We start from the raw sequence: 57,671 nt of genomic DNA on the forward strand, positions 1-57,671 counted from the left end.
GCTCTGGCTCTGGCTCTGGCTCTGGCTCTGGCTCTGGCTCTGGCTCTGGCTCTGGCTCTGGCTCTGGCTCTGGCTCTGGCTCTTCAGGCTCAGATATCTGCTGTTCAGTGTCAATAGCGACATCATCCACCAGCTGAGGTTCTTGCAAGTCATCTAGGTCTAACTCATCAAGTAACGGATCCGCTTCAGGGGCAGAGTTGATCATGTCATCAATAAAATCATTGCTAGAGAAGACTTTTTCAACTTGTGGCTCTACAACTGTCTCTTCTGGCAGAACGTCTGATTGCGCCTCAACCTCGGTGCTCTCAATTTCAAGTAGCTGCTCAAACAGGTCAGTCGCGTCGTCACCCAGTTCGTATTCAGTCTTGGATGAATCTGATTCGACAAGCTCCTCAATCAGTTCGGTGCTTTGTGAAAGATTCACCTCTTCCGTATCTAGGCCTCCGCCAATCAGTTCATCAAGCTCAGCATCTAGGTCAAACTCATCTTCACCCTCAGCACCGTCGACGATGTCATCCAGTAAATCCGTACTGTCTTGCGTAAACTCTTCATCCGCGCCAATCAGTTGATCAAATACATCGGATTGAGTGTTCGGTTGCGGTGCTTCATTCAAGCTATCTTCAACAAGCTCATCGAGCAACTCGGTGCTTTCCGAGCTTATTTCAACACTTTCCTCGTCTAATAACTCATCAAGAAGTGCTGTCTCATCAATGGAATTTGCTTCTAGCGCCTCTAGATCGGCCTGCGCTTCCATCTGAGCAAATATGTCATCAATTTCATCATCAGACGCGAAATTTGGCTCACTCAGGTCTTTACTCGATTCATCACTCAAATCGAACGATTCGTCACCGTCGTCAAGTAAGCTATCGAAATCAAGATCATCGCTGCTCTCGCCCTGCACCTCACTAAATAGGTCATCAAGAAGAGATTGATCCAGTTCCGTTGAGCCGAGATCTTCGCTATCACCATCTCCGGCCAGTAAAGAGTCAAACTCGTCTTGTGAGAATTCACCATCGTCGGATAAGTCAAACCCTTCATCATCGTCTGGGTCATCAATAATGACTTCATCTAAAGCACGTTCCATCTCTTCGAGACCAAGCGCTTTTTCATCGCCATTCACGCTGATGCCATTTGAGCTCATGTCTACATCAGCTAACGACTCGTCAAGATCACCATCATCACCAATTCCGGCAAATGGATCATCTCCATCCTCGCCTTCTAAGTTGAAATCGAGGTCGCTGTCATCTAAGTCAGCAAATACGTTGTCTTCATCAGCCTGTTTGCCATCAATGTCACTGTCGTCACCAAATAGCTGCTCGCTATCCGAGTCACCGAAGAGATCGTCATCAAGCAACAAATCATCATCAATATCATCGTTAAGGGTTTCTGGGACAATCGGTGCCACAGGCTGAACTGGTTGCTGTTCAGCTACGGTTTGTTGAGCGTCTTCTTTCTTACGACGTCCAAGTAACATCACCACAAACAAACCAATTAATAAACCTGGAATGATCGCTAACGCCGCAACCAACCAAGTATTCGAGAATAACTGGTCCATCGCTGAAGGCGCCATTTTCTGCTCTTCAGCCACTCGTTGACGTTCCGCTTCAAGCAGTTTCTCTACTTCATTGCGAATACGGTTTTCGTCGCCCAGTTCATCTTTTAGTACATCGACTTCTGACTGAACTTCAGCAAGCATTAGGCGCAATTTGTGATTTTTTTCTTCCAGTGCAAGTAGCTCAGTTTCAGAGCTTTCAAGCTGGTTTTCTAGAGAACTGACCTGTTTTTGCTTTTCTTGCTCTGCGATAACTTTTAGTTCACTACCGGTTTCTATTTGTTCAGGCTTCGTCGCAGATGGTTCAGTGGTCGTTTCTGTCACAGGTGGGCGAGCAGTAACCGTAGGTTTTACCTTCTCAGCAGTGGTTGGGGTAACGTTTTTGCCCAAACGTGCTTGATGAGAAGCCATGACATTAATGGCTTCTTGCGTGCTTACAGCGCGAACCTGTTCTAAAGATGGGATACGAATGGTACTGCTTGGAATAAGCTCATGGATATTCTGATTGTCAAACGCTTGAGGGTTTAATTGAAAAATGGCGTATAGCGTTTGTTGCACAGTCACCGACGGAGAAGGACGCAACTGCGTAGCAATACTCCAAAGTGTTTCCTGCTCAGAAGTGGGGCCATAAAAACGAGAAGGCTCGGTTGTAGCGCTTGAATTACGTGAAAGAGGCTCTGAGAATTGGGGAGATGACTGGATCTCGCCGTTAGGCCCTTTAAGGCGAATGCTCTCCGCGCTTACTAATGATGTTTGAGTCACGGCAACTATTGCTAATGGCAATAATAGACGCTGTAGTAGTCGACGCATATAAGGCTCAGCTATGTGCTCAATTAAATAAAATACAATGATCTGTTAAATATATCGGATAAACCCACCAAAACTATAGGTATAGAGGTAAAAAATGTGTGTCCAACGCCATATTCGCATTAATCTCACATAAATTTTCTCGATTCGATTAAAAAAGCCCCACTTGAAAGCGAGGCTTCAATAACAATCTAATTTCGAGATTAGTAGTAATCGCGAATCAAGACTTCAGCAATCTGAACAGCATTGGTCGCTGCACCTTTTCTAACATTGTCAGCAACAACCCATAGGTTTACACCACTGTGGTGGCTAATGTCGTTACGGATACGGCCAACCATGACGTGATCTTTACCACCAGCGTCGCGAACTTGAGTCGGGAAATCTTCACCTTGGAATACTTCTACGCCTTCCGTTTGTTCCAATAGGTTAATCACCTCTTGAGCATCAATTGGCGCACAAGTTTCAACGTGAATGGCTTCCGCGTGACCGTAAAAGACAGGTACACGAACACAAGTTGGGTTCACGGTAATCGCTGGGTCATTGAAGATTTTCTGCGTTTCCCACACCATCTTCATCTCTTCACGGGTGTAACCATTTTCCATGAACTGATCAATCTGTGGGATACAGTTGAATGCGATTTGCTGTGAAAATTCACTGTTCTCAGCTGGCATACCGTTAAGCAGTTTTGCCGTTTGACCAGCGAGTTCATCAATGCCAGCTTTACCCGCACCAGAAACTGACTGATAAGTCGATACGTTAATACGCTCAATACCAACCGCATCATGAATTGGCTTCAGAGCTACCAGCATTTGAATCGTTGAGCAATTTGGGTTGGCGATAATATTGCGATTGCGAAACTCTGCAATGGCTTCAGGGTTCACTTCAGGTACAACAAGTGGGATATCGTACTCATAACGGAACTGTGACGTATTATCGATCACAATTACGCCTTCGTCCGCTGCAATCGGAGCCCATTTTGCCGACAGTTCACCACCGGCAGAGAATAAAGCGATATGAGCTTGTGACCAGTCAAATTCTTCGACGTTTTGCACACGTACGGTTTTACCGTTAAAACGGTAAGTCTTTCCTTCACTGCGTTCACTGGCTAGCAGATGTAGCTCACCGACTGGAAACTTGCGCTCTTGTAGCACTTCTAAAATAGTTTCACCGACCGCGCCGGTCGCACCTAATACGGCAACGTTATATTGTTGGCTCATTGACTTACCTCAACCTGAAAACCTAATTTTTCTAGGGGTGATAAACGACAACTGTCATCACCGACCAATGTGACGGCACTGTATTCTCGACGATCCCAGTAGTTCTTACGCATCAGGTCGAATGCACCTGGCTGACTGATCTCGCGACGGAATAAGGCGTCATCTTTACGCACATCGTAGACGAGCTGAGTGATGTTATGCAGCGTAGCTTCATCCCAATCACGATCCAATACCAGCTTAGGTACAGGAGCGGTTGGCAGCAAGTCACTGGCGTGCGCACGTAATTCGTTATCTAAGAACTCACAGTAGCTATTGAAAATCATCGTTGTTCCGCGAGCTTTGCCCTCTAGACCATACCCAGCGACATGAGGGGTTGCGAATGCTAGCAGAGGCAGAAGCTCCATATCAACCTCTGGCTCAAATTCAAACACATCTAACGCTGCAATAAAGCCATCGTTGCGCTGTAAACGTGCTTTTAGAGCCGAATTGTCAACGACTGGACCACGAGCAGCATTGATTAAAATTTGGTCACCGCGTAACGTATTGAGGACTTCTTCATCGATCAGATGATGAGTAGGATGCTTACCACCCCGAGTAATCGGTGTGTGGAGAGTAATGATATCGGCTTGACTCAACAACGCCTCAAGAGGTGTAAACTGACGCGAATCCCCCGCATCTTGCTTAGGTGGATCGTTAATCAATACCTTGATTCCTACACCTTGCAAACATTGTTGCAAGTAACTGCCAACCTGTCCGGCACCAATGATACCAACCGTTTTATCAAAAACAGAAAAACCGTGTTGTTGAGCCAGTACCATCATGACACTGAACGCGTATTCTGCTACCCCTACTTTGTTACAACCTGGTGCCGCGGTGAAAAATATTCCTCGCTCTCGAAGTAAATCCTGATCAACATGGTCCATCCCCGCGGTTGCCGTCCCGACAAATTTGAGTTTGTTCGCTTTTGATAGCAGTTTTGCGTTGACCTTAGTAACAGAACGAATCATCAAGGCGTCGACATCGACAAGGTCATCTTCAGTTAGTGTACGACCAGATTTTAGAACCACTTCGCCAAGCTGGCTAAAAAGCTGCTCTGCATAAGGCATATTTTCATCAATAAGGATTTTCATCTGTCTGTAGAGTGGGGTTGAATTGCAATGGGATTGATTGTGCAGAAAAGGCTCCTCAGTGTCGAGGTAATAATGCACTCAGGTAGCGATAAAGGGTAAAGAGAAAAATGCCCGGCTAAATAGCCGGGCAATAGTCCAGAACAAAAGGATCTTAACCCGCTCTCCATGGGCTAAAGTCTGCGTCTGTTAGGTTAATCTTTACTAATAAAGATTAGCCAGCTCTGGAAACTGGATTGCGAAGCATCATCTGCTCAGCAAATTCAGTTAGCCTTGGTACTTCTTGATCACTAATGTTGCGTTCGTACCACCAAAGCCAAAACTGTTTGACATCACGGTCGTTAGCTCGACATCACGCTTTTCAGTCACGATATCTAGGCCCTTAGCCGCTTCATCTAAATTAGCAATGTTAATGCTTGGAGCGATGAAATCATTGGTCAGCATTAGCGTTGAGTAAATTGCTTCGTGCACACCAGCAGCACCTAGTGCGTGACCTGTCATTGCTTTGGTTGCAGAAATAGCTGGGCTGTTGTTGCCGAACAGCTCTTGGATTGCACCCAGTTCTTTAACGTCACCAACTGGTGTTGATGTGCCGTGTGTGTTGACGTAGTCAATAACATCCACATCTTGCATCGCCATCTTCATACAACGCACTGCGCCTTCACCAGAAGGAGCAACCATGTCATAACCGTCTGAAGTCGCGCCATAGCCTACGATTTCACCGTAGATTTTCGCGCCGCGTGCTAATGCGTGTTCGAGTTCTTCGATCACCATCATGCCACCGCCGCCAGAGATAACAAAACCGTCACGGTCAGCATCGTAAGTACGAGAAGCTTGGTCTGGAGTCTCGTTGTACTTAGTCGATAGTGCTCCCATAGCATCAAACATCATAGTTTGAGACCAATCTAGTTCTTCACCACCACCAGCAAAAACGATGTCTTGTTTGCCTAGTTGGATAAGCTCCATCGCATGACCAATACAGTGTGCTGACGTCGCACACGCAGAACTCATAGAGTAGTTCACGCCACGGATTTTAAATGGTGTCGCCAAACACGCAGATACGGTTGAAGACATAGTACGAGGTACCATATATGGACCAACACGTTTCACGCCTTTTTCACGCATAGTGTCCGTTGCGACAGTTTGGTTTAGTGCCGATGCACCACCAGAACCTGCAACAATACCAGTACGGTCGTTAGATACCTGTTCGTCGGTTAAACCTGCATCTTCAATTGCTTGCTGCATTGATAGGTATGCATAAGCAGCCGCATCACCCATAAAGCGCATCTGTTTACGGTCAATGTGTTCTGCTGGGTTAATCTTTAAGTCACCCCAAACCTGAGAACGTAGGCCGTGTTCTTTAAACTGCTCAGAGGCAGTAATACCAGATTTACCTGCTTTAAGAGACGCTAAAACTTCTTCGACGTTGTTACCGATACTTGAAACAATACCCATACCGGTGATTACGACTCGTTTCATTATGACATTCCTATAATTCAAAAATCCGCCTGATAATAACTAAGATAGCGGGGAAAAGTGGTCAGCTTTCCTCTAAAACCGTACAATTGCAATCATATTATCGTCTTTATTCACATTATTTCCGACACTATGACCTCGATTACTAATGCCCAACTAGGCTGGAACGAAGCTGGAACCCCTGTTTCCGACCAGTTTGATGATGTCTATTTCTCCAACGTCAATGGACTAGAAGAGACTCGCTACGTGTTCTTACACCAGAATCATCTGCCACAAAGATGGCAAGAATGTGACCAACGTAGATTTGTCATCGCAGAGACTGGCTTCGGAACTGGACTTAATTTCTTAGCCGTTTGGCAATGGTTTGCTCAATTTAGGCAACAAAATCCAACTTCGCCATTACAAGAGCTGCATTTCGTGAGCTTTGAAAAATATCCGTTGAGTAAAAACGATCTCATCAAGGCTCACCAATCGTGGCCTGAACTGGCAGAGTATGCGGAAAAGCTGCAAAAACACTACCCTATCGCGGTACCAGAGTGTCATCGAATTGTACTAGACGATGGAGCTATAACGCTTGATTTATGGTTTGGTGACATTAAAGATTGCATGCCAAAAGTGCCTGTTTCTGAGCAAGGTCTAGTCGACGCTTGGTTCTTAGATGGGTTCGCACCAAGCAAAAACCCAGAAATGTGGAACCAAGACTTATTTAACGGTATGGCAAAATTAGCGAAACGTGATTGTACTTGCGCGACATTCACGGCTGCGGGTTTTGTACGTCGAGGTCTCATTGAAGCGGGCTTCGCAATGAAGAAAGTCAAAGGCTTTGGCACCAAACGAGAGATGATCGCGGGCGCACTTTTAGAGAAGCAGCCACACACGAACATGATACCTTGGTTTGCTCGTCAGCCAAGTCAGAGTGGTGAATCCGTCGCTATTATTGGTGGTGGCATCTCCAGTGCCACACTTGCCACTACCCTTGTCCGCCGTGGAAAAAAAGTCACACTCTACTGTCAAGATAGTGCACCTGCTGAAGGCGCTTCAGGAAATCGACAAGGTGCAGTCTATCCTTTACTGAATGGTACACACGAAGGCGTGTCGCGAGTATTTGCGCCAGCATTCTTGTTTGCCCGTCAATTTGTTGAACAAGCTGCACAGCAGATAGAGTTTGACCACCAGTGGTGTGGTGTAACGCAGCTAATGTGGGATCAAGCAACCAACGTTAAGCTTAACAAAATGCTTGAAGGTAACTTTGATAGTCAGCTCATTCATAAACTCGATGCTCAACAGACCAATGACGTTGTTGGCCTTCCTCTCGATATGGAAAGCGTTCACTACCCGCTTGGTGGTTGGTTAAGCCCTGCTCAGCTAACCAAAGGGTTACTGGATAAACTCGCGGAAAACCCTTTATTTGCCTCTTACTTTAACTGCAAAATTGAACAGCTAGACTGGCAGGAAGATTCCCAGAGCTGGACTTTGGTAAGTCATAACGCGTCATTCCAACACGATACCGTCGTCATTGCCAACGGCCATCTGTTTGACCAATTTACTCAAGCTGCGCATGTCCCATTAGGGAAGGTCAAAGGTCAAGTCAGTCACATTCCAACGACAGAGACGCTGGAGAAACTCAAGACCGTATTGTGCTATGACGGCTACATGACCCCCGTGAACCCGAATAACCGCCATCACTGCATTGGCGCTAGCTATGATCGCTCTCATCTCGACAATGAGTTTGACCCTGTGGCGCAGCAAGACAATGGTGACAAACTGCGCAAATGCGTACCAAACCAAGCTTGGCCACTCCAAGTTGATACGTCATCGAATCAGTCGCGTCAGGGCATACGCTGTGTAAGTCGAGACCATCTGCCATTTGTTGGCAACCTTGGTCAGTTTGAAAAAATCAAAGCTTGCTATCAAAACCTTCAACAAACAACGATTGATAGTGCTGAACAAGTACCACAATATCCAAACTTGTTCTGCCTATTAGGTTTAGGCTCACGAGGGCTAAGTTCAGCGCCGCTGCTTGCGGAAACGCTCGCCTCTCAGATCTGTGGTGATCCGCTGCCTCTACCTGTGGATGTTTTGGAAAGCTTACACCCTAGTCGAATGTGGGTTCGCAAATTGAGAAAAGGCAAAGCCATTACGGAACTGTAATTAGCCTCAGAACAAAAAAACGCAGTCTCTTACACTGCGTTTTTTATCTGTAGTCACTGAGCTTGGTTAGGTTAGCTTAGCAACCGCGGCTTTGATTTCATCTGCAATGTCTTGGTTGGTAATCGCCGCAGTTTCAAAGTCAAAGTTATCATAGAAACTTGGGACGGATACCGACGCCTTCACATCAGCACCAAAGTAAGGAGCGGAAGCTGTGGCGGCAGCAAGAACCGTTTGTGCACCACCAGGGCCAGGAGATGTCGCCAAGTAAACAACGGGCTTATTTTGGAACACACTGCGCTCAATGCGAGTCGCCCAGTCAAATAGGTTTTTGTATGCCGCTGGGTAGTAGCCATTATGTTCAGCATAAGAGACAACAATGGCATCCGCTTCAGCAAGATCAGCGAGAAACTCTCTTGCGCCTTCAGCTTGTCCAATTTCTTTTTCTTTGTCTTCACTAAACATCGGAACTGAATAATTGTTGATGTCTAAGACTTGTACCTGCGCACCTTCCACTTGTTGAGCGGCATAGGTTGCTAACGCTTTGTTGATTGATGTTGAACTGTTTGATGCCCCAAATGCTATGATCTTCATAACTGCTATCCTGTTGTGTCTCAGTATGAGCATTAGAATATCGAGCAGCCAATCACGCAACAAGCGCAAAAATACAAAGAGGTTGTTCGAAAAATTCGAACAACCTCTTAGACGATAGATTGACGTCGCCGTTGGTTAAGCGTTGTTTACCAGCTCTAACCACAAATCATTGACGATAATACGGTCTGCCGGCGTCAGCTCCGAACGTGCTGCATCCAAACTTTCCTGAATACGACTCTTTAATGTTTCCACATCATTAATGCCATCTTCTTCGCACGAAGCGGCAGAAAGCGAAATATGACCACGCAGATAACCACCAGCAAAAAGTTCATCATCTGACGCCGTCGAAATACGTGCATCTATTAGCTCAAGTAGCTGCTCTTCAAATTCAATAATCATTTTGCGATGTCGCCTAATCAGTTTGCTTCTCAAAAAGAACGCCAAGCTTCTCACATTGAGAATTTCAACGCAAACCCTATATACAGCAAGGCCTGATAGTGTGGCATGGACAATGCAGTTTCCCTTATATCGCTCAGCCAAAACAGGGAATGACAATGAAATTAAAACGTATAAATCAGCGCTTCCTACTACTCTTTGCATGTTGTAGCTACAGCATTTATTACGCGCCATCCAGCCACGCTGGAGACGTCAGCTTTGGTGAATGTCCCACTGAGGCATTCCTTATCCAAAACCCCACAGGAACTCCTGTCGCGTTTGGTGTGAACATCGATTTAGGCAGTTATCGCGTCATGCCCTCTACTCTGGGTTTAGCCAATCTAAATGGGATAGGTTTTAGTGAACATGACCGATTCATTTATGGCTGGGACTATGGTGTTAATGGCGAACTCGGAACACTCGCTCGCATCGACGCCAACTTCGATAAAACGCGACTCGATCTTATCATGCCTGCGGGTACTCCCGATCGTTTCTATGTCGGCGACGTGTCACTCAACGAAAACGCTTGGTATGGTTACCGACCAAACAGCGGGTTGTATAGAGTCGACCTAGACACACTAGAGATGACGCTTGTCGCGCCGCCTTCTCAATTTTCTAAACCCAACATTCATGACTTCGCCTTTCAACCAAACGCCAACAATAACCTTGCCTATAGCCTAGACGCCGACGGTTATCTCTGGGTTGTGGATGTTACACAAGGCACTGCCACGCGTATGAATCAGGTGCTCAATGAAGCTCAACTTGGTTTCAACTTTACCTTCGGTGCGATTTACTTTGATGTAGATGGATACCTCTACGCCAGCAATAACAGCAATGGCTATATTTTCAAAGTCACCCTAAACAATCCTCATACACCAGGGACGTCAGACTACTCGTCTTGGCAGCCTAGTGCGGTCCTGACGGCTTACGGTCCATCAAGTAATTCGAATGATGGTGCTCGATGTGCGTCAGCGCCTGTCGAAGCCGCAGAGTTGACCGACTTTGGCGACGCACCAGACAGCTATCAGACGACCTATGCTCAGTCTGGTGCACGACACGGCATAGGAGCTCTAGAAGACACTTCTAGCTTGCGACTTGGCGCAATTGTCGATGGTGAAACCGAAGGTAATCCACCGCCTTATAGCGATGATATTTCCGACAATATTGACGATGACGACGGTGTAGAGTTTCCTGTGCCAATTCAAGTTGGTAGTACTTCTATGGTCCAAATCACAGTTAATGGTGCCACTTCGGAAAGTGTGCTAAATGCTTGGATGGATTTTGACCGCGATGGCACCTTCGATAGTGAGGAAATCATCATCACGGATCTCTCGGTTAGTGATGGAACACAGTCACTATTTTTCACTGTACCTACTTGGGCTGTCAGTGGTGAGAGTTGGGCAAGATTCCGTATCAGCAACACCTCAGGGATTGGACCTAGTGGTGGTGTACCACAGGGTGAGGTTGAGGATTATCCTATCGACATTACCGAAAGTGGCGTATCAACCGAGATCTACCCTCTAGGTGGGAACTACACCACATTTGCCTATGAAGATCAGTACCCGCTTCAAGGTGACTATGACATGAATGATGTTTTGATGAATGTAAAATACACGGAATATCATCTCAATAGTCAGGTAATTCGAGTCAAAATTGAGGGTCAAATTGCGGCTCTTGGTGGAGATAATCACTCTGGTTTTGCCATTCGCTTACCTAACATTGCAAGAGAAGATATCAAGTCTGATTCTGTTGTGCTGACTGTTAATGGTCAAAGCCAAGCCTCAGAGGTTTTGGAACTAGGCACAACCGATGCCGTATTTATCATCCAGCAAGACTTGTGGGACATCACCGAAGCGGGTGAAGCAGAAAACTGCACCATGTTCCGTACACAGTTGAACTGTGGCACAGCATATCGCCCAAGTTGGCGCTTACAGTTCTCCTTTGCTAACGCACCAGCAACAAGCGTTATGCCGGAGTTTCCATATGACCCTTTCATCTTTGCAGCACCAGGTCATTACTATGGAGATATTGGTTATCAACTGACAGGGGGCTATCCCGGACGTGGACTCGAAATCCACCTTAAAAACAACCCGCCTACGGCAAAATTTGACAGCCGCTATCTTGCTCTCGGCGAGGACGCCTCCAGTGGGAACACCCATTACCACACCAGCAATGGTCTACCATGGGCGATTGAAATCCCGCTCAACTGGCAGCACCCATTGGAACAGATCACCATACTCGACGCCTATCCAAGATTCGGGGACTTCGCCCAAGACCCACAAGGGTTAACTGAAGCCAATTGGTATCTGGAAGCTAACAACAACAAAATTTACGTCGACTAGCGAGGATAAGACTATGCACATCAAATCAGTAACACAGTTTATCGGATCTACTCTCGCTTGCTTGACTCTTTTAACAGGTTGTGGGGGCGGAGGCGGTGGCGATGAAGGTGGATCAGGGAGCGCAGGTTCAAGCGGCGTTACATCAACCCCGACAACAGCAGCGGCTTCTGCCCAAGTACAAACCCTTGAAGACTTAAACATTAGTTACGACAACAGTCTCGAATCTGTCTATAGCGTTGATGTCGATGTCATTCTGAGCCAACTGGCTGACAAACAGGCCTATATATCGATATGCGACAATAGCTCCGCTCAGGGTGATGCTGACCTCGTCGACTACGAGAGCTGTTTGGTCAAATCATCGTTGACTGCGGGGCTGGCAGAATTCGATTTAAGGGTAGTCAATCATTGCGACTCACTGATTGCCGTCATTTGGGTGATGGAGCCGGATCAGACTCCACTCGTCTACACGTTCGACTACAGCGGCCAGAAAGAGAATACTTGGCTTATTCAGTAGCGTTAGGCTACTTAACTTCAAACTGCGCAGGCGTGAGTTCCGCGATACTGTAGAATTCACGTAGCGCATCAGACAACATTTGAACTCTGAGCGGTAATCCCACCTGAAGAATTGACATCACCTCAGCGTGAACTTTGACCATAAACGCCAAACGATCCGGTTCAAAGCTACCATTGAGATTGTCACAACTGACAGTGAACGGAAAGCCTGCACTGGCGGATAATATCCATTCGTATGCTTGCGGGCGGATTTCTACTTTTTCGAATTCAGCTTGCACGGCTTGAGTGCGTCCATCAGGCTCATACCAATAACCAAAATCTTCCACTAAGCGACGCTCTGGTCCAGCCACGCACCAATGGGCAATCTCATGCATTCCTGACGCATAGAAACCACGAGCAAAAATAATGCGATGATAGGGGTAGTCATTGTCAGCAGGAAGATAGATTGGCTCATCTCCCCCTAACTCCAACTTGGTGTTGTATGAGTGAAAAAAAGTTGTGTTAAAGATATTGATTAAGTCTTGATACTCGTGGGTCATAGCTAAATTAACGGGCTGGTACTATCGCGGTCTGCATTCTCTCATTTTTGCTGAAAAATGCAAAACCCTACTTAGGGTATTGATATTAGAAATAGTAATCTGAAAAACGTTTTCGTATTCATAAAAACTCATTCGTCATAGATCACATTTCCCACTACACTCACGCCTTAAATTTCATCTTCATTGCCGAGCATTTCCGGCCACTTCTTGAGAATTCATTATGCTGCTCAGTGTTTTATATATTATTGGTATCACAGCGGAAGCGATGACGGGAGCACTAAGTGCGGGTCGTCGAAAAATGGATTGGTTTGGAGTCATGCTGGTTGCAAGTGCCACGGCCATCGGTGGCGGCACAGTACGCGATATTCTTCTCGGTCATTACCCACTAGGCTGGGTAAAGAATCCCGAGTTTCTTGCGATCACTTGTATCGCAGGCGTACTGACAACGGGGCTAGCTAAGTGGGTCATTAAGCTTAAAGGCCTATTCATTCGATTGGATGCGCTAGGACTGATCGTTTTTAGTATCATTGGTACCAAAGTGGCAATGGGTATGGGGCATCATGCCTTGATTTGTATGGTATCAGCGCTCGTAACTGGCGTGTTTGGTGGCCTACTGCGTGACCTAATCTGTCGTCAAACACCACTTGTACTGCATGAGGAACTGTACGCATCTGTCGCTCTCGTAGCTTCTGGTTTGTATTTAGGACTTTTAGAGCTCGGCATTGATGATGTGACTGCGACCATTTCAACTCTCGTTGTTGGTTATGTACTTCGTATGGCTGCGGTGCGTTTCAAATGGCGCTTACCTTCATTCAACCTTGAAGCTGAAGGCTCATTGCACTGATCACGCCAGCAATTCGATAGCCACAACGGTAACCGGCTCGATTTTTATCATTTCCTTATCGCATAAAAAAGCCCCGACTCACATGTCGGGGCTTTTATCAATCAGAGCTTATATCTGCGGTGTTTCTGTGGTCACACCATGGTTTTGACCACGGTGACGCAGCAGATGATCCAGTACTACGATTGCGAGCATAGCTTCAGCAATCGGAACAGCGCGGATACCAACACATGGGTCGTGACGACCTTTGGTAATCAGTTGAGTCGATTCACCTTGCTTAGTAATCGTCTCACCAGGAACAGTGATGCTTGATGTCGGCTTAAGCGCAATGTTGGCTACAATATCTTGCCCTGTTGAGATACCACCTAAGATACCACCTGCATGATTACTCGCAAAACCACTTGGCGTCAGTTCATCACGGTGCTGGCTGCCTTTTTGACGAACAACATCAAAGCCATCACCAATCTCTACGCCTTTCACCGCGTTAATGCTCATAAGTGCATGCGCAATGTCCGCATCTAGGCGGTCGAATACCGGTTCACCCAGACCAACGGGAACATTTGTTGCGACAACTTGCAGTTTTGCACCGATTGAATCACCTTGTTTCTTGAGGTCACGGATCAGTTGATCAAACGCTTCAACTTTATCGACATCAGGACAGAAAAATGGATTGTTTTCAATTTCATCCCAATCCACGTTATCAATCGCCACATCGCCCATTTGCGATAGATAAGCACGGATCTCTACCCCAAATTCTTGTTTCAGGTATTTCTTAGCGATTGATCCCGCCGCAACACGCATCGCTGTTTCGCGGGCAGATGAACGGCCACCACCACGATAATCACGAACACCATATTTCTGATGGTAAGTGTAGTCTGCATGCCCTGGACGAAACTTATCTTTGATTTCCGAATAATCTTTCGAACGCTGGTCGGTATTTTCGATCAAAAGACCGATAGAAGTCCCTGTGGTTTGACCTTCAAATACACCAGACAAAATTTTCACCTCGTCTGGTTCACGACGAGCGGTGGTATAACGAGAAGTGCCTGGTCGACGGCGGTCCAAATCGATTTGAATATCTGCTTCGGTGATTTCAAGACCCGGAGGGCATCCGTCGACAATACATCCTAGTGCGATACCATGACTTTCTCCGAATGTTGTCACTCGAAAATGTTGCCCGATACTGTTTCCTGCCATTACTTCCTCAAACTTGTTTCGCCCTTGTATACAGAGCTTTACACTTCAATTATTAGTTATTTCATAGTCGCCTTATTGCGGTTTGATGTAAACCCCTAAAGACCATTTTACGCGCATAAAAAAACGCCAAGTCGCGAATCAAAGATCAAACCACTTGGCGCCATTGAAGTTTTGCTCAAACTTTAAGCGTTAATCTCGATAGATTGAGAACTCATCTTTGACGGCTAGCATCTGATCGCGAGTTAGCATAAATACCCCGTGACCACCGTTCTCGAACTCAATCCAAGTAAATGGAATATGTGGGTACTGTTCCATCATGTGAACCATAGAGTTACCCACTTCACAAATAAGAATACCGTTATCCGTTAAGTAATCTGGCGCATTCGCTAGGATACGGCGAACAATTTTAAGCCCATCAGTACCCGCAGCTAGGCCTAACTCAGGCTCATGAGTAAACTCTTCAGGCAGACTGTTCATGTCTTCTTGGTCAACGTACGGTGGGTTGGAGACAATCAGGTTGTACTTCTCTTTTGGTAGATCACGGAACAGATCTGAACGGATTGGAAAAACTTGCTGCTCCATACCGTGATCCTGAACGTTAAGCTCAGCAACTTGTAGTGCGTCAGTAGAGATGTCTATCGCATCAACTTCCGCTTCAGGGAACGCATGTGCACAGGCGATGGCGATACAGCCGCTACCGGTACAAAGATCCATGATACGTGTCGGCTCTTCGATCAACCAAGGTTGGAATTCAGCTTGAATCAACTCACCGATTGGCGAGCGAGGTACAAGTACACGTTCATCAACGAAAAACTCTAAGCCACAGAACCAAGCACGGTTAGTTAGGTAGGCTGTAGGCGTACGCTCATTGATACGCTTCACCACGCGCTCAACGATACGCATACGCTCACTGGTGGTCAGGCGCGAGTTCAATACATGCGGAGGCACATCGATTGGCAGGTACAATGTTGGCAGGATTAGCTGTACCGCTTCATCCCATGCGTTATCAGTACCGTGACCATAAAATAGGTTTGCGGCGTTGAAACGACTGACGGTCCAACGAATCATATCTTGAAGCGTATGAAGTTCTGACACCGCTTCTTCTACAAAAATCTTATCCAAAATTGCCTCCGAAAAGCGCTACAATACTGCTCATTACATTTTAAAGTATTAATGAATAATCCCATGAGCAAAAAAGACACCGATATGGATGATGACTTCGCCCTTTTTAGGGATGCAGTACAAGGCGTAAAAAAGTTGTCACAGGATACCATAGTCCAGCAGCCAAAAAAAAATACTAAGCAAAAAGAAATTAAGCGAACTTCTAGAGAAGCGAGCGATGCTGAGTTCTATTTCTCTGACGAGTTTGTTCCACTTTTGAATGAAGAAGGACCAACGCGTTATGCTCGCGATGACGTGTCGCAGTATGAAGTAAAACGACTACGTCGAGGCGTTTATGTCCCTGACGTTTTTCTCGATATGCACGGAATGAATCAACAGGAAGCCAAACGCGAACTGGGGGCGATGATCGCCTACTGTATAAAGAACGAAATTTCCTGTGCGTGTGTTCAACACGGCATCGGTAAACACATACTCAAACAAAAAGCACCACTATGGCTCGCTCAGCACCCAGATGTGATGGCTTTCCATCAGGCTCCACTCGAGTTCGGTGGAGATGGCGCTCTGTTGGTACTCCTTTCTATACCCGAAAAATAGCCCCTTGCTTCTAACCTGCTATTTTCTCAGTTCTGGAGGAATAGGTAGCTCGGAGGTTTTAAGATTTGGCCTGTGTCCGCCGCGTTTTCGATACTGTTTCAATTGGAATACGTAGGCAAGAATTTGTGCCACCGCAGTAAACAAGCCATCCGGTATTTCCTGCTCTAATTCGGTTGAATGGTATAGAGCACGTGCAAGAGGCGGCGCTGGAATCACGTAGATATCGTGTTCACGTGCCACTTCACGAATCTTGAGCGCCATGTGATCCGTACCTTTCGCCACAACGATTGGCGCTCGGTCACTATCTTGTTTATATCGCAATGCCACAGAGAAATGCTCCGGGTTGGTGATGATTACATCAGCCTGAGGCACTTCGGCCATCATACGTCGTTGAGCAGCTTCACGCTGGAGCATACGAATACGGCCTTTCACTTCCGGCTTACCCTCTGTTTCCTTGTACTCGTCTTTAACCTCTTGCTTGGTCATTTTAAGTTGGTTGGCGTGTTGCCAAATCTGAAATGGGATATCGATCGCTACCACCAGCAACAAGGTACAGCTAATCAGCAATATAAAATTAAGCAGGATATCGAGCGCGTGAAAGATGTTCTGTGGGTAAACATCCATACTGAGTTGGAACAAATCTTGTTTGGCGGCATTAATGAGATAAAAGGCCATCCCAGACACTAAAGCTACTTTGAGAATAGACTTAATCAGTTCTACCCAGCTTTGCAGGCCGACCATTCGTTTGAGGCCACTCAGTGGATTCATCTTCGACCACTTCGGCATCGCCGCTTCAACTGAAAAGTTGATGCCACCGACCCCTGCGGCTCCAGCCAGCGCAGCCACAAATAGTGTTATCAGGATCAACAGAAGGGGAAGAATCAGATTCGATAATGATCCGAGCGCAATATCGAACAGCTTAACCTGATCAAATATCTCTTCACGTGACAACGTAAACAACCGCCCCATAGCCGTAAATAGAGCGCGAGCTAAGCTCTCTCCAAACCACATCAGTGCAACTGAACCAATTACCAGTACTGAAACCGACGCCAATTCTTTAGACCTTGCAACCTGCCCTTTTTCTCGAGCCTGTTGCAAGCGCCTGGGCGTGGCGTCTTCTGTGCGTTCTTGACCGTCTGACTCTGCCATTCAGCCTCCTAACAATTCAGCCTGATAAAGGAACAGATCTGTTGTTCACCTTGTAACCAGAATAGCTCATAGTGGTTGTAGAGTCCGGCGATGATGTACCAACAAATCAATAGACCCACCATCAAAGCAAAAGCGAAGCCGAGCGAGAAAATATTCAACTGCGGGGCAGCACGTGTCATCACGCCGAAGGATAAGTTGATCGTTAGCAGCGCAATAATTCCAGACAATGACATACTCAGCGCGACTTTAAACATGATTCCAAGCCATAACGCCAGTTCTCTAAAATCCACAGTCGTTAATGAACCCGTTCCAATTGGGATGGATTTAAAACTCATCACCACTAGCATTATCATTTTGAGATGACCATCGGTCGCGAGGAAAAACATGGTTGCAAGGAACATAAACAATTGACCAAGCAATGGGGTGTTTTGACCGTTCGCTGGGTCAACCATTGAGGCAAAACCCAAACTCGCCTGCATACCGAGGATCTGACCAAGAATAACAAAGGTTTGAATCATAAATTGAGTCACAGTCCCCATCGCGACACCGATAATGATCTGTTCTAGCAAAGTCATAAAACCCGCAAAAGAGACTAGTTCAATATTGTCTGGTACCGCGGGGATAGCTGGCATCACCGCAAAAGTGATCGCTAAACCTAGATAGAGACGTACCCGAGTAGACACGAATCGCGCTCCCGTCACCGACATCACCATCAGCATGGCAGCAATGCGGGTATAGGGCCAAAAGTAATTGGCGATCCAATCTAAAACTAGGCTAGTCGGATACTCCATAGTCAGACCTAGTAGAGAACCTGGGGTAAACGCTCGATCATGCTAAAGAAAAACTCCATCAGCATCTGCGTCATCCAGTGAGCAAACAGCATCAAAGCCAGTAGTGTCACAATCAAACGTGGCAAGAAGCTCAGTGTTTGTTCGTTAATGGACGTTGCGGCTTGAAAGATAGCGACCACTAAACCAATCAGTAGACTGGGAATAATGATCGCACACACCATGATGAGAACCATCCATAGCGATTCACGAAACAGCTCGACAAACATTTCAGGAGTCATTGGCTTCCTCCCGTCACAAAGCGAAACTGCCGGCTAACGTCGACAATATCAGGTTCCAGCCGTCGACCAACACGAACAGCATCAATTTAAAAGGTAACGAGACAATCATTGGCGATAGCATCATCATACCCATTGCCATCAGAACCGAAGCCACCACAAGGTCAATGATTAAGAACGGTAAGAACAGCATAAAACCAATTTGGAATGCAGTTTTGAGTTCTGAGGTGATGAAAGCTGGGATTAATACTGCCATTGACACATCTTCCGGCGCTGTCGCTGTCGAACCAGAGATATTGACGAAGGTTTCTAAGTCCTTTACCCGAGTCTGCTTGAGCATAAAGTCTTTCATTGGCGTTTGAGCTAAGTCAAACGCTTGTCGCGCGGTTATCTGCTCATTGATGTAAGGCTGGATCGCATCATCATTAATCTTGCTCAGTACTGGCGACATGATGAAGAAGGTTAGGAAGATGGCGATACCTATGATCACTTGGTTCGATGGTGTCTGTTGCAAACCCATGGCCTGACGCAAAATAGACATCACCACAACAATACGCGTGAACGACGTCATCAAAATAACCATGGCTGGCAGGAAGCCGAGCATGGTCATCAAGGCTAAGATTTGCAAGTTGATTGAGTAGTCTTCACTGCCGTCCGCATTAGTGGTCATGGTAAAGGCTGGAATTCCGCCACCACCGCCTGTAAAACTTCCGGTTGAGATGGTTTTAGACGCGCCCTGCTCTTTCTCCATTGCCGTTACGGTCACCGAGTCACTCGGAGCGATATTGGCAGGAATCGAGGTATCTATCTCTTGCTGCGCTAACGCTAACCCAGAAAAAAGGGCCAGTACAAACGTCAGAACAATGGTCGCCAAATTAGTTGTTTTTATCATTCTTCTTCAACAGCTGAGTCAGTTGACTTGCAAACGGACCGTTAGCCATCTCCTCCTGAGACAAAGGTTTATCCAGCTTTGAGATAAGTTGAATCGATTGAGGCGTCACCCCCACTAAAAACTGCTCTTCACCCGCTTGAACAATCACAATCCTTTCTCGATGCCCAACCGCAATTTGGCGCACAACGCTCAGACCTTTCTGATTGATCAATGCGGGGACTCGCATACGTTTCAATAGCCAAGCTAGCAACAAAATAAAGGCCACAACGAACACGAGCGACCCAAAAGTGGTCGCCCAGTCTAGTTGGCTGCCTGGAGCGGCAGCCAGTGCGGAAGGAGAAAGTACACTGAGAGAGTAAAGTAAGTACTCTCTAACTTTGAAAGTCATACGTTACCTAACATTATCGCAGTTTCTTGATGCGCTCTGTCTGGCTGATTACATCGGTCAAACGAATACCAAACTTATCGTTAACCACAACCACTTCACCGTGCGCAATTAGGGTGCCATTCACCAGTACATCTAATGACTCACCCGCCAAGCGCTCTAGCTCAACAACCGAACCTTGGTTTAACTGGAGTAAGTTACGAATACTGATTTGAGAGCGACCCACTTCCATGGAAATCGTCACTGGTATATCTAAGATCGTATCCAGCTTGCGACGCTCATCGTCTGAGATTGGCGAAGAAGTGTCCTTTAACTCATCAAGCTGAGCGGACATCACTTCATCTACATCAATATCTGGCGCATTCGGATCTTCACCTAATGCCGCAGCCCATTCGTCCGCCAGTTTTTGGTCGTCACTCGGTTCCATACCTGTTACCTATTTATTCTCTTAATCTTCGATTTCGCCATCGTCTTCTTCTAACTCAGAAATAACATCTTTTCCGAGGAAGGCGATATCCGTTTTAACCACATCAGGGCGTTTAATTTTCTCTGATACCTGAACTGCTAATTTCTCACCTGAGCGCCCCATTTTCACTCGGAATGTTGGCAGTTCTTCAACAAACATCACAGCGTGTTCTGGCATATTGATCGGGATGATGTCACCCGGTTGTAGCTCCATCAAGTCACGCAATGAGATATCTTGCTCTAGTAAATCGACACGGAAGTTGACTGGCACATCCATGATTTCCTCACGAAGCGCCGTACTCCAACGAACGTCTGTTTCCATTTTGTCAGATTGAACACCGGCATCGAGCAACTCACGAATTGGCTCAACCATCGAGTACGGCATAACCACGTGGAAATCACCGCCACCACCGTCAACCTCAATATGGAATGAACTGACGACGATCACCTCTGTCGGGCTAACAATGTTAGCCATACTCGGGTTCACTTCCGAATCGAGGTACTCAAACTCGACCCCCATGACTGGAGACCAAGCTTCTTTGTAATCTTCAAAAACGATCTTCAGCAATAGCTGCACAATTCGACGCTCGGTCGGTGTAAACTCTCGACCTTCGATACGGGCATGGAAGCGACCATCACCACCAAAAAAGTTTTCTACTAGAATGAAGACTAGACGTGCTTCCATGGTAATCAGCGCCGTACCTTTCAACGGTCTAAAGCGCACCATATTAAGACTGGTAGGCACATACAGCGTATTTTGGTACTCACCAAACTTCATCATCTGAACGCCGTTGATAGAGACTTCTGCCGTCTTCCTTAGCATATTAAACAGACTAATCCGCAAATGGCGGGCAAAACGCTCATTGATCAATTCGAGCGTTGGCATACGACCACGAACAATGCGGTCTTGCGAGGAGAAATCGAAGTCTACAGCACTGGCATCTGACTCGGGCGATTCGTCTTCTATATCATCAACGTCATCGACTCCGTGGAGCAGGGCATCAATTTCGTCTTGGCTTAATAGATCAGTCACGCATCACCTACTGCATTACAAAATCGGTAAATAGCACACGCTCAATCACTGGTTGACCTACCGCGCGGTTCAAGCTTGCTTTAATGTCGTCGGTCGCTTTTTCTCGCAGTTCGATACGGCCATTGGCAGTACGCAATTGTTCAACGGTCGCCGACGCAAACGTACTCAATAATGAACTTTCAATCAGAGGAGAGTGGTAGCGGGCGAGATTTTCGTTCTCTGAACCACGAACCATCAACTGTACCTTAATCTGTACTAAGCGATCTTTTTTGTCGCCTGTGACATTAAATAAAAACGGTTGGGGAATATTAACGTAAGCGACAGGATCGACAGGCGCAGCCACTTGCGGCTGGGTGGTCTGAGCGGTTTCCGCAGAATCATCCGAACCCATCAAGAAAAATGCAGCACCACCGCCACCCGCGAGTAACACCACGGCAGCAATGATGATAATGATCAGCTTACCTTTGCCTTTGGGCGCTTCCGTTTCGATTTCTTCAACTGCCATAACTTAACGTTCTCTATCTCTTTGTTTTTTACAGTTTAAGCGTAATAGCTAATTCCATCACGCTTTGCAGCGACATTCAAATCAAGATTGATGTCTGGTTCAAGGTTTTCTTCACCAAACAAGCCCTGACCGCTGCTTCCCTGACCAGAATTACCCTGTCCGTTATCTGCATAGCGTCTCTGCTGCTGACCGGAAGCCTGCTGCTGAACTGAGCTGTCACCTAATTGTACACCCTGCTGGGCAAGCATCTCACGTAATCTTGGCATTGATTGTTCAATCACATCGCGAGCTTGCTGATTGGCGACGGTAAAATGAACCGTGGCCGCATCTCCATTCATATTCATACGAATTTGCATACGACCCAACTCAGGAGGATCTAAGCGAATGTCGATGTTCTTTAGGTTTTTCGACATCATCATCTGAACTCGCTCTGCCACTTGTTCTCCAGCCATTTCTCGCGTCAGTTGCAATGGCACTTGTGCCGCCGCTTGCTCTGCGCGTATCTGACCTAACGAGTTAGGGCCTTGCTGCCCCGATGCCTGCGCGAGTTGCTGAGCAAAAGCCGAACTCGACTCCGAGGCGGGCTGACCACCATCTTTACCGCCGACCAGCTTACCGAGCGAACCTGCCGCTTTTGCACCCAGTGCCGCTTTAAGCACTGCCTGATCCTGTGTAAGCGCCGCGTGAGGCGTTGCTGCCACTTGTTGCATCTGGCTTGCCATCAAGTCCGTTGGCATGGCAGAAACAGCGGATTGTTGTTGCGACATTTGTGCCGCTGTCTGGGCCATTTGGGCTTGAGCTTGCTGTGTGGTAAGTGCCTGATGAACCGACTGAGCCACCGCCGCTTGTTGCGCTTTTGGTGGCGTTTCTGGCTTGATCGACACTTCATCAGTTAACGCGGGTTCATTGGTGGAAGCCCAAGGAATCGCCCCTGCCGTAACAGCCGCGGCAGCAATGGTTACATCCGCCGGTGCTTCACTGGCCACATCACTCGCAGACATCATCACTTGGTTGCTTGGCTGTGCACTGTCTAGTGCGGTGGCTAAAGATTTACTTGGCTTATCTGTCACCTTGGTCGCCGCCACTGTGCTAGCAGCAATAGCCCCTGCCGCTAGCCCCACATCATTAGCTGAGGCATCATTTTCTTCTTCAGAGCCGTCTGCTGGGCTCTGTTTCGTCGTGACTTCTGTGCTGAGCGCTGTCTCATCAAGAGCAACCGCGGACAGTTCTGCCGTTTCCTGTGGTAACGCGTTGTCTTTGTTAACCTTTGCAACAGAGGCACTTAACACTGCGGCTTGTTGCGCCAACTGACTGCTGTTCTCTTCGTCAGCAACTACTTGACTGTCTTGCTGAATAAATTTTTGTGCTGAAGCGGGTACGATAACGTCTTCCCCATCCGCCTTCATAACAACTTGCTGCTTTAGGCTATCACTGTCACTGACTTTTGAGGTTGGTTCACCACTCGGGGCCACCTCTTGTCTAGACTGGCTGTCAGTTGCAGTCACTTTAGTGGCGTCAGAAGAGACGTTTTGTTGCTCTTCTTCAGTCGAGATTTTTTGTGAGACATGGTGTTGAGTATCAATCTGATCCTGTGGCAACTCTTTGCCGTCAGCCGGTTGTAGCGCTTTATTCGCAGTATCAAGTCGCTGCAATACTTCGTCATTTTCAGAGACAATTTTCGCCGCTGAATGAGAGTTTTCGTCTTGTTGTGAGCTTTCAGGCTTGGCACTTTGAGCAACGCCTTTCGTGACCCTAGCTGTGTCAGCGTCTTCCGCCTCACTTTCATCAGACACGAGAAGTTCATCGACACTTTGGCTCTCTGTCGCTTGCGCTTTTACGTCGCTAACGCCCGACTCACCTTTAGATACCGATGCTTGCTCGGCACTGGCCTCTGCGCCCTCTACCTTACCTGCGCTCTCTTTGGTGCTAGTCTCACCTTTTATTAACGCCGCTAATTTGGCAAAGAAACCGCCAGACTCGGAGCTTTCGACACTCGCGTCACCACCGTCAGTGGTGGTCTTAGTCACTTTTGGACTTTCCGATACCGATGATAAATTGATATTCATACCAGGTTCACTCTCAGTTGCTTCACGCCGAGAAGGCTCTACGCGGCAAAGACGCCGATTCATTGCATACAAGTTGGAATAGATATCTGCAAGAAACACGCCAACGATAAGCAAAGAATGACTTCGCTCACAGAAGTGAGAGGTTAGTTCGAAATTCGACGTGAGTACTGAAGGGTAGAAAATTCATCCATCTGCTTTTGCTCCCTGATATTTTGCAGACGCTGCTTTTCGGTTTGTTTTTTCTCAATAAGCCACTCGTATGAACGACGCTGCTTTCGGCTCTCTAACCAGTTATGCTCGCAGTTATTAACCTGGCCTTTGAAATGCGACTCGGCTTGCTTCTGCTTAGACAAGGTCTCATCTAAAGTGGTTAAAAAACGGTTTAAATGCGAGTACTGACTAGCGGTCAAACCTTGTTGTCCACGGTCAACCAACTGCTGACAGTAATCAAGGCGATACTTTTCAATTTGCTCGAGCTGCTGATAGTAGCTTTCAAGCTCATTGCGAGCTTGGTTTAACGCCAATACTGCTTGGTTTTCGCGCTCTTTGGCCTGCTCTAACAAAAACTCCAGTGCATTATCCATAAGCGTTAATCACCCTGCAGCAAACCACGTAGCATATTGATACACATGTCATAAGGTACGGTCTCTTTCATTGTTTGTTGCAAGTAAATATCAAGCTTAGGCTTGAGAGTGAACGCACCATCAATCGCCGGATCGGTACCCGGCTTGTATGCACCAATCGATACTAGGTCTTGATTCTTACGACAGATAGAGAGAACTTGGCGCACCGCTTTCGACATTAGGACATGTTCTTCGGAGGTGATCTGTGGCATTACACGACTGACCGATTTTTCAACATCAATCGCTGGGTAGTGCCCTGCATCCGCCATCTCACGCGACAACACCACGTGACCATCCAAAATGGCTCGTGAGGCGTCTGCGATTGGATCTTGTAAGTCGTCCCCTTCGGTCAGAACGGTAAAGAATGCGGTAATCGAGCCTTGCTCCGGACTACCGTTACCCGCTCGCTCTACCAAAGCAGGTAATTTGGCAAACACGGAAGGTGGATAACCTTTGGTTGCCGGAGGTTCTCCTACCGATAAAGCGATTTCACGTTGTGCCTGCGCGAAACGGGTTAGTGAGTCCATCAGCAACAGGACGTCTAAGCCCTGATCACGAAAGTACTCAGCTATGGTTAGCGCGGTCTGACACCCTTTCAAACGCATTAGTGGAGACGAGTCGGCTGGCGCAGCGACAACGACAGAGCGCTGTCGACCATCGACACCGAGGATTTCTTCGATGAATTCTTTAACTTCTCGTCCACGCTCACCAATCAAGCCCACGACGACAACTTGAGCCGTTGTGCCTCGCGTCATCATACCTAGTGTCACCGACTTACCGACACCGGAACCTGCAAATAGACCGATACGCTGGCCTTTACCAACGGTGAGTAATCCATTAATGGCTTTGATGCCGACATCAAGAGGTTCAGAAATCGGTTTACGTGCTAATGGGTTAATCGGATCCGCATTGAAGGAGGCGCGTTTTTCGGTGTAGATCGGCCCTAAACCATCCAGTGGGTTACCTACGCCGTCAATAACCCGACCGAGCAACTCCATCCCAACTGGCAGACCCGTTTCGCTCGTCATCGGTGTCACTTTAGCACCAGGGAGCACACCTGTGATCTGCTCGCTAGGCATCAAGAAGAGATTGTCACCTGAGAAGCCCACTACCTCGGCTTCCATTTCGCCGTGCATGGTCTCAACTTTACATAAGCTCCCAATTGGCGCTCTACATCCGGTAGCTTCCAGCGTCAGGCCAACCACTCGCACCAACTTACCTGACGCAACCGGACGGCAAGTCAGGCCTTTGGTTTTGTATTGAGATAAGCGTTCTGCAAGAGCCAGCACTACTCACCACCTTGGTGGCGATTCACCCCACAGAAGCTTTGAATTACGCTGCGAATACGATCTTCAAGACGATAATTAACACTCGACTCCCCAGCCTCAATCTGAACATCACCACGATTGAGAGCAGGTTCGCTCATTAAAGTCCAATTGCGAAAACTCAGTTGTTCCTCTCCGTAAGAAGAACGAATGATATCGACATCATCTGGGTGGAGTTTTAAGGTGATGGCATGGCCAGATATCGGTAGAGATTCTACCGACTGCTTGATGGTATCAAGGATGACCTGAGGATTTGTCTGAACTTCAACGTGAACCACTTCTTTGACAAGCGTAAGTACCATGTCGACCAATTGCTTTTCCACCTGAGCATTCATCAGCTCCAATGGTTGAGCAAACTGGTTGGCTAAGCCAATAAAGGTTTCCACTTGCTGCTGAATAAACTCTTGTCCAGCGGCAACACCTTCAATTTTTCCGGCTTCAAGACCTTCCTGATGACCTTCCTGTAAGCCCTGCTCTTTGCCTTTATCGTAGCCTTGCTTAAAGCCCGCTTCCTGGCCTTGGTGCAGACCTTCCTGATAAGCTTGCTGCTTGATCAGTTCGATCTCTTCTTCGGTTAGCGCTTTCGGCGTCTCTTCGGCAACAGGCTCAGCAATAGGCATCCAGCTAGGATCGTAATTCATCGCTGTCTTTTTCGCCTGTTTATGGGTTTGCGCCGTGTAATCAGGCATACCCCATCGCTCTGGTTTTTCTACCAAATCGTCGTTATCAAGACGTAAAAAGCCGCGTTTTCGTTCCCCAGACATAGGCACCCTACTTACTTAAATTATAAGAACTCGTCGGCACCACCACCCAGCATGATCTCACCAGAGTCAGCCATGCGTCGGGCGATAGCCAGAACTTCTTTCTGCGCTGCTTCAACGTCAGACACTTTAATTGGTGGCATTGCTTCAAGGTCATCACGCATCATCTCAGCAGCACGCTTAGACATGTTCTTGAAGATCTTCTCACGCAATGCATCATCGGCACCTTTAAGCGCACGCTGAAGCGCATCCTGTGGAACGTCGCGCAATAGTTTCTGAATACCTTGGTCGTCGACTTCGATAAGGTTTTCGAAGACAAACATCAGATCTTGTATCTGAGTCGCCATATCTTCGTCTTGATCGCGAATTTGCTCCATCAAGATACCTTCGATGTTGTTGTCCATGTAGTTCATGATTTCGGCAGCTGCCTTCAGGCCGCCAATCTTGGCAGCTTGAGCACCCGCTTGACCTGCGAACTGTTTCTCCATGATTTCGTTCAGTTCTGCTAGTGCGGAAGGCTGAACTTCTTCAAGGTTGGCGATACGCATCATTAGGTCTAGGCGGTCACGCTCTGCAAACTGAGAAAGAATTTCAGCGGACTGATCTGGCTCAAGATATGAAAGTACAATCGTTTGAATCTGAGGGTGCTCATTGATAATAATGCTCGCCACCTGACGTGGGTCCATCCATTTCAATGAATCAAGACCTTTAGAACCGGTACCCAACAGGATTTGGTCAACAAGGTTATTCGCTTTGTCTTCACCTAAGGCGGCCACTAATGCATTACGCATGAAGTCTTCGCTGCCCATACCAATGTTGGTGTACTTCTGAATGTCTTCCAAGAAAGCGCGGTGAACGGCACCCACCTTCTCTTGACTTAGGTCGGAAGCTCGCGCCATAGCGCTACCCACTCGTTGAACTTGCTTTGGTTCTAGATGGCGAATAATACCCGCAGCGTCTTCCTCATTGAGACTGAGTAATAGAATCGCCGCGCGCTCTTCGCCCGGGATGGTTGATATATCCACGGTGTTTTCTGCTACCTCACCGCCCGCTTCCTGTGGAACTATTTCGTTAGGCATCCTGCATCCAATTCTTCACTACTTGTGCCGCTAGCTCAGGCTCGTTTGCTACTAGAGCACGTACCGCTTTCAGCACATCTTCATCTTTGTGTAGGTTAGGTAAGTCTATGCTTGAGCCAAACTCAAACAACTCACCACCATCTAAGTCACCGCCGATTAAGCTGGTTTCGCCATCAACCCCAATAGGTAGACCATCCGGTCCGTACAGTTGATCGTCATCATCAGACGCAGGGTTGAGCAGTTTTTTCATTGCCGGGCGGACAAGGACTAACACCACCACAATGATAACCAACGCACTTGCGAACCAACGAATCCAGTCATTAAAGTTAGGATGTTCCCAAATTGGCACATCTGCGATGGTTTCTGTTTCTGGTTCAGCAAACTGCATACTCAAGACATTTAACAAGTCTCCACGAGCCTCGCTATAGCCAACCGTACCTATCAGCATCTGTCTAATAGAGTTTAGCTCAGCCTCTGAGATTGGTTGGTAACTGGTTTCCCCTGTTTCAGGATTGACCACTGAGCGATTTTTAACCGCCACAGCAACTGTCTGACGATTGACCACTCCAGTCTGACGACGTTCATGACTTATGGTGGTATCCAGTTCAAAGTTACGAGTTGCTTCTTTGTGGACTGACCCTTGACCAAGTGTTGTGCCATCTTTCATCTGGGCTACATCTTGAGGAATTGATGCATCCGCTGGCGGCTGATTACTTAAAGCACCAGGCACACCCGCGACGACGTTGCCATTATTGTAGTCTTCAAGTGTGTACTCGCTACGAGTCGATGGGGTATTAGGGTCAAAGCTCTTACGAGTCTGCTCTACAGCACTGAAATCCAGCTCGATATCCACTTGGGCGGTATAGTTACCAAAACCAAGAATTGGGATAAGAATCGAATCAATTTTATCGCGCAGAGCCTGTTCTTGTTTACGCTCAAGTTCATGTTCTTTGCGACGCGCAGACGAGGCAGGGTCTTGGCTACCCGAACTTAGCAGGCGGCCATGTTGATCGGTAACCGTAATGCGGTTCGGTTTCATACCAGGAACGGCACTTGAAACCATGTCTACCACAGAATCTACCTCTTCTTGCTTGAGGTTAGCTCCGGTTTTGAGAGTAAGGAATACTGAAGCTGACGCTTCTTGATTGTGTCGAACAAATACGCTTTGTTTCGGTAATGCCAATAGAACTCGTGCTTTACGCACTTGTTTCATCTCTTCTATCGCCTTAGATAGCTGACGTTCACGGCTTAGCTTTAAGCGTTCTTGTTCTAAGCGCTGAGAAACCCCAAAACCCATGTCTTGCAGTAGGATATCATCGCCTGCATGTTTCTCTTGGTTAAGACCGGCTCTGACCATACCCAGTTTAAGCGAGTTAAAATCACTCGTAGGAACTAAAATGGTGTTGCCATCTAATTGGTAATCGAGTTTCTGCTGATCTAGGTAGTCAAGAATTGGGATCAGTTCTTCCGTTTCATAAACGCCTAATGGACGCATTTCTGGCTCTTTAACCCAGAAAAACAGCATCACAATCAAAGCGACACAGATCGATATCGACAGAACGAGAACAACTTGACGAAGCAGGTCTAAATCACCGACAGCCATGTCAAATTTAGAACTGCTTTTCTCATCCAAATCGGGGTTTTGAATGCCCGTATCGAGATCAGACGTACTTAACATAGTGCTGTCAGCACTGCTATCAGATAACGCCAGATCGGTTGATTGATTTTGCTCTGCCACAGACTTTACCTAAAACTTAAACCGGCATATTCATCAATTCTTTGTACGCTTCAACCAGCTTGTTGCGTACTTGAATTGTCGCATCGAATGCAACGCTAGATTTGTTTCTAGCGATCATTACATCAGACAAAGACACATCTGCGTCACCGCGATCAAATCGCATTTGCAAATCACTAGATGTCTTAGAAAGGCCATTGACGTTATTGATGGCACTATTCAGCATTTGCCCAAAGTCTGCGCTTACAGTTTGCCCTGTCGCCGCTGGCTTTGTGCCGCCCGCTTCAAACATCATCGCTTGCATTTCGCTTTGAAAACCATCAATTCTCATCAAAACCTCAGTAGTCAACTCTTTGACTAAACATAGTGCTGGACTTATGACGCTGCAATCCTCGTGCCACGTCAATTCGACTGACAAAAAATAGCACGTTAGTTCGGAATATCAATCCCGGCATCACGCATTTTTGCTAACTTGTAGCGCAAAGTTCGTGGACTAATGCCTAATTTTTCAGCCATTTCTTTTCGACGGCCGTTACACTCTTCTAATACCTCAAGAATAATCGCATATTCCTGATCACGCAGTTCGCCACCTAAACCAGAGCCAGACGCCAAACTGCTGGTCGCTTCTGCAACCGGTTTAACATCTGGAACTTGACACACACCTGTTTCAACGGCCACTTGCAGACTCGACGCATCTTGCCAATCAAGCCCTTCTAACAGAATTTGTTCACTGTCGATGACAGCGTTGTCGCTTAATATCAAAGCTCGCTGCATCACGTTATCCAGTTCACGAACATTCCCTGGCCATGAATAAGACATCAATTTATCCGTCGCGCTTGCAGTCAAAGTCGGTACTGGCATACCCAATTTCTGGCAATGTCGCTCAATCAGATGCTTTGACAACGGCTCGATATCTCCCGGACGTTCGCACAGTGCTGGCCATGCGATTGGGAACACGTTAAGACGGTAGTATAAATCTTCACGGAAGTTGCCTTCTTGGACGTAGCTTTTTAAATCTCGGTTACTGGTTGCCAGCACACGAACATCCAGCTTTATGCTCTTGCGGCTACCCAGACGTTCAACTTCTCTTTCTTGAAGAACACGCAATAGCTTCGCTTGCAGGCTAAGATCCATTTCGCTGATTTCATCAAGTAAAATGGTTCCACCTTGCGCCTGTTCGAATTTGCCCGGGCACGCCTGTACCGCCCCAGTAAACGCGCCTTTTTCATAACCAAAAAGGGTCGCTTCCAGCATGTTATCTGGAATAGCCGCACAGTTTATTGCGACAAAAGGGCCATCTTTACGAAGAGAAGCATTGTGAATATAGCGTGACATGACTTCTTTACCTGAGCCACTTGGCCCCAGAACCATCACACTTGCATCGGTTTTAGCAACTTTATCGGCTAATGCCAGCAGCTTGATGCTTTTCTCGTCAGCCACCACGGCATCACCGTTATCGTCGGATTTAACCGGCGCGTAACGGCTGACCATATTAAGTAGTACCTCTGGCGCAAAAGGTTTCGCCATGTAGTCGATCGCACCGTCTTTCATCGCTGAAACGGCATCTTCAATGTTGGCATAAGCCGTCATCAACAACACAGGAAGATTTGGCCAGTGCTGCTTAATGCTTCTTAACAAAGCCAAGCCACCCATGCCAGCCATTTGAACATCAGAGACAACAATGTCGACATTATTAGATTTGAGCTTAACTAGGGCATCCTCGGCGCTGTCCGCTTCAAGCCACTCATAGCCAGCTAAAGCTAGCGTATCGACCAGTGCTTCGCGTAGGCCTTCATCATCTTCTACAATCAGTACCTTACTTTGAGCCATTATCTTTCTCCAGTCATAGCTTGTTGGTCAGCATTCGAGTTTTCGTTAAGCGGGATACACATAGTAAAACACGCCCCGTCACCCTGTTCTGAAATGAGTTCTAACCTTCCATCATGAGCACGACATACCATTTGTACGACAGCTAACCCAAGTCCCGTTCCCTGAGAACGAGTAGTGAAGAAAGGTTCCATTATCTTGTTTTGCAGCTCTTTCGGCACTCCAGGTCCACTGTCCTGAACTGAAATTTTGAGCTCACCATTCACTGGTCTGAAAAATACATCGACCTGTGACTGTTTTCCGGCAATCTGAATCGCATTCATGACCAAATTGCTCAGCGCGGATGCAATCGCGTTCGCATTCCCCAGCAACTGAGTCTGCTCTTGCTCGACTTCAAGATAATAATCGATTTGGTTGTTTTTAAGTGCAGTCTCAACCATAGGTGAGAACTCGCTAACAAGTTGTTCAATCGTAAACGGTTTAACAACCTTATTGTCTCCACCTTTTGCAAACAGCAACATATCGTTGACTTGTTTTTCTAAGTCATGAAGCCTGTCCATCAGCTTGCTTTGAAAGCGTTCTTTGGTTGCTGGTGGCAAATTGGGCGCCGCTAGGTTAGAGGCATAGAGCATCGCGCTGGAAAGTGGTGTCCGAACCTGATGTGCCAGAGATGCAACCATACGTCCCAAAGAAGAGAGTCGTTGTAGATCACTGACGCGCGCCTGCAATAAACGCGTTTCAGTCAAATCAGTGATCAGAATGAGCTGCCCCGTTGCGGATGCGGAGATCGCTAATCTCACTTTGCGCCCGTTTCGCAGCGATATTTCATGACCATCATCTTCGCGTGGCGCAAACGCCTGTTGAATGACTTCAAACCACTTGTCACCAACCAGTGAAAGCTCTAGCAATCTTTGCGCTTCAGGGTTAGCTTCCTGAACCACGCCCTGAGTATCGAGCAAGATCACGCCCGCCGGCATAACATCGAGTACCTGCTGATAGCGTTCGACTTGTTGTTCTAATGTGCCCAACGGCATTGGATTGTCCGTTGAAGAAGTTGGATGCATGACGTATTTCTGCCTTAAAAACTACAATAGCCTGCCATGCAAAAAGCAAGCCAGGCTATTTTATATATTTTTCAACACCTTAATGTCAGGTCGAAAATTTGACAGTCAATAGTGAAACGTTACTAACGCTGTAGATTGTACTTTCTCATTTTCTCAACCAAAGTCGTGCGACGCATGCCGAGCATATCCGCAGCTCGTGCCACCACACCACCTTGTGCTTCTAACGCTTGGTTAATCATATTAACTTCAAGATCTGCAAGCATCTCTTTCAAGTTCACACCTTCTGGCGGTAAACTTTGTGGCGCGTTTTCGTGGTCATGGAATAAGTCATTGGATTCAAAGCTAAAATCTTCAGCAAAGATATCCTGTAACGCATCGCGTTCTAGCTCTTCAACCGAATCCATCTTGTTGTACTCTGGCTGGAACTCTGGAATATCGCTGTATCGATATTTAGTTGGTAAATGATTCACATCAACCAGACTATTTGGATAGAGGATAATCATACGTTCAACCAGATTCGCCAATTCGCGTACGTTACCTGGCCACTCATGTTCCATTAGTGAATTAATCGAACGAGGCGTAAAGCAGATAGGCTGAGCACCTTCAGACTCCATTCGAGTCATCAACTCTTGCAACAACAGCGGAATGTCATCTTTTCTGTCGCGTAACGCTGGCATCTCAATAGGGAAAACATTGAGTCGGTAGTAGAGGTCTTCACGGAAAGACTCATCATTGATCATCGTATCGAGATCACGATGAGTTGCAGCAATAACGCGCACATCCACACGAATTGTCGTGTTACCGCCAACGCGCTCGAAACAACGCTCTTGAAGTACACGTAACAGCTTAACCTGCATAGGCATTGGCATATCGCCAATTTCATCCAAAAACAGGGTTCCGCCTTCAGCAAGTTCAAAACGGCCTTTACGTGATGTAATCGCCCCCGTAAATGCCCCTTTCTCATGACCGAATAATTCGCTTTCCAATAAGTCTGGCGGAATAGCACCACAGTTAATCGGTACAAATGGTCCGTTTCTACGTGCTGAATGGTAATGAATATTGCGCGCCACCACCTCTTTGCCAGTACCAGACTCACCGAGGATCAATACGTTGGCTTCAGTCCCTGAGACTTGCTCGATAAGGTGTCTAACCTCTTTGATGCCATGACTTTGGCCGACCAAACTGCGGAAAAGTGTATTTTTACGTGACGAAGAAGGTACATTAACCCCTTTACGACCAAGAAAATCTTTACAGTGGCGCAGGGCTTCACTTAATTGCGGATAATTTAGGGGATACTCCAGATCGCCGACATAATTTGTCAGATCTTCTACTGGATAGGAATGCTTTCCTGCAATCAGCAACGGTATATGGTTGGCCTTGGATAGCTTGTCACTCAGCTTGGTAGATAACTTTTTGTCGTTAAGAGAACCTAGAATACAGCCGGCCCACACTTGTGACCAATCCAGATCATCGAGTTGATCAGAACTGATGGCCTCACACTGTTCTCCAACAAATTCTAAAATATTACTTAGATTGATACGTGCTTGCACATCATCTTCAATCACAAGTAGTTTCGCTAAACCTTGCATAGGTGAGATTGTTTGCCTTTATTGTAAAACGTTGTGGCTGGATAATTATTTCTAACGCCATTTGTAACTATAGATCAGATACATCAGACAATTGACAAATATCAGCAACAAAAAAAGCCACTGGTCCGTTAGTGGCTTCTATTCTATTTGATAAAAAAAATAAGGCAACCAAGCAATTACTTGATGTGACGTTCAGCCAAAAGCTAATAAGTCATATTATTTCATTCATCACACATTTCTATACAAAACGTATGCAAACATTCGCTTAACGCTAGATTCCGACGTCACCCGCGGTAAGGTTGTGATATTCGTTTGGAATCTGATCCCATGCGGACTTAATTTCTCTTATGATTTCAATCACATCATCAATCGGCTGTGGATCATTGCGATGATTCGCATCTGTAATCTGAGTGATCATAAACTCATAGAGCTGATCTAAGTTTTGAGCAATGTCCCCACCGTCATCCATAGAAAGACAGCTACGCAGGCTGATAATAATGTCCAGCGCTTTACCTAGGCGCTCGCCTTTGACAGGAATATTGCCCGCTTGCATCGCCGCTTTGCCTTGAATCAAACGTTCAATAGCGCCAGCCATTAGCATTTGAACAATTTTATGCGGGGAGGCCGCACTGAGCTGGCTATCAACCGATACCTTCTTGTAAGCCTGTAGTGAACCACGCATAACAACCCTCTTAAATTTATAAAAATTTTTGATACTGCTGAACTGATCGTTTACCGTGACGATACTTTTGCAGCGCCACACCTAGTTCAGCAGTTTTACTACTCATTAACTCTACAACAGTTTGCGTTCTTTCAACCGCGTCGTGCCACTGTTGTAACTTGGCAAGTTCTGGAGACGAATGAATCGCTGCCAATAAACTTTGCAATATCTGTTCCCTTGTATCGACCAGCTTAACGATTTCTTCAGTCGATAGTTCAATCGCTGTAAGGGCTTCACTAATTATTTGATCAACTTCACATAATTCATTGAGACGTTGCTCAAAGTCTCTATCCGAGGGCATTCATCATCCCCGCTAATTGAGACTGCATCTTACTGGTCGCATCTTGCATTGCCGTAAATTTGGCGTGAGTGCGTTTTTCCAAGTTATCCATTCGACGGTCAAGTGCCGCTTGGTCATCTTGTAGTCGGTAAGTACGCTCAACCATACTGCGCTCGCGGTTACGAATCGAACCAGTAACGCCTGTCAGACCTTGAATCGCATCCTCAACTTTCTTAGCGAATCCCTGATTACCGCCAAAAAATTCTTCGAGCTTATTAAAGTTATTGTTCAACTGACGATCTAACATATCGTAGTTGATTTCCAAATTACCCTGTCTGGTCGTCGTAATACCAAATTCGGTAAGGGTTTTTAAATCCTCTGGGGCAGGCTCGACACGTGAAGAGAATACGGCTTTCAAACGCGAATCTGCACTGCGCACAATGCTGTCGCCGGCCAGCGGCCCTGCCATTCCAGTGCGAGGATCAACACCCGATAACTCCTTCGTCACTTGATAGAACTGATTGTAAGCAGCGACGAACTGTTCAATATCTTCACGTACGCCTTGTCGGTCATACTCAATATCGATTTCGGAAATCGGCTTACCTTTTTCAGTTCGCCCTTTTAGAGTCAGGTCAACACCATCAATTGCATCTTCAATAATGTTGTTGTTGCTGGAAAGTTGAGCAACGCCATCAAGTAACACTTTTGCATCTTGCGCAGACTGTACTTCCGTCATACCACGATAAGTATCAAATGAACGTTGCGCTGCCTCGAGATCGGCTTGTGCTTGATCGATACGCTCAAGGTACTCACGCTCTTCCTGCGGCAACTTGGCGCGTTCCATCTGTTTTGCTTGTTCAGGCGTCAACTCACCAGAAGCAACACGCTGAGCCAGTGCAGACTGTTCATCGGCCACTTTTTTCTCTATACGGGCTTTTTCTGCATCCAGTTTAGCTTGCGCTTCTTTGGGTGTGACGTACGAATCCGTTAGGGTTCCTGATGCCGTGTTTGACCAGCCTGGTACGTCTGGCGCTTTCTCTTTCGCTTTCGCATCTAGTTGAGGTTCTGGTTCCCAGTAAGAATCGAGCAAAGTGCCCGAAGCGGTTTCACTCCAACCAGGAATACGCTCTTCTGGTTTAAGATACTTGTTTGCCTCAATCCCCGCATTTGCTGCCGCTGTCGTTGCAGCTTTAGACATTTCATTATCGGGCGTGGCCTCTTTGGCTGCGTTGGGATCTGCATTAATTGCCGCTTGCTTTGTAGTATCGGCAATCTCTTGATCGACAAGTTTTGCCGCGTCGATGATTTTTTGAGCGACTTTATCGGCAACTTTTTTCTCTGCAGGGGTGAGAGGGGCAATCAATTCCTGAGCCGCAGCACGTGCGCGTTCAAGATCTTTGACTCGTTGCTCTAGCGTTTTGTATTCGAGTTGTTTGAGCGAGTTACCCGGCTGGGCATCCACTTGCATTGAGATTTCATTGTCGCCACCGGATACGTTCGAGGCAACAATAAGACGGGGACCATCGACATCGTTAATGATTGCCGCACGGACACCTGGATTAGATTTACTGCCGTTGATACCGCGAACGATATCAACGAGCTTAGAATTCTCTTGTACATCAATAGAGAATTTTTTTTCACCCAGTGAAATCTGCAACTTGCCCGGTCCAAATTTCGCATCTTCTGGCAAAACATCAGACGCAATTTTGTGACTTTGGGCAAGTTGCAACACATCGATAGCATATCGACCAGCGATAGCATCAGTGGTTGCCGTCGCGGATACAACAGTGTCGTCTGTTGACGCCACTGTTCTTGCGGCGAAAGCTTTCTCTTGACGAAAGCTCGCCATCAAGTTTTTCATCGTATCCAGCGACTCTCTGAGCCGGCCATAAGCACTGATACTGGAATCAATTTGGGTCCGCTCACTGTCGATACGTTGCTGTTTAGGAACACGCTCCGAATCCACAATTTTGCTGACCATAGAATTGATATCCATGCCAGAATTCATGCCTATAGGGCCAAAACTCATTCACTCACCTCAAGTACGATTACACCGTTTGGTTAACAAGTCCCGATGAATATCGGGCCGTCTGTTCCCTTAGGCGTCGTAAGATCTCTAACATTTCCTCATCGGGTATCTGACGAATAATATCACCAGTATCCGCTTCATATATCGTTACAACATCTCTACCGGACTCTTCGTCCACCCTAAAGGATAAGCCCTTATTGATAGATGATATGAAATCATTCATCTGCTCAACAATCCTTTCACGCTCCGCCCTGTTTAGCTTCTCCCTCTCTTGCGAGGCTTCGATGGCTTTTTCAACAGTTTGAGACGCTTTTTCGCTTACCTCAGTTGTAGAGACCTGCTCCTTTCGCGAGGAAACTTGCTGTACACCATCGTACTTAGAAGCAAGTTTAGTGCCACTTTCTGAGCCATAAGGCTGGATGTTCGATGTGTAGGATGGTATTTCCATAACGATCTCCCTTCCACCTTAGCAGGTCACAACATAATGTTGTACCAATAAGCTCCTGTCGAACCTATCGATTAACCTAATAAGCTAAGTGCTGCCGACGGGGACTGCTTAGCTTGCGCTAGGACAGATGTACTCGCTTGCTGAAGAATTTGCGATTTAGTCATCGCAGTAGTTTCTCTCGCATAGTCTGTATCAACAATCCGGCTACGAGAAGCATTAACGTTCTCATTGATGTTGTCTAGGTTACTGATCGCGTGTCCAAAACGGTTCTGGAATGCACCCAGTTCAGCACGTTGGCTGTCAACCGTTTTCAAAGCGCCATCAATAACAGAAACAGCAAGCTGAGAACCTGCTACTGAAGTAACGTCAACATCGGCAACTGTTCTCTCTTGAGCAGCACCGAAACCGATTTCTGAACCTAAACCACCACCGATAGTGACATCTGTAGCAACCTTATTCGAAGCAGCAAACAGTTGTAGTTTACCTTCTTCACCTACCGAAGCTTTTACATCTTCACTCTGACCATTAATGTATGTTGCCAACTGCTCCATATCGTCGCCAGCTTTAGCATTAATCGTGAGCTCTTTTGCCTCACCATGTACATCAGTATAGCCTAGGGTAAGATCAGTCGCTCCTGAAGAGACGGTCCAATCCGATGCTTTACCATCTTGAGCAATGTACGCTTTACCACCCATATCTATGGTGTCAGAACGCATATTCCCCATCGATAGTTGAACAGCTTCACCTGAGCTCGCACCAATTTGGAAAGATTGACTGCCGAATGTACCGTTAAGCAGTTTATTACCACCAAAAGAGGTCGTTTCTGCAATTCGGTTTAATTCGTCGTTAAGAGCGGTTACTTCTTCTTGAATAGCAATACGCTCTGAACGAGAGTTAGAACCATTCGAAGATTGAAGTGCCAAATCACGCATACGTTGCAGAATGTTGGTTGTCTCATTCATCGCACCTTCAGCTGTCTGTGCAATAGAGATACCGTCATTCGCATTTTTTACGGCCATGTCTAAGCCACGGCTTTGCGAGTTCAAGCGGTTTGAGATTTGTAGTCCAGCAGCATCATCACGGGCACTGTTAATTTTGTACCCCGAAGATAGACGCTCCATCGATTTCTGCATGCCATCAGTCGCACCATTAAGGTAGCGCTGAGCAGTCATCGCAGACACGTTCGTGTTTACGTTAATTGCCATATTTGATCTCCTTAGGCATTAGGGCGATGCATCTCAGCGTCTCTCACCTCGCTTTGATACATCTCATTTCTCTCAATCCTTTAACGGCCCGCTAAAAAATACCTTTAGAAATAAATTTCGCCTTTTTTTAAACTTTTAACGCACGGCGTAATATTTACCTTAGAGATCAATAGGTTAGTAGAAACAAAAAAATCCAGCCGAAGCTGGATTTTTTGATCAAGGTCTCAATTAACCTAGTAGGCTTAGTGCCGAGTTTGGCGCCTGTTTTGCCTGTGCAAGGATAGAGCTTGAAGCTTGAGACAGAATTTGAGTCTTGGTTAGTGCAGTTGTCTCTTTCGCGAAGTCTGTATCTTTGATACGGCTCTTAGACGCATTCACGTTTTCGTTGATGTTGTCTAAGTTGTTAATCGCGTGGTTGAAACGGTTTTGGAACGCACCAAGTTCTGCACGGTGGCTATCTACGTATTTCAGTGCTGCATCAACAATCGCTACAGATTCTTGCGCGCCACCTACAGATGTTACGTCAATAGTATCAACAGTTACTGCTTTACCTTCACCCATGCTTAGCTCACCCGCTAGACCACCAGCAAAGCTTACTGCACCTTCAACTTTGTTGTTACCAGCGAACACTTGTAGCTGACCATCTTCGTTTACTGACGCTTTAACCATGTCAGTTTGACCGTTGATGTAAGTCGCTAGCTCTTCGATGTCGTCGCCAGCTTTAGCAGAAATGTTGATTGTCTGCTCAGCACCGTCTTTTTCAGTCAGAGTGATTGTTAGGTCATTAGCACCCGCTTGAACAGTCCAGTCTTTATCTTTGCTGTTCGCAGCTTGGTAGCTAGTGCCGCCCATGCCGATGTTGTCACTACGCATGTCGTTCAGAGTTAGCATTACTGCTTCACCGTTGTCAGCACCGATTTGGAATGACTTAGTCGCGTAAGTGCCGTTTAGTAGCTTGTTACCACCGAATGATGTAGTTTCAGCGATACGATTTAGTTCATCGTTAAGTGCTGTCACTTCTTCTTGGATTGCAACACGCTCTGATTTCGAGTTTGAACCGTTCGCAGATTGTAGCGATAGGTCACGCATACGTTGCAGGATGTTCGTTGTCTCGTTCATCGCACCTTCAGCCGTTTGTGCGATAGAGATACCGTCGTTAGCGTTACGTACTGCAACATCAAGACCACGGCTTTGAACGTTTAAGCGGTTCGAGATTTGTAGACCCGCTGCATCGTCTTTAGCGCTGTTGATCTTTGAGCCAGATGACAAACGCTCCATTGAAACTTGTTGTGCGTTGTTTGCGCTGTTTAGGTAACGCTGTGCTGTCATTGCTGCTACGTTAGTATTTACATTCACTGCCATGGTGATTTCTCCGTTTGATTTTCCGATGTATCCGGTTTCCGACGTCTCGGAAAACCAAAGTTTGTAGTTCTCTCAAAAGTTACTTTTATTAACGGCGCGGTTTCGAAAACCTTGAGCATTTTTTTCGTTTTTTCTTAAAAAAAATACATTTGGCGATAAAAACGTGACTAAGAGATAAAAAGAGTAAAAAAAGTCATTTTTTCGCTAAAGCTTCTTTTAGGCCTGTCGATAATATTCTCTTTTTTGAGAATTAGCCTAATAGCGTCAGCGCCAAGTTTGGCTGCTGTTTAGCTTGAGCCAGTATTGAAGTACTGACTTGTTGTAAGATCTGTTGCTTAACCATTTGGGTTGTCTCTTTCGCGTAGTCAGTATCTTTAATTCGGCTATTGGAAGCCGATAGATTCTCGTTGACGTTGGAAAGGTTATTAATCGCATGGTTAAAACGGTTCTGCATTGCACCAAGTTCGGCACGGTGACTATCAACATACTTTAAAGCGGTATCAATAATCGATACCGCGCGTTGGGCCCCACCTGCTTGCGAGATATCAATATTATCAACCGCTTCATAACCAGCCAGATTCATGCTGAGTTGATTCGCTAAGCTGCCTGAGAAAGAAACGGTTCCTGAAGTTTGCTTACCTGCCATAAAGATTTGCAGTTGGCCTTCTTCATTAACTGACGCGGAGACTTTATCGGTTTGCCCATTGATATAAGTGGCAAGTTCTTCGATATCGTCACCCACTTTAGCGGTAATATTGATGGTCTCTTGCTGACCTTGAGCATTGGTGTATTGCATCACCAATTTATTATTGCCCTGAGCGACCTGCCAGTTACGGTCTGCTTTACCTGCAGCAATGTAACTGAAGCCGCCCATGTCCAAACTGTCTGAACGCATATTCTTGAGTGAAACTTGTACCGCTTCACCTGAACTGGCACCAATTTGAAAAGAAGAAGACGAAAACGAACCGTTGAGTAATTTTCGACCACCAAAAGAGGTGGTTTCGGCGATTCTGTTCAATTCATCGTTTAAAGCGCTCATTTCCTCTTGCAAGGCATCTCGCTCAGCTCGACTATTTGAACCATTCGCGGATTGAAGGGAGAGGTCACGCATACGCTGAAGCAAATTGGTGGTTTCGTTCATCGCACCTTCTGCCGTCTGCATAATCGAAATACCGTCATTGGCATTACGCATCGCGACATCTAATCCTCTCATCTGTGACTCAAGGCGATTGGAAATCTGCAACCCTGCTGCATCATCTTTAGCGCTATTAATACGATTCCCTGAAGAGAGTCTCTCCAGAGATTGATTCAGCAGTTCGGTCGCCTTCGACAAGTGTCGTTGCGCTGTCATTGCTGAGACGTTCGTATTCACCGTGATTGTCATAAAGTTGCGTTGTCCTCTTTCGCGTTACTCTCTTTATCGGCAATCTGAGGTTTTCTTTAATAAAAAATAAAAAACCGAACCCTTAGGTTCGGCTTTAACTGATTAACTAATAACGGCTTATGCCTGACTACTTTAACTTCAGATCTGCCAACATTTGAGCTGAAGGAGCGAAGAAGTAAGCGCCTGTCACGGCATGAGTAAAGCGCAGCAACTGGTCTGTTTTGCCATCCGTTACGCCATACATACTTTCTAGCATCGCTTTGAAGTTGTGTAAGGTGTTGCAGTAGGCAATAAATAGCAATCCATGCTCACCAGAAACACTACCGTACGGCAAGCTGTGGCGAACAATCTTAAGGCCTTTGCCTTCTTCTTTGATATCGACACGACCAACGTGTGACGCCGCTGGCACATCATCTAACTCAACGGAGTCCGGCTTAGTTCTGCCAATCACTTTCTCTTGTGCCGACACATTGAGGCGATTCCAAGAAGGAAGGTTATGGATAAAGCGCTGCACCATTACGTAACTACCACCCGCAAACTCACCTTGTGGAATGATAGCCACTTCTTCTCGCTGGGCCTCTTTCGGGTTTTCGGTCCCATCAACAAATTCGGTCATATCACGAGAGTCTAGATAGCGGTAGCCGTAGGTCTCATCGACAACCGAAACCTGTTCAGACACTTCAGCGAAGAACTTACGAAGTAGGTAAAAATGCAAATCATGACGGTTTGAGTGGCAATGAATCAACACATCAACGTCTGAGCTTGGTGCGACGACATCCCCTTCACCCAGTTGTGGGAAATCGATCAGTTCTGCTGGCACAGCAACATCTAGCTTGCTCCAGAACGCTTTAGTAAAACCAATGGAGAGTGTCAGTTCCGCACCAGGTTGCTGATCGTTAAGCTGTTCAACCAATGCTGGGAGCGCTTTTAACTGTTCTAAAACGTGTTGTGGATTTTGAGTCACCTTGAGCAAGGTGTATTGTGCGAATGGTCCAGCTTCAGGAAGGATTGCACTTTGAGGGTATGACATTTTTATTTCCTCACTATTATTTTTTGCTCAGTGTATTTCGTTTTGATTTCAATATATTGACAACGATCATCGCTTCGAACGATCACTGTGTAGCAGGGTTGTGAAAGCAGTCTCTTACACTACGACTTTTCGCTACATAGAGAATAAACCATAGCAGGAGTAGCATCACGGCACCATTAGCCCAGCTGAAGGCCCCGTGAGTGAGGTAGACATGATAGAACGTTTGTGCCAACTGCGCGCTTGCTGTCACCAGAGTCACACTTCTTCCCCATGAGACGATTTGGTTGATCCAACTCCGCTCCGGACTGCGTAAGCTAATCATCCACATCAGGGCTATGCTAGGCACTCCCATCGCCAGCCCGAGATAAAGCATGCTGTGATCAGGATAAACGATGGATAGAATCTTACTCCCACTGTCACGACTGGCTCCGGCTACAACAAATACTACCCAAGCCTTGGCCATAAACAACCAGCCTAACCAAAGAAGTCTTGGGGCTTTGAGAAAACCGTGTTGGTCATATTGTTCTATTGCGTAACGCACTGATATCTAACTACTGCTATGAATACAAGCCCCACTCTATACCAATGAGCAGAATTTTCTATCAGTAAATTGTCATCTTTACTCGTCGTCTTACACCAGAGATCCGCTCTAACTCTCACCGCTCGCTGATGAACGGCGGACACGCATCATAGATACAACAAGAAATAGAACCAGCAGTAGGACTGGCGCAAGCCACAAGAGTGCGTTCGACGAACTGAATGATGGTTTATATAAAACAAACTCACCGTATCGGGCGGTCATAAAGTTCACTACTTCCTGCTCACTCTCCCCTTGATTGATTTTTTGAAACACAATCAGCCTTAAATCTTTGGCAATTGGTGAATTAGACTCTATCAAATTCTGATTCTGACACTGTGGACAGCGCAGTGATTTCGCTAGCTCAATGGCGGTCTTTTGCAATTGAGGTGTCTCGAACTCAAACAGCTCAACCTGAACATTTTGCTCATGAGTCGCTGCTACAAAAAGGGCTTGCTCTTGCGCAGACGCGTGAAAACTCAGCATTGAGTACAACGTTAAACATAACAAACGAAATAGTGGCAGATACCGAACGGGCATTAACTCTTACTCTGATCGAAATAAAGGGAAAAATGTTTGCGCCAAGCTTGTTCGCTTAATAGTCCGGAATGCTTGTAAACAATCTCACCGCGGCGTGTGACGAGGTACGTCTCTGGTGTGCCTATCACACCAAGATCCAAGGATAACTTTCCCTTTGGATCAAAAATAATATCAGTGTATGGATTGCCGAGTTGAGCCAGATAGTTAACGGCTCCCGAACGATTGTCTCGATAGTTAAGCCCAACAATCGGTACACCTTGCTTTTGCAACTGATTGAGATAGTCATGTTCTTGACGACATATCCCACACCATGAGGCCCAGACATTCACCAGTTGATATTCGTCGGTAAACAGCTCAGGACTCTGTTTGATTTGTTCACTGATCAACAGTTCCACTGGCATACTGGGAAACGCACGCACAACAGGGTTGGTTTGTAAGCCAAGCTGCTGTGAGTTTAGCCCCGCGATAAGAAAGCCGATAAAACCAACTAAAACTGCAATGAATACGGCGATTTTATGTCTGCTTGATAACGCCATGTACTGCCTCTTTACGTCTTAGAGATAACAATGGGAAAACCGCCCCCAACATTGCCATCAAAGCCCCACCCCATATCCAACCAATGTAAGCTTTGTACTGAATTTTCACCGCATAGGCGCGAGAATCTACTTTGCTACCGAGCGTAACATAGTAGTCGCCATACCAAAAAGACCGAATAGCAGGCTCACTCATATTCATTACGCGAACGGGATAATGGCGACGCTCCGGAATCAAATCGAAGCTGCTGTCCTGATTAGAAAAGCGCAGCCATGCCTGCTCCGCCGTATAATTGGGGCCAATAGCCCAACGAGTTTCTATGTAATCAACCTTCCAATCGGAAAATGTTATTGATGAGCCATCCGCCATCTTAAAACTCGCTTCATAGGAGTGCTCGGCATTCATGACCGCGCCGACCGCACTTATCGCAAGTCCGATATGGGCAAGTACCATAAAGAGACTGCGAGATTGTTGTAGCCAAAAAAGCACATGACTCAATACGACCCAAACGCCAAGTCCCCATATAAGGAACAGCAAAGGTGAAGGTTGATCGACCTGCACCCAATACGCCACACAGCCAACCAACATTGCCCCTGTCAGCATTAACAGCAACTGAGTAACAGAGTAGTAGGCGCCATGGTGCCATTTCAAAACCGGAACAAAACCCATGAGCAACAATGCAATGACCGTCAGTGGGAGAAACAAAGTATTAAAATAAGGTGCACCTACCGAAACGGAACCTAAGCCAATCAACTCATAAATCATTGGATAAAAGGTGCCGAGAAACACGGTGAAACTTGCAACAGCTAACAACCCTACCGAGGCAGTAGCCAAGTAGCTACGGCTGAATATCGCTTTGATAGTTTTGCTTTTGACCACCTCACCGCGTTCAAACAGCAGTGAGAATGAGCAAATTAATGTCACGGCCAAAATAGCCAATAAAGCGATACCTTTACTCGGATCGACCGCAAATGCATGAACAGAAGTCAGCACCCCAGAACGAACAATAAACGTTCCGAGGATACTGAGACTAAAAGTGATAAGCGCAAGAATCAAGGCGGCACGTTTCTGCTGCTCATAACGACGCGCCGCTAACATAGCATGGAGCAATCCAGTCCCAGTTAACCATGGCAGTAGAGAGGCATTTTCGACGGGATCCCAGAACCACCAGCCGCCCCACCCCAATTCGTTATAAGCCCACCAAGAGCCGACCACAATGCCAAGGGTTAAAAATGCCCACGCCGAGATAAGCCAAGGTTTTGCCAACTCAACCCAGTTTTGGAAAAAGCTTGGCTGCATCAAAGCGGCAAGCGCAAACGCTAGAACCGTCGAAAATCCGATATAGCCTAAATAGAGCAAAGGAGGATGAAAAATAAGCCCAACATCTTGCAGCATTGGGTTTAAATCTCGTCCCTGTTCAAGCCAGTTCTCCGCATAGCTAAATGGGTTAGACGCTATCAGAGTAAACCAACCAAAAGCGGCAACAAACAATCCCATAATCCACAGTACATCCTGTAAATACGCATGGGGTGCAGAACGAATAAATGAAATACAGCCAGCCCATACCGCTAGGGTGAACACCCAGAACAGCATTGACCCTTCATGACCACCCCAAACCGCCGCAACCTTGAAAAACTGCGGGAGCGCGGTATTTGAGTGAGACGCAACATACTGAAACTGAAACTGGTCGCTAATAAATAAGTAAGCTAACAAAACAAGGCTCAATGACGCAGCCACGCCATTGAACCTTGCAAGGAATGATAAAGAGAGTGTGTTGCCATGGCGAAGCCACTTTTGCAATGCATATTGAACACTAGCTGCCGTACTGGAAAGCGTTACCAAAACCAGTGCCAAATGGCCCAACTCTCCTACCATATTTATACAACCGTCATTTGACCAGCATAGAGAATAAACGTACGTAACATCAGTACGCCAACCAAACTCAATGTTGTTACCATCAGGATATAACCACCATTGTGACGTGTTTCTTTTGGTGTCACCGCATTAAGGGTTAGCGGCAGTACCATACCAATCAGCACGACACCAAACCAGAACCAGTTGGACCAAAAACCGCCACCAATTGCATTCCAAGCCGCTACTTCATTTTGGCCACCACTAAAAATTAGGCCAGTAAAGAAAGTGACCAGTACAAAAAGCTCAAACATCACAACAGGGCGCTCAAAGCTATGTACCCAAGAAACACTTGGGCTTGTTGCAGACTCTTTAAAGACTAAGATGCCAAACATCAAACACGCCGCAGCACCAGATGACAGACTTGAGAACAAGAACAGTATCGGCAACACAGGATTATTAAGCATTGGATAGGTTTTCAGAGCAGACAACAGGAAGCCTGTATACGCCGCTAGAACAATCGCTAGGAAGCCCAAAAATAGCTCAATAGCGTTAGAGAACTTACCTGATTTAATCAAGAAGCCATCGGCAAAATCAAGCAATTTACTCGGCAGCTTACCATCACAGAATTGGATAACTTGGTGACGGAATATGATCCCAATCCAAATGAACAATACGATCATGTAGACCTGGAAGAGAATTACACCCATCGACATTACCGAACTTGGGTTGTAGAAAATCATGATTTTCCAAAACGACAAAGGCTTGGTTAAGTGGAAAATCAAAATTGTCAGTCCCGAGATAATGCCAAATGGTGCCAGCCAAGCCATCGCCTTGATAATGCCATTATTAGCCGGATCGCCTTCGATCACTTTACGTTTTAGATACAGCGAAATCATCACCGCACCAGCAGACATACCAGCGAGGAATAGATAGATTGCGATGATCCAATCCCAAACCAGAGAGTCAAAGTGGAATGCACTTTCAAAACCATTCATTATCAGATCTCCCCTTTCTGGTGAGGCACTTTGTATAGCTTAGGCTTAGTGCCAAGATGTACCTTGTCGCGGTACACAACTTCACTGTTCAATACCTGATTTATCTCACTGTTTGGATCATTGAGATCACCAAAGGTCAACGCCTGCGTCGGGCAAGACTCAACACAAGCAGGAAGCTTGCCTTGTGCTAAGTTTGTGTCACGACAGAAGTTACACTTGTCAGCGGAATGGTCGACAGGATTAAAGAAGCGAACTTGATAAGGACAGGCCGCTAAGCAGTAGCCACAACCGACACACTTCTCTTTGTGTACATCAACAATGCCAGTCTTCTCATCTTTGTATGCCGCCCCAGTTGGACAAACATAAACACACGGTGGGTTTTCACAATGTTGACAAGATTTGCGAGTAAAACGGTAATCAACATCAGGAAACTCACCCTGTGGTTCACTGCGAATAATCTCAAGGCGAGATACACCTTCCGGAACTTTGTTTACTTCACGACACGCTTCGGTACACGCAGTACAGCCGATACAAGCGGTTTCATCGTGAATCATGCCGTATAACTTGTTGCCATCCTGCTCAACATTCGCCAACGTTTTTCGGCTATTGAACACCGCGGTTCCTGCCACACCTGTAGTGAAGATCACAGCGCCTGCGCCGGTTAAGAAGTTTCGTCTAGAACAACTCATACTACTTCTCCTTCTTCAACTGGTTAAAATCGGCGTGACAATCCACACAAAGCTTGATGCGCTCTTTCTTCTCAAGAGCCAACACTTTAGTTTTGTTTGCATGAACATCATGACAATTTGAACAGGTGAGATTTTTTGCATGAACATCATGAGTCCAGCTGTCATCACGCAGTTTTTCTGGTGTGTGACAATCGGTGCACTGACTATTCGCTTTAAGAATCTCTTTTGGATCAAGGAAGACTTTATCGGTTCCCGATGCAGATTGAGCACTAGAATATTTAGTAACTTGCGGCGCACCCTCTCGGTGGTCTGGTCCTATATTGTTGTGGCACTCAGTACAGTTGACTTCTCGTCCCAGCTTTTTGAGTGCGTCTTCGCCATGAGAACCCGCGAGCGTTTGTTTAGAATCCTTATGACATTGAATACATTTGTAATCTTTGTCACGGATAAGCGTGACTTCATGACGTGCTGATGTTCCTTCAGACTGCACAGTTGAAGTGTCGGCAACGGCATGAAGAGAATAACCATAGAGGCAAAATGCTAGAAGGGACTTAAGCATTATGACTATGGCCAACTTTATATTGCCCATATTATCCTTTCCTTATTCCCGTACCATTTACTGATTAAACAATAAGTTGATATACGGTTTAAAATTAAAGTCTTTCGATGTGCGATAAAAACACACCAAATGAGATCAATTCTTATTTTGGATAAGCCACAACGCTATTAAGAATATAGTACTCTTCCTACACTAAAGAGGTACATCAAACTGTTCAAAATTCGATCTGAATCACCGAATATATCTTCACCAACCCGCACTAAGTTATTGATGATAATAAGTTTCATTAAGTAAAGACAACCAAACAGATACCCCTAAAGAGGTATAGGGACACTAATTTGAACTGGATCACTGTCCAAAATTGATCTTGAACAATGATGGATTATTAATAAGTTATTTAATTTATTTCTATTTATTACAATGTATTTCAGTTTCTCCAGTTCTTAGTTTGGAATATAGCCAGTTCACAACGCTGCTAATAAAAAACAGAATACGGAGATAGCACTGTGAATAAATTGCATTGGATACCAAAATCCGCTGCAGCATTAGCAATTGTGGTTAGCTCACTAATGAGCGTCACTAGCTTTGCTGCGTCCGACGAAAAAGGCTTAATTGATCCTCGTAATGACGCCTACCAACAACAGCACCCCGACCAGTACGAGTCTTGGAAAGCGACGTCAGAAAGCGAACATATTGAAGACGCGCTAGCAGAAGATCCCAACATGGTTATCATGTGGGCTGGTTATGGCTTTGCTAAAGATTACAACAAAGCTCGTGGTCACTTTTACGCATTAGACGATGTTCGTCAGACTCTGCGTACGGGTGCACCACAAGACGAAAACTCCGGTCCAATGCCAATGGCATGTTGGAGCTGTAAAAGCCCTGACGTCGGTCGTGTGATTGACGAGCGTGGTGAAGATGGCTACTTCCAAGGCAAATGGGCTCGTCTAGGTGATCAGATTGCTAACCCAATTGGTTGTGCCGACTGTCACGACACTCGTAGCGAAGCGTTCAAAAATGGTGAACCTGCGCTTGCATTAGCCAAACCATATGTTGAACGTGCATTTCAGGCCATCGATAAACCATTTGAAAAACAATCTCGCCTGGATCAGCAAGCTTCGGTATGTGGACAGTGTCACGTAGAGTACTACTTTACTGGCCCTAACAAGTCTGTGAAGTTCCCATGGGATCGCGGCACCACTGTTGGCGAAATGGAAGAGTACTACGACGCACTTGGCTTTCAAGACTGGACACACAAAGTATCTAAAGCCCCAATGCTAAAAGCGCAGCACCCTGGTTACGAAACTTGGCGTGATGGTATTCACGGTAAGAACAAAGTCGCTTGTGTCGATTGTCATATGCCTAAAGTGACCAAGGAAGACGGTACCGTCTACACAGACCACAAAGTGGGTAACCCATTTGACCGCTTCGAAGATACCTGTGCAAACTGCCACACTCAATCTAAAGATCAGCTACGTGACATCGTTTCAACTCGTAAAGCACAAGTACTAAACATGAAACTGACTGCCGAGAAACAAATTGTCGCGGCTCACTTTGAAGCAGGCGCTGCGTGGGATGCTGGTGCAACCGAAGAGGAAATGAAAGACATCCTTCAAGACATCCGTCATGCTCAGTGGCGCTGGGACTACGCTATCGCCTCTCACGGTGTTCATATGCACGCACCTGAAGTGGCACTTGAAGTACTCGGTACTGCGGTAGACCGCGCTGCGGATGCTCGTACTAAGATCGTCCGTCTCCTAGCGAAGAAAGGCATCACAGAGCCAGTTGAACTCCCTGACATTTCAACTAAAGCGGCTGCTCAAAAAGCACTTGGTATGGATATGGATAAGATGAATGCTGAGAAAGAAAACTTCCTCAAAACCGTCGTTCCAGACTGGGAAAAAGCGGCAGAAGCACGTGAATCAAAATACTAACTAAAGCATGAAAATAAAAACCGGCGAAATACGCCGGTTTTTTTTTATGCCTTTCACACGGCTCAAACACTCTCTCAATTCGGGCTATTTAGAGCATCGCTTTCGCTTGGTTCAGAGAGTGAATAATCGACACGCGATCTAAATCTGTGCTGTTAGAATCCAGCATTTTTGTCCAAATATCGATCGCTTGTTGATAACGCAAACTAATAAAATGGTCGCCCGCTATCAGAGCTAATGCTGTGAGATTGTTGGGTTCAAGGTTTAGGGCCTGAGCAAGCAAAGCATCCACTTCGTCAGTCATCACTTGTTTTTCTAAATAATAAAGCGCACTGGCTTTGGCTGCTAACTGACTCGCTGACGGTGTGTCGCTTAGCCGTATCGTGTAGTCAAAGCAGGTAAGAGCGGATAGAAACTCCTGCTTGTTCATGTAACCATGACCAAGCTGGAACCACAATTCCGCTTGGTTGGGATCTTGCTTGAGCTGCTGCTGTAACGAACTCATCCAATCAGAGGAAGTGATTTGTTCAATCGGCTCAGAGGGGGATGGTTTGTCTCCCTGCCACCACAAAGACAAAGGTATTGCCAGCATTAAACTCGCAATCAAGGTTCGTTTCATTGGCATACCCAAGCTTTTGATCATCATTTGATAACTATAACGTGTTAGGATATCTGCATCTTTGATCTAGCTAGACCTATCAACATGAAAAACAAAGTTGTTCCCTCTCAGGAAACACAACAAGAAGCAATGAAAATTGCCAAGGCTACGCAAAAGCCCGGTCAAACCATTCGGTACTGAAAATTTTCCGTAAAGAATTAAATTAGACTATTATCCTCTCAAAATCCGATTTAAAAAGGCCAATTTAGTTCTTAACTTTACAAAAAACACAAAGCAAACTAGACTCAAATAACCTAAATAATGTACGGTTTTTTTTGTAATGGATTTTATGATCAACAAAGTAAATGTTAATGGTGTACAGCAGGTATTCTTTGTTGATGAACTAGGTCTGCCTATTACGGATAACATAACCATAAATTGGGCAAACAACTACATCTGTAAAGAAAAAGAGCACAACACTATTCGCTCACGAGAAACAGAGAGCGCGCACTTACTCTTTTCTCTTAAATACTTCATTACTAATGGAATTGATGTAACAAGACGCGTTGAATCTGGTAGATACATTACATTCAATGAAGTTTTAGATTTCTCTACCCACTGTTTCAAGAAAGCCAAAATCATTCAACAACAAACGAGCAGTAAGGTTGTTTCTTTTTCTACGAAAGACTTTATATCTCCAGCCCTAAAAAGTATGACATTTGAGGCAGAGAAAGTTGCGAATGGTACAGCAGCAGCAAGAATGCTATCAATGAAAAGCTTCATCGAATACTTGCACAAACGCATCCACACGAGTTTTACTGATACTGACACTGTGCTTAATTATAAAAATACGATGAGGAACTTAAGCTTAGAAATCAAAAAAGCTAAAACCGAAAATAAGAAAGTCATTGATATCGATAAACCTATTTTTGATGAGGAAGTTTTAGAGGCTTTATTTGATATGATTCAAGTTGGTAATCCTGAGAATCCGTTCAAATCAGGGCAAATAAGAAATCGAATCATCATTGATACTATTTTCGACACTGGCATACGTCGAGGAGCTCTTCTCCAAACTAAAATCACTGATTTGCGTGATGAAAATATTGAACGAATCGTTATCGAAAATCGCGTTAATAGAGATGACATAAGACAGCACCGCCCTACACAAAAAAGTCAGTCTGGTCAGGTAGCAATCGAACCCGAAATTATGCTCAACATCAAAAAATACATCGAAGAAGAGAGGGTTAAATACCCAATGTCAGAGAACCATGATTTTATTTTAATTTCTGAATGGGGAACCACGGCTGGTCAGCCACTTTCGATAACTGGGTTTAATTACATATTTGAAGTACTTTCAAAAGCCATTTCTAAAAAATTAGGCCGAAAGGTGACGATTGGACCACATCAAATCCGACACCACTGGAACCAAAAGTTCAGTGAGGATACTGAGGCTGCAGGGTTATCGAATACTGAAACCGATAGACTACGCAAAGATCAGATGACTTGGAGTGCGAAGTCAGAAATGGCTGAAGTTTATAATGTTAGGCATTCACTCAAGAAAGTGAGAGATATCAAGCAGCGCTACCAAAACAAAATGTATTTTGGAGATTAAGTCGTTATGCCATTGAAGCAAGTAATAAAACTAAGGGAAGAGCTTTATCTTCCGCGTACAGCTAAAAACAAAGCGTTTGAGTTTATCCCTGCTGCACTTGAATGGCAACTCGATATCAAATGGAAAGAAAATTTGTCCTTTATTCATGATGCTCCAATCTCACTAGAACAAAAAGAAGACATGATTTCGTTTCTGGCTTTTCGAGCAATTCATTTTGTCAGAGGTTCTTTTATAAAAAACATTCAAGTACTAAAACTAATTCTAAATAATACAATTGATTCATACACCCCTAAAGATTTCGAAGAGGCTTTTGATAAGTATGCTCCAGATAGCTACAAAAGCGGATTCAAAACAGCAATAAGAAAGTACATAAATCAAAGTGGGGAGTTTCAAAGTCAAGCACTCAATGTATTTTATCTCAACCAATGCGAAAGCTATAAACCAGCCTCGGTTTCACGAAAGCATCTAGATCCAGAGGTAGGAGCACATACCTCAACGGAATTTGACTCAATAATGGAGGGAATGCGGCTCCTGACTCAAAAAATGAATCAGGTATTAAATAAAGAGCGTCCTTTCTATGCAGAGCATGGAGATAGTTACGTTGCCTTTTTACAAGGCGGCATGCTCTGGGTTCTGATGATATCGATATTAAGAAGACCTATACAGCTACGCCAGATTAAAATGGGTGATTTCAGAACGGTCAATGGCGATTTTGATGCAGAATTCAACAATGCGGATATTCTCATGGACTACGATGAGCTAAAGCTGCAAACCTACCGAGCAAAAAATAGTTTACCTCCACGTACAGATTTAGATTTGGATTTACACTTGCTTAATCGCAAGCATAGTCAGCTTATCATGAAGTTCAGCATCAAGCTGTTTCAAGAGCAACTGTACAGACTGAACGAAAAAGGAATTACACTGACCGAATTAGAAAAGAAAGAACTGTTCAAACGATACCCGCTATTTCCATCATACAATGATCTTTTATGCTCAACGCAATTTGATTCCAAAGAAGATATTTTTAGCTATTTATCATCTGACACACTTGCGGGACATATAACAAAAGAGTCATTGGAATATGCAGCAACTACTGTTGCTAACGACATTTTAAGACCTGCGTATTTCTCTGAGCGAGTTCCTAATCCTAAAAAAAATGTTACAGGTAACAACCGTATCCGCCATACGGTACTGACTTCAATGGCGCGAGAAGGTGTCGATGCTCACACATTAGCTGCAATTACTGGTGTTAGTGTCAGTACCGTTAGATTTTACGTTGATATGACGCCAGATGAGCGGCTTTGGATTGATGAAACATTAGGAAAAAACGCAGCGTTAGCTGATTTTGGTAAAGTACGTATTCAAGACCAAATGAACAATGACGATGACGTGGCATTTAATGAATATGGGGAAGCTTTTGGGGCTCATGAAGAGAGTACAAGGTGCTCTGGCTGTAGAGAAGTGCTTCCTGTGCCTTTAAGTTGCTATGGTTGTGATAATTTTAATGCATTTAGCAATGCAGATCACCAATCAGAACTAAATAGAGCCACTAAGAAATATGAATATAACATAAAAAATGGTCAGTCGGAACAGTCCTTAAAGCGTCTTAAGAAAGCTATTGACTACATTGCTATTACGATTAAAAAGTGCCAACAATACAAGCAAGTAGAGTTAGGAAAGCATGATTAATCGATACCTTAACAAGCTCATTAAAGACTTTAAGAATGCTAAATGGGATTCTCGAATAAAGAATCTTGATGGCAGTCCTTTCCCTAAAGTTTTGAGTAATAAATTGGAGATAAAACCCACTAATGACAAATCTAACGTTTTAATATTTCACAATACACACAATACTGACCAGAAAGTATACCCAAAAACCAAGTTAAAGCGATCATGGTTAATACCTAATGAAACCAAAATGGCTTTGGCACTATTCCTAAACCATAAGTTGCAGTCGTGCAATATTGATACTGTTGTAAGTGCATCTCGGAGAGTAATGGGTTCCCTTACACTTTTGAACCTTCAACCACATGAGTTAACTCAAAATAATTACTCTCGAATCATAGAGAATAGTTCCTCTAAAACTAATCTCGCACGTTTTAATGCGTTTATTAACTGGTGCGTAAAAAATGAGTATTGTGAGCTAATTAGACCACAAGCAATCTCGGATGGTGGAATATATGATGGACATAAACGTCGATTAAAAAAATTACCCGATGTATCAAGCGTGCTCGCTCTGGGCGATATTTTTTGTCAAACCATCCCTACGGATCGAACATTATGGGATACCTCACCTAATACAAGTCAAGCGAATGCACTAATGTCGATTTATTCAGCTCTCTGCCTAGCTTCTCCAAACCGAATGTGTGCTGAGGTTATTACACTTCAAAAGCAAGAGCTTCTAAAGTTCCAAACTAAAGATAAGGAAGGCAACGATGTAACCCTGCACTCCCTAATGTGGCAAGGGAGTAAAAATTACAAGGATAACGAGAACCATGTGGGCTCATGGATTGCTGAACAACTTGAACGTGGAATAGAATATTTCGATTTAGTTACAGCACCTTATCGCATTTTAGCCGCTTTTTGGACAAATCAAAAAAGCACCATTAAGGAACTATTCCCTGTCATAAATGATTCTTTAACCGAGCGTTTAGATACAGCCAAACTAACATTGTCTGACACACCAAACTTTATACAACTTGGATACTTATTAGGCTTCTACCAAGGCGATACTTTTAAACTAAACATCGATGGACCCAATAAAAATAAATCCACGGTACACGTCTCAGAGTTTAGTGGCGATTTTAAGGTATTCTTCGGCCGAACCTCTGGGTTAGGTAAATTGCTCGGTTACAAACAGTTATCCTCAAACTCAAGCCTAATTACACAAACGAAGTTAAAATTCAGGAACTTCACAACAATTAATGAGCTTCAACAGTACATATACCAAATTATGACTCGTGACTGGCCAAGCTTTCCAGATTTATCCATGGGTGAAAGTCAAAACAAAACATTAATTTTAAATGCCATGTGGTGCTTAACAGGCTACTCGATAAATGGTGATGGTGGTTATTATCAACTAATCAAAGCAGATACAATCGTAGGATTAGTTCGCAAAAAATTAACTCAGGGTAATTTATTCAAAGACTTTAACTTCTCTGTACGCTTAAAAGTTACACCTCACAATTTACGACACTTCATCAATCATAATGGGTATATCAATGGGGTTCCTGACTACATTCTCAACATGTGGTCTGGGCGTCAAGACTCCGAGCATTTAATTCACTATATCCATGAAAGCGAAGAGGATAAATTGGCTCGTATCCCAATGGTGACTGAGCAAATTAAAGTGGAAAACATCACTGTAACTTCAGAGCAAGAGTACGCCAAGCAACGAAGGCTAGTAGACGGCGCTACTAGTAGAACCTCTGTAGGCTTCTGTAGCAAAGATTTACGCTACTCGCCATGCACTTACCTTTCTGAATTTGAAACGCAATGCACCTTCTGTGAGAATTCTTGTCATGTTGCTCATGATGAAGCAGGCATAAGGGTATTAGAAGATGATTACGAGATTCAATGTGGACGTTTGATTTCTCATCTATCGTCGCCCAAGAAAAACAATAAGAATCAAAAGCAATGGTTCAAAATGCATAAGGCAAATACTTACTTGTTACATCAACTAATAGACACTCTGAAAGATAAGTCTATTCGCCCTGGTTCAGTAGTGCGAGTTATCACCGATGTGCAGCAAATACGCATTGCAGACTTAACCACAAAATCCATATCAAACAGAAAACTACAACTTGATATTATGGATGAAGAAATTCAAGAAGGTTTAAGCCTCCTTGAATACAAGAAAGAAAAAACACAAAGAGACAAAGAAACGGATGCATTCTTAGATAAACTGTGGGGAGATCTATAATGGCAAAACCAAGTTTGAGCATGAGTGATGTTCGAAAAGTAGAAAAGACATTAATCACATGGCAAGGCAAATTAGGTTGGGAGACTTTGGTTAAGCACCTTAAAGAAAGCCACGGCATCACGACCACTCGCCAAACTTTATGTACGTATAAGTCTATTGCAGGTGGGTTCGCCGACGCAAAAGATCGCCTTAGAGGGATACCTAAAGCGGTTAAAAAGAGTCCAAACGTAACTCTCAAACAAGCAGAATTAATTCAGACAATTGATGAACTGAGACTCGATAATGGGAACCTAGAAAAGCAAAATGCGCTACTCAAAGGTATGCTAAATGCAATCAATTGCGAGTCAGAAACAAACCCAGTGTTAAAAGAGGTACTTAGAACTGTAAGATCTAAGTATTTGAGTAGTAAAAAGCAATAAATCCAACCCAGGACAAAGCTAATAGCACCCAAGGTAGAACGGAAGTTTTTGTTTCAGTAACTTGTAACTCAACACTATCCATTTTATCTTTCGCTCTGGCTTTACTGTGAGCCTCTTGCTTTTTCGCTTTATCCGCAGCCCTTGCTTTAACTTTTTGCTGCTTCTTGTAGAGGGTAATCCCTTTTTCAATCCCTTGGGCAATAAGCTGCGTTTCAGCCTTTTTTTGACCAGGGCGCTGAGTTGCTTTCGCTATCTGAATTGCTTCTTCAACTGTTTTTTCTGAAGGTTTAATGTCTGATTTATTTCGCATGAATAACTTCCTTTTGTCCACCACATCGTAACCCAATATGATACAAGACCATAGTGTTCAAAAAGATACAGATATCGTAGAACAATATAGTTATGGCAAACTTGCTTAGACTTGCGCAATCTTGTTCAATCTAAACGACCCGTAAAAACTTACTCACATTTAAGCAACGGCTTCATATTCAACTTAGTGATAGGATCACAAGCCTATGGCCCTATAGCTGATTGCATAGCCTTCTAACCTCACCTTTGCTTGCTCTCCCTTAGTGCAGATCAATATCTAGCAAGGTTTTGGACAAAACCTTCTTAGAGTTTTTACGTAAATTAACGAATCATGGATTACGTCTGAATCGTAAAATAACCCCTAGTATGTTACATTGGGAAGAGTTCTTTTAATAATAACGCTAACCCTTTTCCTTGATTGTCCGTACTCGTCAAACGATCAGCGGAGTTTTGTACTTTCTCGCTAGCATTTAGCATCGCGACACCACAACCCGCCATAGAAAGCATTGAAACATCGTTGAAATTGTCCCCGATCGCAACAGTTCCATTCATATCAAGCGACATATTTGATGCATAGTCCAGTAGCGCTCGGCCTTTACTGTGTC

General features: G+C 45.4%; 55 protein-coding genes and 1 pseudogene (1 of these 56 running past the window's edge). 11 read left to right on the forward strand and 45 right to left on the reverse strand.

Features of this window, described 5'->3' with window-relative positions; all coding sequences use genetic code 11:
• The 4 genes from ACQEXR_RS06635 to fabB form a co-directional block, all read right to left on the reverse strand.
• On the reverse strand, positions 1-2,362 hold a 2,362-nt coding region (locus ACQEXR_RS06635), incomplete at its 3' end, for a FimV/HubP family polar landmark protein (RefSeq protein ID WP_427019991.1).
• 200 nt (positions 2,363-2,562) lie between these two features.
• Entirely contained in the window at positions 2,563-3,576 is a 1,014-nt protein-coding gene (locus tag ACQEXR_RS06640; RefSeq protein WP_427019992.1) for an aspartate-semialdehyde dehydrogenase, read from the reverse strand.
• Positions 3,573-4,706 carry a 4-phosphoerythronate dehydrogenase gene (locus ACQEXR_RS06645; RefSeq protein ID WP_427019993.1) on the reverse strand — a complete coding sequence of 378 codons (1,134 nt, stop codon included), beginning with the start codon at positions 4,704-4,706 and terminating at the stop codon, positions 3,573-3,575. The genes ACQEXR_RS06640 and ACQEXR_RS06645 overlap by 4 nt, the downstream gene beginning before the upstream one ends.
• Before the next feature lie 264 nt (positions 4,707-4,970).
• On the reverse strand, positions 4,971-6,182 hold the full coding sequence (fabB, locus tag ACQEXR_RS06650) for a beta-ketoacyl-ACP synthase I (RefSeq protein WP_426952072.1): 1,212 nt from the start codon (positions 6,180-6,182) through the stop codon (positions 4,971-4,973).
• Between the two features lie 129 nt (positions 6,183-6,311).
• Here fabB and mnmC point away from each other — a divergent pair, with 129 nt between their 5' ends.
• A complete protein-coding gene (gene mnmC / locus ACQEXR_RS06655; protein ID WP_427019994.1) occupies positions 6,312-8,330 on the forward strand; it encodes a bifunctional tRNA (5-methylaminomethyl-2-thiouridine)(34)-methyltransferase MnmD/FAD-dependent 5-carboxymethylaminomethyl-2-thiouridine(34) oxidoreductase MnmC in 2,019 nt (672 codons plus the stop codon).
• A 66-nt stretch (positions 8,331-8,396) separates the two neighbouring features.
• Here the strand turns inward: mnmC and ACQEXR_RS06660 are convergent, their stop codons facing one another.
• Positions 8,397-8,921, reverse strand: a complete 525-nt coding sequence (locus ACQEXR_RS06660; protein WP_427019995.1) for an NADPH-dependent FMN reductase — start codon at positions 8,919-8,921, stop codon at positions 8,397-8,399.
• A gap of 135 nt (positions 8,922-9,056) precedes the next feature.
• Positions 9,057-9,320 (reverse strand): YfcL family protein, encoded by a 264-nt coding sequence (locus tag ACQEXR_RS06665; RefSeq protein WP_138973761.1) that lies wholly within the window; start codon positions 9,318-9,320, stop codon positions 9,057-9,059.
• 155 nt (positions 9,321-9,475) lie between these two features.
• On the opposite strand from ACQEXR_RS06665, the gene ACQEXR_RS06670 reads away from it, so the two are divergent.
• Positions 9,476-11,698, forward strand: coding sequence for an LruC domain-containing protein (locus ACQEXR_RS06670; protein ID WP_427019996.1), 2,223 nt, complete (start codon positions 9,476-9,478; stop codon positions 11,696-11,698).
• Positions 11,699-11,711: 13 nt separating this feature from the next.
• Positions 11,712-12,212, forward strand: a complete 501-nt coding sequence (locus ACQEXR_RS06675) for a hypothetical protein (RefSeq protein WP_427019997.1) — start codon at positions 11,712-11,714, stop codon at positions 12,210-12,212.
• 7 nt (positions 12,213-12,219) lie between these two features.
• Here the strand turns inward: ACQEXR_RS06675 and ACQEXR_RS06680 are convergent, their stop codons facing one another.
• On the reverse strand, positions 12,220-12,750 hold the full coding sequence (locus ACQEXR_RS06680) for an elongation factor P hydroxylase (RefSeq protein WP_427019998.1): 531 nt from the start codon (positions 12,748-12,750) through the stop codon (positions 12,220-12,222).
• A 220-nt stretch (positions 12,751-12,970) separates the two neighbouring features.
• On the opposite strand from ACQEXR_RS06680, the gene ACQEXR_RS06685 reads away from it, so the two are divergent.
• The gene (locus tag ACQEXR_RS06685; protein WP_269377853.1) at positions 12,971-13,594 is read left to right on the forward strand and encodes a trimeric intracellular cation channel family protein; all 624 of its coding nucleotides are present in this window, start codon (positions 12,971-12,973) and stop codon (positions 13,592-13,594) included.
• A 108-nt stretch (positions 13,595-13,702) separates the two neighbouring features.
• Here ACQEXR_RS06685 and aroC read toward each other — a convergent pair whose 3' ends face one another.
• Positions 13,703-14,788 (reverse strand): chorismate synthase, encoded by a 1,086-nt coding sequence (gene aroC / locus ACQEXR_RS06690; protein WP_427019999.1) that lies wholly within the window; start codon positions 14,786-14,788, stop codon positions 13,703-13,705.
• 189 nt (positions 14,789-14,977) lie between these two features.
• The gene (gene prmB / locus ACQEXR_RS06695; protein ID WP_138973757.1) at positions 14,978-15,910 is read right to left on the reverse strand and encodes a 50S ribosomal protein L3 N(5)-glutamine methyltransferase; all 933 of its coding nucleotides are present in this window, start codon (positions 15,908-15,910) and stop codon (positions 14,978-14,980) included.
• Between the two features lie 63 nt (positions 15,911-15,973).
• Between prmB and smrB the strand changes: the two genes are divergently transcribed.
• Positions 15,974-16,504 carry an endonuclease SmrB gene (gene smrB, locus ACQEXR_RS06700; RefSeq protein WP_269377856.1) on the forward strand — a complete coding sequence of 177 codons (531 nt, stop codon included), beginning with the start codon at positions 15,974-15,976 and terminating at the stop codon, positions 16,502-16,504.
• 18 nt (positions 16,505-16,522) lie between these two features.
• On the opposite strand, the gene flhB is transcribed toward smrB, so the two are convergent.
• The 33 genes from flhB to nrfB all read right to left on the reverse strand — a co-directional run bounded on the left by flhB (position 16,523) and on the right by nrfB (position 48,305).
• Entirely contained in the window at positions 16,523-17,653 is a 1,131-nt protein-coding gene (flhB, locus tag ACQEXR_RS06705; protein ID WP_427020000.1) for a flagellar biosynthesis protein FlhB, read from the reverse strand.
• 8 nt (positions 17,654-17,661) lie between these two features.
• Positions 17,662-18,444, reverse strand: a complete 783-nt coding sequence (gene fliR / locus ACQEXR_RS06710) for a flagellar biosynthetic protein FliR (RefSeq protein ID WP_426952062.1) — start codon at positions 18,442-18,444, stop codon at positions 17,662-17,664.
• An 8-nt stretch (positions 18,445-18,452) separates the two neighbouring features.
• Positions 18,453-18,722 (reverse strand): flagellar biosynthesis protein FliQ, encoded by a 270-nt coding sequence (gene fliQ, locus ACQEXR_RS06715; protein WP_138973753.1) that lies wholly within the window; start codon positions 18,720-18,722, stop codon positions 18,453-18,455.
• A 13-nt stretch (positions 18,723-18,735) separates the two neighbouring features.
• The gene (gene fliP, locus ACQEXR_RS06720) at positions 18,736-19,611 is read right to left on the reverse strand and encodes a flagellar type III secretion system pore protein FliP (protein WP_331416419.1); all 876 of its coding nucleotides are present in this window, start codon (positions 19,609-19,611) and stop codon (positions 18,736-18,738) included.
• Positions 19,595-19,999, reverse strand: a complete 405-nt coding sequence (gene fliO, locus ACQEXR_RS06725; protein ID WP_138973751.1) for a flagellar biosynthetic protein FliO — start codon at positions 19,997-19,999, stop codon at positions 19,595-19,597. The genes fliP and fliO overlap by 17 nt, the downstream gene beginning before the upstream one ends.
• A gap of 13 nt (positions 20,000-20,012) precedes the next feature.
• Entirely contained in the window at positions 20,013-20,423 is a 411-nt protein-coding gene (fliN, locus tag ACQEXR_RS06730; RefSeq protein ID WP_138973750.1) for a flagellar motor switch protein FliN, read from the reverse strand.
• 21 nt (positions 20,424-20,444) lie between these two features.
• Positions 20,445-21,494: a flagellar motor switch protein FliM gene (fliM, locus tag ACQEXR_RS06735; protein WP_269377860.1), complete on the reverse strand. Its 1,050-nt coding sequence runs from the start codon at positions 21,492-21,494 to the stop codon at positions 20,445-20,447.
• A 7-nt stretch (positions 21,495-21,501) separates the two neighbouring features.
• Positions 21,502-21,999, reverse strand: a complete 498-nt coding sequence (gene fliL, locus ACQEXR_RS06740) for a flagellar basal body-associated protein FliL (RefSeq protein ID WP_427020001.1) — start codon at positions 21,997-21,999, stop codon at positions 21,502-21,504.
• 35 nt (positions 22,000-22,034) lie between these two features.
• The gene (locus ACQEXR_RS06745; protein ID WP_427020002.1) at positions 22,035-24,065 is read right to left on the reverse strand and encodes a flagellar hook-length control protein FliK; all 2,031 of its coding nucleotides are present in this window, start codon (positions 24,063-24,065) and stop codon (positions 22,035-22,037) included.
• A gap of 143 nt (positions 24,066-24,208) precedes the next feature.
• Positions 24,209-24,649 carry a flagellar export protein FliJ gene (gene fliJ, locus ACQEXR_RS06750; protein ID WP_138973746.1) on the reverse strand — a complete coding sequence of 147 codons (441 nt, stop codon included), beginning with the start codon at positions 24,647-24,649 and terminating at the stop codon, positions 24,209-24,211.
• A gap of 5 nt (positions 24,650-24,654) precedes the next feature.
• Positions 24,655-25,977 (reverse strand): flagellar protein export ATPase FliI, encoded by a 1,323-nt coding sequence (fliI, locus tag ACQEXR_RS06755; protein ID WP_138973745.1) that lies wholly within the window; start codon positions 25,975-25,977, stop codon positions 24,655-24,657.
• Positions 25,977-26,777 (reverse strand): flagellar assembly protein FliH, encoded by an 801-nt coding sequence (gene fliH, locus ACQEXR_RS06760; RefSeq protein WP_426952059.1) that lies wholly within the window; start codon positions 26,775-26,777, stop codon positions 25,977-25,979. Before fliH ends, fliI begins: the two co-directional genes overlap by 1 nt.
• Positions 26,778-26,797: 20 nt before the next feature.
• Positions 26,798-27,853: a flagellar motor switch protein FliG gene (fliG, locus tag ACQEXR_RS06765; protein WP_269377866.1), complete on the reverse strand. Its 1,056-nt coding sequence runs from the start codon at positions 27,851-27,853 to the stop codon at positions 26,798-26,800.
• Positions 27,846-29,591 carry a flagellar basal-body MS-ring/collar protein FliF gene (gene fliF, locus ACQEXR_RS06770; protein WP_426952057.1) on the reverse strand — a complete coding sequence of 582 codons (1,746 nt, stop codon included), beginning with the start codon at positions 29,589-29,591 and terminating at the stop codon, positions 27,846-27,848. The genes fliG and fliF overlap by 8 nt, the downstream gene beginning before the upstream one ends.
• Positions 29,592-29,607: 16 nt before the next feature.
• Positions 29,608-29,919, reverse strand: a complete 312-nt coding sequence (gene fliE / locus ACQEXR_RS06775) for a flagellar hook-basal body complex protein FliE (protein WP_269377868.1) — start codon at positions 29,917-29,919, stop codon at positions 29,608-29,610.
• A gap of 98 nt (positions 29,920-30,017) precedes the next feature.
• Positions 30,018-31,418 (reverse strand): sigma-54-dependent transcriptional regulator, encoded by a 1,401-nt coding sequence (locus ACQEXR_RS06780; protein ID WP_426952055.1) that lies wholly within the window; start codon positions 31,416-31,418, stop codon positions 30,018-30,020.
• Complete coding sequence (locus tag ACQEXR_RS06785; RefSeq protein WP_138973739.1) at positions 31,418-32,479, reverse strand: sensor histidine kinase; 1,062 nt, start codon at positions 32,477-32,479, stop codon at positions 31,418-31,420. Before ACQEXR_RS06785 ends, ACQEXR_RS06780 begins: the two co-directional genes overlap by 1 nt.
• Positions 32,480-32,601: 122 nt before the next feature.
• Entirely contained in the window at positions 32,602-34,068 is a 1,467-nt protein-coding gene (locus ACQEXR_RS06790; protein ID WP_426952054.1) for a sigma-54 dependent transcriptional regulator, read from the reverse strand.
• 271 nt (positions 34,069-34,339) lie between these two features.
• The gene (gene fliS / locus ACQEXR_RS06795) at positions 34,340-34,750 is read right to left on the reverse strand and encodes a flagellar export chaperone FliS (RefSeq protein ID WP_138973737.1); all 411 of its coding nucleotides are present in this window, start codon (positions 34,748-34,750) and stop codon (positions 34,340-34,342) included.
• A gap of 16 nt (positions 34,751-34,766) precedes the next feature.
• A complete protein-coding gene (locus ACQEXR_RS06800; RefSeq protein ID WP_426952053.1) occupies positions 34,767-35,090 on the reverse strand; it encodes a flagellar protein FliT in 324 nt (107 codons plus the stop codon).
• Positions 35,077-37,098: a flagellar filament capping protein FliD gene (fliD, locus tag ACQEXR_RS06805; protein WP_138973735.1), complete on the reverse strand. Its 2,022-nt coding sequence runs from the start codon at positions 37,096-37,098 to the stop codon at positions 35,077-35,079. The genes ACQEXR_RS06800 and fliD overlap by 14 nt, the downstream gene beginning before the upstream one ends.
• A 19-nt stretch (positions 37,099-37,117) precedes the next feature.
• A complete protein-coding gene (flaG, locus tag ACQEXR_RS06810) occupies positions 37,118-37,546 on the reverse strand; it encodes a flagellar protein FlaG (protein WP_138973734.1) in 429 nt (142 codons plus the stop codon).
• Positions 37,547-37,617: 71 nt separating this feature from the next.
• Positions 37,618-38,751 (reverse strand): flagellin, encoded by a 1,134-nt coding sequence (locus tag ACQEXR_RS06815; RefSeq protein WP_331416432.1) that lies wholly within the window; start codon positions 38,749-38,751, stop codon positions 37,618-37,620.
• Between the two features lie 228 nt (positions 38,752-38,979).
• Positions 38,980-40,113 (reverse strand): flagellin, encoded by a 1,134-nt coding sequence (locus tag ACQEXR_RS06820; RefSeq protein WP_269377876.1) that lies wholly within the window; start codon positions 40,111-40,113, stop codon positions 38,980-38,982.
• A gap of 250 nt (positions 40,114-40,363) precedes the next feature.
• Entirely contained in the window at positions 40,364-41,497 is a 1,134-nt protein-coding gene (locus ACQEXR_RS06825) for a flagellin (RefSeq protein WP_269377877.1), read from the reverse strand.
• A gap of 127 nt (positions 41,498-41,624) precedes the next feature.
• Positions 41,625-42,527 carry a Dyp-type peroxidase gene (locus tag ACQEXR_RS06830; protein ID WP_427020003.1) on the reverse strand — a complete coding sequence of 301 codons (903 nt, stop codon included), beginning with the start codon at positions 42,525-42,527 and terminating at the stop codon, positions 41,625-41,627.
• 82 nt (positions 42,528-42,609) lie between these two features.
• Complete coding sequence (locus ACQEXR_RS06835) at positions 42,610-43,068, reverse strand: DUF2919 domain-containing protein (protein ID WP_269377879.1); 459 nt, start codon at positions 43,066-43,068, stop codon at positions 42,610-42,612.
• A 108-nt stretch (positions 43,069-43,176) separates the two neighbouring features.
• Positions 43,177-43,590 carry a heme lyase NrfEFG subunit NrfF gene (gene nrfF, locus ACQEXR_RS06840; protein ID WP_427020004.1) on the reverse strand — a complete coding sequence of 138 codons (414 nt, stop codon included), beginning with the start codon at positions 43,588-43,590 and terminating at the stop codon, positions 43,177-43,179.
• A gap of 53 nt (positions 43,591-43,643) precedes the next feature.
• Entirely contained in the window at positions 43,644-44,180 is a 537-nt protein-coding gene (locus ACQEXR_RS06845) for a DsbE family thiol:disulfide interchange protein (protein ID WP_427020005.1), read from the reverse strand.
• Entirely contained in the window at positions 44,158-46,053 is a 1,896-nt protein-coding gene (locus ACQEXR_RS06850) for a heme lyase CcmF/NrfE family subunit (RefSeq protein ID WP_427020006.1), read from the reverse strand. Before ACQEXR_RS06850 ends, ACQEXR_RS06845 begins: the two co-directional genes overlap by 23 nt.
• A gap of 2 nt (positions 46,054-46,055) precedes the next feature.
• The gene (gene nrfD, locus ACQEXR_RS06855; protein ID WP_426952042.1) at positions 46,056-47,027 is read right to left on the reverse strand and encodes a cytochrome c nitrite reductase subunit NrfD; all 972 of its coding nucleotides are present in this window, start codon (positions 47,025-47,027) and stop codon (positions 46,056-46,058) included.
• A gap of 2 nt (positions 47,028-47,029) precedes the next feature.
• Positions 47,030-47,716: a cytochrome c nitrite reductase Fe-S protein gene (nrfC, locus tag ACQEXR_RS06860; RefSeq protein WP_138973724.1), complete on the reverse strand. Its 687-nt coding sequence runs from the start codon at positions 47,714-47,716 to the stop codon at positions 47,030-47,032.
• A gap of 1 nt (position 47,717) precedes the next feature.
• Positions 47,718-48,305: a cytochrome c nitrite reductase pentaheme subunit gene (gene nrfB / locus ACQEXR_RS06865; RefSeq protein ID WP_427020007.1), complete on the reverse strand. Its 588-nt coding sequence runs from the start codon at positions 48,303-48,305 to the stop codon at positions 47,718-47,720.
• Positions 48,306-48,844: 539 nt separating this feature from the next.
• Between nrfB and nrfA the strand changes: the two genes are divergently transcribed.
• Positions 48,845-50,209, forward strand: a complete 1,365-nt coding sequence (nrfA, locus tag ACQEXR_RS06870; RefSeq protein WP_427020018.1) for an ammonia-forming nitrite reductase cytochrome c552 subunit — start codon at positions 48,845-48,847, stop codon at positions 50,207-50,209.
• 88 nt (positions 50,210-50,297) lie between these two features.
• On the opposite strand, the gene ACQEXR_RS06875 is transcribed toward nrfA, so the two are convergent.
• Positions 50,298-50,849, reverse strand: a complete 552-nt coding sequence (locus tag ACQEXR_RS06875) for a TPR domain-containing protein (RefSeq protein WP_427020019.1) — start codon at positions 50,847-50,849, stop codon at positions 50,298-50,300.
• 60 nt (positions 50,850-50,909) lie between these two features.
• Here ACQEXR_RS06875 and ACQEXR_RS06880 point away from each other — a divergent pair.
• The 5 genes and pseudogenes from ACQEXR_RS06880 to ACQEXR_RS06900 all read left to right on the forward strand — a co-directional run.
• A pseudogene (locus ACQEXR_RS06880) lies at positions 50,910-50,993 on the forward strand (DUF2956 family protein); the annotation flags it as partial.
• Positions 50,994-51,144: 151 nt separating this feature from the next.
• Positions 51,145-52,416: a site-specific integrase gene (locus ACQEXR_RS06885; RefSeq protein WP_264403525.1), complete on the forward strand. Its 1,272-nt coding sequence runs from the start codon at positions 51,145-51,147 to the stop codon at positions 52,414-52,416.
• A gap of 6 nt (positions 52,417-52,422) precedes the next feature.
• The gene (locus ACQEXR_RS06890; protein ID WP_349954044.1) at positions 52,423-54,105 is read left to right on the forward strand and encodes a hypothetical protein; all 1,683 of its coding nucleotides are present in this window, start codon (positions 52,423-52,425) and stop codon (positions 54,103-54,105) included.
• A gap of 307 nt (positions 54,106-54,412) precedes the next feature.
• Positions 54,413-56,338, forward strand: a complete 1,926-nt coding sequence (locus tag ACQEXR_RS06895; protein ID WP_427020008.1) for a hypothetical protein — start codon at positions 54,413-54,415, stop codon at positions 56,336-56,338.
• Entirely contained in the window at positions 56,338-56,757 is a 420-nt protein-coding gene (locus ACQEXR_RS06900) for a hypothetical protein (protein ID WP_264403528.1), read from the forward strand. The genes ACQEXR_RS06895 and ACQEXR_RS06900 overlap by 1 nt, the downstream gene beginning before the upstream one ends.
• On the opposite strand, the gene ACQEXR_RS06905 is transcribed toward ACQEXR_RS06900, so the two are convergent.
• The gene (locus ACQEXR_RS06905; protein ID WP_050634003.1) at positions 56,729-57,067 is read right to left on the reverse strand and encodes a DUF2956 family protein; all 339 of its coding nucleotides are present in this window, start codon (positions 57,065-57,067) and stop codon (positions 56,729-56,731) included. The genes ACQEXR_RS06900 and ACQEXR_RS06905 overlap by 29 nt on opposite strands.
• Before the next feature lie 368 nt (positions 57,068-57,435).
• Positions 57,436-57,671, reverse strand: the end of a protein-coding gene (locus ACQEXR_RS06910; protein WP_176703871.1) for a Cof-type HAD-IIB family hydrolase. Its footprint extends 589 nt past the window's final position; 236 of the gene's 825 nt are visible here — the last part of the coding sequence; its start codon lies beyond the right edge, outside the window; it ends in the stop codon at positions 57,436-57,438.

The sequence above is a fragment of the Vibrio sp. TRT 2004 genome (genome assembly GCF_050113735.1).
GTDB lineage: Bacteria > Pseudomonadota > Gammaproteobacteria > Enterobacterales > Vibrionaceae > Vibrio.

Excerpts from the sequence above, each read along its gene's own strand:
- ACQEXR_RS06640 (WP_427019992.1), bottom strand. The coding sequence starts at position 3,576 with ATGAGCCAACAATATAACGTTGCCGTATTAGGTGCGACCGGCGCGGTC.
- ACQEXR_RS06645 (WP_427019993.1), bottom strand. The coding sequence starts at position 4,706 with ATGAAAATCCTTATTGATGAAAATATGCCTTATGCAGAGCAGCTTTTT.
- fabB (WP_426952072.1), bottom strand. The coding sequence starts at position 6,182 with ATGAAACGAGTCGTAATCACCGGTATGGGTATTGTTTCAAGTATCGGT.
- mnmC (WP_427019994.1), top strand. The coding sequence starts at position 6,312 with ATGACCTCGATTACTAATGCCCAACTAGGCTGGAACGAAGCTGGAACC.
- ACQEXR_RS06660 (WP_427019995.1), bottom strand. The coding sequence starts at position 8,921 with ATGAAGATCATAGCATTTGGGGCATCAAACAGTTCAACATCAATCAAC.
- ACQEXR_RS06665 (WP_138973761.1), bottom strand. The coding sequence starts at position 9,320 with ATGATTATTGAATTTGAAGAGCAGCTACTTGAGCTAATAGATGCACGT.
- ACQEXR_RS06670 (WP_427019996.1), top strand. The coding sequence starts at position 9,476 with ATGAAATTAAAACGTATAAATCAGCGCTTCCTACTACTCTTTGCATGT.
- ACQEXR_RS06675 (WP_427019997.1), top strand. The coding sequence starts at position 11,712 with ATGCACATCAAATCAGTAACACAGTTTATCGGATCTACTCTCGCTTGC.
- ACQEXR_RS06680 (WP_427019998.1), bottom strand. The coding sequence starts at position 12,750 with ATGACCCACGAGTATCAAGACTTAATCAATATCTTTAACACAACTTTT.
- ACQEXR_RS06685 (WP_269377853.1), top strand. The coding sequence starts at position 12,971 with ATGCTGCTCAGTGTTTTATATATTATTGGTATCACAGCGGAAGCGATG.
- aroC (WP_427019999.1), bottom strand. The coding sequence starts at position 14,788 with ATGGCAGGAAACAGTATCGGGCAACATTTTCGAGTGACAACATTCGGA.
- smrB (WP_269377856.1), top strand. The coding sequence starts at position 15,974 with ATGAGCAAAAAAGACACCGATATGGATGATGACTTCGCCCTTTTTAGG.
- flhB (WP_427020000.1), bottom strand. The coding sequence starts at position 17,653 with ATGGCAGAGTCAGACGGTCAAGAACGCACAGAAGACGCCACGCCCAGG.
- fliR (WP_426952062.1), bottom strand. The coding sequence starts at position 18,444 with ATGGAGTATCCGACTAGCCTAGTTTTAGATTGGATCGCCAATTACTTT.
- fliQ (WP_138973753.1), bottom strand. The coding sequence starts at position 18,722 with ATGACTCCTGAAATGTTTGTCGAGCTGTTTCGTGAATCGCTATGGATG.
- fliP (WP_331416419.1), bottom strand. The coding sequence starts at position 19,611 with ATGATAAAAACAACTAATTTGGCGACCATTGTTCTGACGTTTGTACTG.
- fliO (WP_138973751.1), bottom strand. The coding sequence starts at position 19,999 with ATGACTTTCAAAGTTAGAGAGTACTTACTTTACTCTCTCAGTGTACTT.
- fliN (WP_138973750.1), bottom strand. The coding sequence starts at position 20,423 with ATGGAACCGAGTGACGACCAAAAACTGGCGGACGAATGGGCTGCGGCA.
- fliL (WP_427020001.1), bottom strand. The coding sequence starts at position 21,999 with ATGGCAGTTGAAGAAATCGAAACGGAAGCGCCCAAAGGCAAAGGTAAG.
- ACQEXR_RS06745 (WP_427020002.1), bottom strand. The coding sequence starts at position 24,065 with ATGAATATCAATTTATCATCGGTATCGGAAAGTCCAAAAGTGACTAAG.
- fliJ (WP_138973746.1), bottom strand. The coding sequence starts at position 24,649 with ATGGATAATGCACTGGAGTTTTTGTTAGAGCAGGCCAAAGAGCGCGAA.
- fliH (WP_426952059.1), bottom strand. The coding sequence starts at position 26,777 with ATGTCTGGGGAACGAAAACGCGGCTTTTTACGTCTTGATAACGACGAT.
- fliG (WP_269377866.1), bottom strand. The coding sequence starts at position 27,853 with ATGCCTAACGAAATAGTTCCACAGGAAGCGGGCGGTGAGGTAGCAGAA.
- fliE (WP_269377868.1), bottom strand. The coding sequence starts at position 29,919 with ATGAGAATTGATGGTTTTCAAAGCGAAATGCAAGCGATGATGTTTGAA.
- ACQEXR_RS06780 (WP_426952055.1), bottom strand. The coding sequence starts at position 31,418 with ATGGCTCAAAGTAAGGTACTGATTGTAGAAGATGATGAAGGCCTACGC.
- ACQEXR_RS06785 (WP_138973739.1), bottom strand. The coding sequence starts at position 32,479 with ATGCATCCAACTTCTTCAACGGACAATCCAATGCCGTTGGGCACATTA.
- ACQEXR_RS06790 (WP_426952054.1), bottom strand. The coding sequence starts at position 34,068 with ATGCAAGGTTTAGCGAAACTACTTGTGATTGAAGATGATGTGCAAGCA.
- fliS (WP_138973737.1), bottom strand. The coding sequence starts at position 34,750 with ATGCGTGGTTCACTACAGGCTTACAAGAAGGTATCGGTTGATAGCCAG.
- ACQEXR_RS06800 (WP_426952053.1), bottom strand. The coding sequence starts at position 35,090 with ATGCCCTCGGATAGAGACTTTGAGCAACGTCTCAATGAATTATGTGAA.
- fliD (WP_138973735.1), bottom strand. The coding sequence starts at position 37,098 with ATGAGTTTTGGCCCTATAGGCATGAATTCTGGCATGGATATCAATTCT.
- flaG (WP_138973734.1), bottom strand. The coding sequence starts at position 37,546 with ATGGAAATACCATCCTACACATCGAACATCCAGCCTTATGGCTCAGAA.
- ACQEXR_RS06815 (WP_331416432.1), bottom strand. The coding sequence starts at position 38,751 with ATGGCAATTAACGTAAACACGAACGTGTCTGCGATGACTGCTCAGCGC.
- ACQEXR_RS06820 (WP_269377876.1), bottom strand. The coding sequence starts at position 40,113 with ATGGCAGTGAATGTAAATACTAACGTAGCAGCAATGACAGCACAGCGT.
- ACQEXR_RS06825 (WP_269377877.1), bottom strand. The coding sequence starts at position 41,497 with ATGACAATCACGGTGAATACGAACGTCTCAGCAATGACAGCGCAACGA.
- ACQEXR_RS06830 (WP_427020003.1), bottom strand. The coding sequence starts at position 42,527 with ATGTCATACCCTCAAAGTGCAATCCTTCCTGAAGCTGGACCATTCGCA.
- nrfF (WP_427020004.1), bottom strand. The coding sequence starts at position 43,590 with ATGCTGAGTTTTCACGCGTCTGCGCAAGAGCAAGCCCTTTTTGTAGCA.
- ACQEXR_RS06845 (WP_427020005.1), bottom strand. The coding sequence starts at position 44,180 with ATGGCGTTATCAAGCAGACATAAAATCGCCGTATTCATTGCAGTTTTA.
- ACQEXR_RS06850 (WP_427020006.1), bottom strand. The coding sequence starts at position 46,053 with ATGGTAGGAGAGTTGGGCCATTTGGCACTGGTTTTGGTAACGCTTTCC.
- nrfD (WP_426952042.1), bottom strand. The coding sequence starts at position 47,027 with ATGAATGGTTTTGAAAGTGCATTCCACTTTGACTCTCTGGTTTGGGAT.
- nrfC (WP_138973724.1), bottom strand. The coding sequence starts at position 47,716 with ATGAGTTGTTCTAGACGAAACTTCTTAACCGGCGCAGGCGCTGTGATC.
- nrfB (WP_427020007.1), bottom strand. The coding sequence starts at position 48,305 with ATGGGCAATATAAAGTTGGCCATAGTCATAATGCTTAAGTCCCTTCTA.
- nrfA (WP_427020018.1), top strand. The coding sequence starts at position 48,845 with ATGAGCGTCACTAGCTTTGCTGCGTCCGACGAAAAAGGCTTAATTGAT.
- ACQEXR_RS06875 (WP_427020019.1), bottom strand. The coding sequence starts at position 50,849 with ATGATCAAAAGCTTGGGTATGCCAATGAAACGAACCTTGATTGCGAGT.
- ACQEXR_RS06885 (WP_264403525.1), top strand. The coding sequence starts at position 51,145 with ATGGATTTTATGATCAACAAAGTAAATGTTAATGGTGTACAGCAGGTA.
- ACQEXR_RS06890 (WP_349954044.1), top strand. The coding sequence starts at position 52,423 with ATGCCATTGAAGCAAGTAATAAAACTAAGGGAAGAGCTTTATCTTCCG.
- ACQEXR_RS06895 (WP_427020008.1), top strand. The coding sequence starts at position 54,413 with ATGGGTTCCCTTACACTTTTGAACCTTCAACCACATGAGTTAACTCAA.
- ACQEXR_RS06900 (WP_264403528.1), top strand. The coding sequence starts at position 56,338 with ATGGCAAAACCAAGTTTGAGCATGAGTGATGTTCGAAAAGTAGAAAAG.
- ACQEXR_RS06905 (WP_050634003.1), bottom strand. The coding sequence starts at position 57,067 with ATGCGAAATAAATCAGACATTAAACCTTCAGAAAAAACAGTTGAAGAA.